A 57,671-nucleotide genomic window follows, 5' to 3' on the forward strand; every position below is an offset into this window, starting at 1 on the left:
ATGCTACCCGTATTGTCATCAGGCGGTCATGACAATGAAACAGTTCTCAATTCTGTTCGACAAGCTCTATTGCAGTCCATTGGAGTGCGACGGTACCAAAACTGGTTTGGTGGCGCGACTCAATTGGAGCTCAACGGTGCGCGGCTTACAGTGCACGTTCAAAGCCCATACATGGTCAAATGGGTTCAGAAGCAGTTTGAATCCGAACTCCTGAAAATCACTGCCAGTGTCGTTGGCCCGGACGTCAGCATTGACTACGAAGTTGGCGCTGAACTCACACTGACCCCCATCCCGGCATCTACTGCCACGGAAGCGAAATCCATTCGGCTTCCAACTCAGAAGAGCGTAGCAAGAAAGACTGCGGCTCCTGCAGCACAACGTGACGCCCGTGAAGTCGGCGGTCGCGCGAAAAGAATTTATTCACTGAACGACATCGTCGTCGGAGAAGCCAACGAGCTTCCCATGGCTGCGGTGCAACATTTCATTCAGGAACCGGGTACCGTTTCGCCACTGTACATTCATGGCAGTGTCGGGAACGGAAAAACCCATCTTCTTGAAGGAATCCGAAACCGCCTTCGCAGAGAGTACTCACACCAGCAGGTCCTGTTCCTGACTGCCGAACAGTTTGGCAACTACTACACACAAGCACTGGCGGCGAGAAGCCTTCCCAGCTTCCGTGCCAAATTCCGTGGTGTCGACGTCCTGTTAGTCGATGACGTTGATTTCTTCGACGGCAAGAAGGGGTTTCAGGAAGAATTCCTACACACTTTGAAGCAATTCGAAGTCGAAGGACGCCAGGTTGCTTTGACAGCAATCCGCCATCCTCGACTGCTCACCCGAACATCCGATGAGCTGGTCAGTCGGTTTCTCTCAGGGATCGTCGCACGCATCGAAGTTCCAACGGAAAAAATGAGACTGGAAATTGTCAGTCGTCATGCCACGCGTATGAAGGCACGATTTACCCAAGACTCAATGGAATATGTTGCCGCCAGATTTACGAACAACGTTCGTGAACTGGAAGGTGCTGTGAACGTCTTGGCAACTTGGTCGCAAATGACCAAAAACAAAGTCACAATCTCGTCCGCCCGGCAACTCCTTGGTCGATTGGAACGAGACTGTCTTCGGCTGGTGCGCGTCAGCGACATCGAAAACGCCGTGTGCGAGTTCTTTGGAGTTCCGGCGGAGGAACTCAAATCCAGTTCGCGTAAACGAACGATTTCCCAGCCTCGCATGTTGGCGATGTACCTCTCTCGCAAAATGACCCAGACCGCTTACAGCGAGATTGGACATTACTTCGGCGGTCGAAATCACAGCACCGTGATGTCAGCAGAGAAGAAAGTTCTCCAGCAAATCACCGAGGCGGAAACTATTCAGATTTCGACTGAGATCTGGACAATGCAGGATGTAGTTCAGACACTTGAAGACCGGATCAAGACCGCGTAGTCAAATTCATCTTCCAACTCGATGACCACCGAGCGGCATTTCCGAATGCCGCTTTTTTTATTGCTTCGTCCTGACGAGGTTCCCGTATGCCCAATTTTGCCATCATCCTGGCCGCCGCAGGTAAGAGCTCACGATTCGGCGACAGCCATCGCAAGAAACCGTTCATCGATTTGAACGGACGACCGATTTGGGTTCGAGCACTTGAGCCGCTGCACAGTCACCCGGACGTGACACAATCGATCGTCGTCGTTTCCCCCGACGACGCGGAATGGTTCAAAGAGAAATTCCGCCCGAATTTGGCGTTTATGAATGTCGATGTTGTCTGTGGCGGAAGTGAACGTGCAGACTCCGTTCAAAATGCCCTTGCGCATGTCAGACCGGATGTGGACTTCGTTGCAGTACATGATGCTGCCCGCCCGCTTGTCGGCTCTGATGACGTTGCGAGAGTGTTTAGCGCTGCGACCAAATCCGGAGCAGCAATCCCAGGAACTCCGATCGCCAGCACCATTAAGCGTGTACAAAACGGAGTCATTTCGGAGACAGTTCCAAGAGAGCAACTGTGGGCTGCCCAGACCCCTCAGGTTTTCAGCCGTCAACTCCTGATGGAGGCCTACGCCAAACGCGATGGTTTCGTCGCCACGGACGAAGCCCAACTGATCGAGCGCATTGGCCACCCCGTCTCGGTCGTCGAGTGTTCTGCAATCAACTTTAAGATCACAACTCAGGACGATTTCAAAATGGCACGCGTCCTACTCGACGCGATGCCTCAATCGAAGTCGCTCAAGAAGATCCATCCTTTTGAAGCAGACAATCCACATCTGTTTTCGCTCGGAGACATTTGAAGCGAAGCTCTTCTCAGCAACGCCTCCCGGTGCCTCCCCGTGGGATCCCAAATACCGCACCAGCGGTGAATTCGCTCCCACAGGAGGCAATTTCTTTTGAAACAGGCTTGTGTCGATTCGTTTCTCATCGCGGACGGCAGTGAGGCTGAGGGTCGCGATTAGAACTTGGAATTCCGAATCGGTTCGAGCGGCCGGAGGACACGAAGCCGGTCGAGAAGGAACGCCAAAATCGCTCCCACAGCAAATCCACCGATATGGGCCCAAAACGCGACGCCGCCGGACTCGCCGCCCGCCCCGCTACCAAACCCGGAGAAGAGCTGAATCGCGAACCAGAGCCCCAGGAAGAGGAATGCTGGAACAGCGACGATTTGCATGATGATGCCTAATGGGATCAGCGCCTGGACTCGCGCACCGGGGTACCAGACGAAATAAGCCCCCATGATGCCGGCGATCGCCCCGCTTGCTCCGATCGTGGGAATGCTCGAAGTCGTGTCCGTGAAATAGTGAATCAAACTCGCTGCAACACCACAGATCAAATAGAAGAGCAAGTACCCAAGGTGCCCGAAGCGATCTTCGATGTTATCCCCGAAAATGTAGAGGAACCACATGTTCCCGAAGAGATGCATGAATCCTCCATGCAGAAAGCAGCAAGTAAGAAGTGTCATCCAGGGCGGTACGGCGGATGGTGCTGCGGTCTTCTTTTGATACTCAATCATCGGCCCGCGTTCTGTCTCTACTCTGCGAGCGGAGACGGTAATTTCCACAGGCTTATCAGGGGCCGTCAGGCGAACTGGAATAAACCCGTAACGCTCGACAAGAGATGGCCCATCAGGCGACTCCATCGACTGGGCTAAAAAAACGAGGACGCACACCACAATGAGCAGGTAATTGACCAGTGGGGAAATTGTGGAGGGGACATTGTCTCGAATCGGGAACATGGACTGGTCTTCCTGAATGCCTCGGTCCTGTATCTACCTGCCTCAAAGAAGCTCTGGATTGTTCTTTTGAAGACGGTCCTACAGTCGCATAGGTCGCTATTCGGATTCAGGCAATCGTTTGAATTGCCGTACAGGCTATTAGCATTGAGTTTATCAGCACATTTCACACGTCAACGATTCAACTTGCGTTATTTGCAATTCTGACCTAACGTGACGCTGATTTTACCCTTATGATTTTGCGGGACAGCCCCCGCTCGACCAGCAGATTTCCAGCGTTCATTAGACATGCAGCGAGTCATTGATCACAAAATCAACTTGCAATGAGGGCCGCTGCAGAGAGAGTGTCATGTCAAGTATTCGAGCTGCGTTCCTACCCGGCATTATTCTGGGGATTGGTGTCGGGCTGTTGTCCAGTCACTTTCTGAAGCCGGCCTCCCGCGATGTCGCTGTTGACTACCAGACTGCATACCTATCCCAGGCAGCCAATCCGAGTTTGATTGGCTCTTTGAATCGAATCTCCCTTCACAACGACGATTCGCCACGAAGTGAAGAGGAATTTGACATTGAGTCTCTCGATGATTCTTCCCCGCTCAAGACTGCGATTGCGATCGACGCCGGGGAGAACGAGGTCATGCAGACGCAAAGTGATTCAGTTCCTCCCCCAATCTCCCCTCCGAGAGTTGCTGAACCCCAACCACTTCGTGCGGGTGACGCTGCTCCTCTCTCCACAAACACCGATCGAGATCGGGAGACCATTCGCGGTATCATCGACATCGAACTGAGTGATCTCCCGGCCGAAAAACGAGAGGTCTGGTTCGAAGCACTGAAGGAAGTGAAGAAGGAAGATGTCCCCGGCATATTGAAGATGTGGAAATTGCTCGGGGGTCCCATTCCCGGCCCTACCGGCATGGCCGATTCGTTTCTTCCAGCATCTCCTTCTGAAGTCGCGCCTTCTTTTCCTGATGAAACGATGTCACGTGACTCAGATCGCATCGCGATTCAACAAGCGATCGCGATTCACGAGCGGAACCTGCTCTTCGCGACAACCCCCGGATTCATCCCCAGCAGTGCATACCTCATTGAATCGATCGACGACAATGGCGATGTGAAACTTCGTTGCGAGTCTCGACTGGTGCTTCCTGACGATATTCACCTACGCACGGGGGCACTCCTCGACATTGCTGTGAGGGGCCCCGATTTCATTGCGGTCATCGACGAGAACGGTCAGGAGTACCTCACACGTTTCGGTCGACTGACGTTGAATAACGAATCCAAGCTATCCATGGTCATCGCAGGAAAGTCCTACGTCGTACTTCCGGGAATCCAGATCACGCAGTTCCCCAAGGAAGGCGAACTTCTTCAATTCGGGCCTGACACAGGTGTACGCATCGTTTCAGGAAAAGAGCGTCAGGAAGTGAAACTGCTCGGGGAGATCGAACTGAGAAGGCCGATGAACCTGAACGCTTTCGAGGTGAAAGATACGGTCCTGTTTCAAATCCCGGAGGGTCCGGACGGGATGAATGCGGTGCCGCACGGCTCACTCGGCACTACCAGTCGCCCAACCACAGCATCCATACTCCAGGAAGTGCTGGAGTTTCCTGAAATCAATTTGGAACGTGAAAAAGCAGTCATCCAATTGTTCAGAAGCAGGCTGTAACCGCCGGGGAGGGAGCCATTGTGCAAGTCTCTTCCAATGGTCACGCGATGATCAGTTGGGCTCCTGGCTGCGAAAGCTGAGGGGGGAGCAAGTTCGACGAACGCTCTTCACCTCAGACAAGAGCAGGGGATTCCCCGACTGGCAAGTTACATCAGGAGCCCGCGACGCCCCTGCCTGTCGCACAGCAGTCTTTCCTCTGAGTGCTAATTGAAGCCTCGAAAAAAACTGCACATTGGAATCGTCTTCACAAAACAGATATGAATGCATGACGCTGGTTCTAGTTGACTACTAACCGACACAACGATTCGAGCGGCGTTTCAAAATCACCACATTCGAGCTAATTCCAATATCGAGATCCGCGCTCGCGACATTAAGTCAATCACAGTGCTTTTAAGATTATTAATAGACACGAAAGAACTCGCTGGGCGCTAAACACTCGGAGTGGAGGACGGGCACGCAGCCTGTGATCTCCCATCAGGCAGCTGATTGCAATTCAGCCCCTGAGCATGAGCCGAAATCATAAGTCTTTTCGCAGCGCGCCTCGCCAGCAGTGAGCGAGACCAACTCAATTGGCACAAATCGTACCAAACCGATCTGTCCGATGAGGGAGCGCATCGTACGCCCGTGCGAGCACGCGAAGTGCCTGGTCAGTCTTCGACTGATCGCCGAGGAGTATCGTCACCCAGCCACTGGTCGGAATGTTCGGATGAGGCTCGGCGTCGCCAGCGAGCACTGACTGAATTTTCAGAGGTTTGGGCAGAAGGACATCGAGCGATCCATGATGATGGAGATGCCCAAAGACCATGCGGTGAAATCGAATCTCAGTCCAGCCAGAACGGTTCAATTCCAAAGTGACGCCGTCCCATGTCTGGACTTCCGAGAGTATTTGATCACTCACGTTAAACAGATCCATGGCATGTCCCTTTCGAATGAATTTTCGCGGGTCAAACCTGAGCAGTCCAGATCTGTTTTTTCGAGACCGGGCATTTTGGGCGATTTGTTTGCTCCTTAGAGGGTGCAGCAAACTGCCCAACAGGAGACACGGCAGACTGCGATTTCCACGCAATCTGCCGTGCTGGTCGATTTTTTATTCCACGACTTGAGAACAATCACGCCAAATCAAAAAGCATCACTTCCGAATCTTCGCTCGCAACTATTTCAAGTTGCGATTCATCACTCAGTGCTGCCCCATCACCTGCCGACAGAACATGTCCGTTACCGACGATCTCTCCTCGAAGCACCTGAAGCCAAAGATGCCTTCCGGCAGCAATGTCGTAAGCCACCGATGAACCGCTGGTAAGCCGACTCAAGTAAATGTCGACATCCTGCTGAACGGCGAGCGACCCGTCTCTGGCCTGCCGAGACGCCACAAGCCTGAACTGGTTTCGCATCGATTGATCATCGAACTTCTTCTGCTCATAACTGGGTTCGAGTCCCTTCTTCTCCGGAAGCAACCAAATCTGATACAGATGGAGTTCTTCCGTAGAAGAAGGATTGAACTCACTATGAGTAATCCCTGTGCCGGCAGTCATCCGTTGAAACTCGCCGGGCCGAAGGGTCTCCCCATTTCCCATCGAGTCCTTATGCGCGATTGCTCCCTCTAAAACGTATGTCAAAATCTCCATGTCACGATGAGGATGCGTTCCGAAGCCTGCACCTGCAGCGACGCGGTCTTCATTCATCACTCGCAATGAGCGGAAACCCATGGCTGCAGGGTCATAATAGGATCCGAAGGAAAAAGTGTGGTAAGTGTCGAGCCATCCGTGATTGAGGTGGCCACGACTTGCGGATGGTCTGATCTGAAACATGACTCTCACATACCATTCTAGTGAACATTTCACATGTAAATTATCTGGGCCAAAAAAAGGCTACCAATTGGTAGCAGCGACGAGGATGAATCCCCAATCAGGAATCCGTATCGACCAGGTGAACTCTCGCCTTCTCAAGCAACCGAATCAGTTCCTTCAACTCGGAATGAGTCAGGTGCCCGATCAACTCATGATGCAGTTCATCGACCGCATCATCCATCTGTTCCAGAAGTGCTGTTGCCTTCGGGGTTAACTGGATAAAAATCACGCGTCGATCCTGCACACAACGCTGACGACTCACGAACTCCTGTTTCTCCAATCGATCGATCAAGCCGGTAATTGCGGGAACAACCTGAATCATTCTGCTGGCAATTTCGAGACTGGGAAGCGGTGTCCCTTCGCCTCGAAGTATCCGCAATACGTTATACTGCGAGTCGGTGATTCCGAATTTGCGGAACAGCCGACCAAAGCGATTTTGGTAAAGATCGCTCGTTCGCAGCAGATTCAGGATGGCTTCCTGCGCGGGCTGCTCAAAAGGCTTTTTCTTTTTCAAATCCTTTTGAAGCTGCCCCATGACTTCCTCTCTCGATGATCGTTTGGCGATGGGTGATTTCTCACTCGACATAATTACATTACATGTAGACTATTGAAATGTCAATAGATTCTCTCTGGTGTTTCTTTGAGGCACAAAAACAGATCACTTTTCACTGCAGAAAACAAAAAGCGGCCGCCCCTGAAACAAGGGCGGCCGCTGGTAACCTCAACCGAACCAACTCACTACGCGAGGCGTGGGTTGATCTTCTCTGCATCCACTCCGAGTTCCTTCAATGCTCCAGGAAGCTTGGAAACCGGAAACGCATCGTATTCAGAGAGCGCCTGCAGCGTGGCGTACGCGGTGCATTCCGCGTCGACTTCGAAGTGACGTCGCAGTACCGGGCGGGTATCGCTTCGTCCGAATCCATCGCATCCCAGAACGGTGTACTTACCGGGAATCCACTGCCGAATCTGATCTGCCACCAGACGAACGTTGTCGCTGGAGGAGATGAATGGACCATGCAGGTCTGCCAGGGTCTGCATCAGGTAAGACTGACGTGGCTGCTCAGTCGGGTGCAGCATGTTCCAACGATCTGCGTCCATCGAAGCACGGCAGAGTTCGCTGTAGCTGGTGACACTCCAAACATCGCATCCAATGTCGAACTTCTCCTTGAGAAGCTTCTGGGCACGCAACACTTCGTTAAGAATTGTTCCCGATCCGAAGAGTTGAGGACGATGCTCCTGACCAGCGCCACTTTCGGTGCTGCGGAACTTGTACATCCCGTTAAGGATGCCCTCTTTAACGCCGTCCCCTTCGGGCATCGCTGGCATTTCGTAGGATTCATTGTACACGGACAGGTAATAGAAGATCTCTTCACCTTCAGTGTACATCCGGCGCAAGCCGTCCTGCATGATCACAGCGAGTTCGAATGCGAATGCTGGGTCGTAGGCATGCAATTGCGGAACGGTTGTCGCGATCAGCTGGCTGTGGCCGTCCTGATGCTGCAAGCCTTCTCCGTTGAGAGTCGTGCGACCGGATGTTCCTCCAACGAGGAATCCTTTCGCGCGGCTGTCTGCTGCTAACCAGATCAGGTCGCCGATACGCTGAAACCCGAACATCGAGTAGTACACGTAAAACGGGATCATGTTCAGGTCGAGATTGCTGTAAGCAGTCCCCGCAGCGATGAAGGAGCTGACGGCTCCAGCTTCGTTGATACCCTCTTCCAGAACCTGTCCGTCTTTGGCTTCCTTGTAGTACATCAGGTTGCCGTCGACGCGGTCGACAGGCTCGTACAGCTGTCCCTTGCTGGAATAAATTCCGAAGGTACTGAACATCGACTCCATACCGAAGGTTCGAGCTTCGTCAGGGATGATCGGAACGATACGATCCCCGATCACCTTGTCACGCATCAGACCTTGAATCATCGCTCCGTAGGCTTGGGTGGTACTTGCGCCCCCTTTGCCTTCGGTTCCCTTCAACTGCCGTGCAAACGACTTGTCTGTGAGCGTAGGGACTTCCAGACGTTCTTTGGTTGGAACACGTGACGGAACTGCGCCCCCCAATTGTTCACGTTTGGCACGCAGGTAGACCATTTCCTCGCTGTCTTCAGCCGGCTTGTAGAATGGCGCGGTTTCGACTGCTTCTTCCGGAATGGGAATACTGAATCGCTTGCGGAACTGCCTGAGCTCCTCGAAGTTCATCTTCTTATTGTTATGGGCGATCATACGGCCTTCACCTGCTTCACCCAGCCCGTACCCCTTGATGGTCTGGGCCAGAATGACGGTTGGGCCAGTCGTATGCTCGGTCGCTGCCTTGTAGGCTGCGAACACCTTCTCTGGATCGTGTCCGCCGCGACGCAGCTTTTCAAGTTGGTCGTCTGACAGGTGGTCGACAAGTTCGAGCAATTCCGGGTCTGTGCCGAAGAAGTGCTCGCGGATGTAGTCCCCCTTGGAGACGGTGTACTTCTGGAACTGCCCGTCGACGATGTCGCCCAGGCGTTTCACCAACTTGCCGTTCACATCCCGGTCGAGCAGTGAATCCCAGTCTCCCCCCCAGACAACTTTAATGCAGTTCCAGCCAGCGCCACGGAAGGCCCCTTCGAGTTCCTGAACGATCTTTCCGTTTCCGCGAACCGGACCGTCGAGACGCTGCAGATTGCAGTTCACAACCCAGATCAGGTTGTTGAGGTTTTCACGGGAAGCGAGAGTGATTGCTCCGAGTGATTCTGGCTCGTCGATCTCACCATCGCCCAAAAATGCCCAGACCTTCGATTTGGACGTATCTTTCAGGCCGCGATGCTCAAGATATCGCAGGAATCTGGCGTGATAGATGGAGCAGATTGGGCCCAATCCCATCGACACTGTCGGGAACTGCCAGAAATCTTCCATCAACCAAGGGTGTGGATAGGAGGAAAGTCCTGTACCGCGAACCGATTCCTGTCGGAAGTTCTCAAGGTGACTTTCATCAAGCCGTCCTTCGAGGAAAGCGCGTGCGTACATCCCCGGTGACGCGTGACCTTGGAAGTACACCATGTCCCCAGTGTGATCGGCAGTGCGGCCGTGGAAGAAATGGTTGTATGCAACTTCGTAAAGTGTTGCAGCACTTGCAAATGTGGAGATATGCCCACCAACGGCACCCGCATGGTCAGTCTTGCGGTTCGCACGGACAACCATGGCAGCAGCGTTCCATCGAATGATCGATTTGATGCTGCGTTCGATCTCCAGATTTCCTGGGTAGCGAGGCTGCTCCGAGAGCGGAATGGTGTTGATGTAAGGGGTTGTTGCCGAAAACGGCATCATCACGCCACGGTGATAGGCGCGTTCACGCAGATGAACGAGAAGTTGTTTGGTTTTTTCGGGGCCATAGCGATGAATGACATCTTCCAGAGACTCGAACCACTCTTCGAGTTCGACGGCATCAATTCCTTCCAACTGTCCTTCGGCTGCTGCTTTTACGGCAGGCTCCAGATCGTTGACAGCATCATTCGTGGCCATGTGCAATTCTCTTTTACTATTGAATGCAAATCATCCCGTCTTGGGATGTGATCGATCATTATGAAATTCCCCGGATGAGGAAAGGGCTTCTGCCCAACCGGGAATTTCAGTCCACTGACAGGAATCTCCTGAACCATGAACGGGAAACGGGGACCATTGCGTCGGCGCAATTCCGTTTTGACGACCCATTCTAACAGTCTTGGCCGTGATCAAAACCCCAGCTTACCCGATTTCAAACAGTGGGAGGGTGCTCCCAGATCCTATACGAAAACTGGTGAATTGCGAGAGCCTGCTTTCAAGATGCCTCAGAACGAAATTCAGCTCTCAAAATCCCGCATTTCACTGACTTCTCGACTGGGGAGAGGACGCCAGACCCGGGCTGCCCCAAACACAGCGAGAAACTAGAGAGACCTTTTTGCAAAAATCTGACCACCCATCCGACAATCCTGACTGATTCTACTCGGCAGAATTTGCGGTTCCCAGTAGCATGAACCCTTGTTTTGGCCGGTGCGATGACAATGCCATCGGCGAAACGGGAATCCCAGAGGCCCACAAGCGATGTCCTTTAAACTCTTCTTCTCGCCTTCAATCTTGGACTGTCGATGGGAACATTTCGGAAGCTCTTGATCCGATCCGCATTCTTTGTCGCATCTTGGGGTCCGCTGAACCTCGACGCTGACGCGATGGAGTTTCCGGCGCCGTTCAATTCCCGTGATGACGCTCAGGCGATCGCCACACCCCCGCAGACTGCGCTCGACTCGATCGAACTCAAAGCGGGGTTCCGATCGACGTTGTTTGCTGCGGAACCAGATGTTCAAAACCCGATTGCGATGGCATGGGATGATCGTGGCCGTCTTTGGATCGCGGAGAACTACACTTACGCGGAGAGCCGAACCCGCTTTGAAATGGGACTTCGCGACCGCATTATTATTCTCGAAGATGACGATGGAGATGGAGTTTTCGATCATCGAAAGGTCTTCACAGACCAGGTGCAGATGCTGACGAGCCTCGAAATCGGACACGGCGGCGTCTGGATCATGACTCCTCCCCACTTGCAGTTCATACCGGATGCGAATGGGGACGATGTTCCGGAGGGTCCGCCTCAGATCAAGCTGGATGGATTCACCGTCGCGCAGGCCAATTACCACAATTTCGCCAACGGACTGAAATGGGGCCCCGATGGTTGGCTTTACGGGCGGTGCGGGGGATCATGCCCCGGACTGATCGGGACATCGAGTGAGATGCGAGTTCCATTGCGTGGAGGGATGTGGAGATATCACCCGATCAAGAAGAGAGTTGAAGTTCTCAACACGGGGACAACCAATCCGTGGGGACATGACTGGACCGCTCTGGGAGAGTGCTTTTTCGTTAACACTGTGAACGGACACCTGTGGCACTCGATCGCAGGCGGGCACTACGTCAGCAATGGACGAAGCGATCCCAACCCGCGTGTTTACCAGATGATTGATCAACACGCAGACCATTGGCATTTCGACACTGGAACACACTGGACGAAATCTCGCGATGGCGCCGCGAATTCCTATGGTGGAGGGCATGCTCACTCGGGAGCAATGATCTATCTGGGCGAGAACTGGCCTGCTGAGTATCGCGGGAATCTCTTCACCGTGAACTTGCACGGACGGCGATTGAATCAGGAAATACTCGAACGCAGTGAAAGCGGCTTCGTCGCCAAACATGGCGATGACCTACTAGAAACGAGCGACCCCTGGTATCGCGGGATTGATTTATCGTACGGACCCGATGGGGGCGTCTTTCTTCTCGATTGGAGTGATACAGGTGAATGCCATGAAAGCACTGGAGTTCACCGCACAAGCGGCCGGATTTTTAAGGTCACCTATGGCAAGATGCCTCCTGCGGACCCGCTGAATCTCCGCGCCGAACCGGACTCAAAGCTTGTCAAACTCCATCTCTCCACCAACGAGTGGTTCATCCGGCAGGCGAGGCTGATTCTCGGGGAACGGTCCGCTGCCCAGCAGCTAGAACCGGAGACAATCAAAGAACTCACGACCCTTTTTCTTCAATCGCCCAATCTTGAACAACGAATTCGGTCGTTGCTGACACTGCATCAGGTCGGTGGGTGCAGCTCGACACTTCTTGCTGAGCTTCTCGAATCAAAACAGGAAATCGATCGGGTCTGGGCTCTCAGATTACTCACGGATGACTGGCCACTCGACGGGCCATTGGGACCGATCGACCTTGAAGAATCCGAGAGAACCCGAGTCATGCAGGAAGCGAAAAAGCTGCTCCCGACGTTGGTCGAACTCGCACGAAACGATCCTTCAGCTTTTGTCCGATTAACGCTCGCGTCCACATTGCAGCGACTCCCTGTTTCGCTTCGAGCGGAACTCGCCAGGGGATTGGTCACTCGTCAAGAGGACGCAGGAGATCACAACCTCCCCCTGCTGGTTTGGTACGGCTTGATCCCGGTAGTTGATGTCGATGCCGAGTCGATTCTTCCCGTCGTCGCAGCCTGCCAGTGGCCAATAACCCGAAGTTTCATTGCTCGTAGACTGACAGAAGACTTGGAGAAGAATCCCGGGCCGCTGGGAAAACTGATCACATTTACGGCATCTCAGAGTGACGACTTCCGCGTTGACATTCTGAATGGCATCTCAGAAGCGGTGAAGGGGCGAAAACGTGCTGTCCCTCCTGCAACCTGGACCGCTGCAACCGCAGTGATGAAGCGATCTCCCAATGCTCAGGTTCGAGAACGGGTGCGGCAACTCAACCTTCTCTTCGGCGATCCACAAGCACTAGAGGAACTTCAGCAAATTGCCTTCGATGACAACGCCTTGCAGAGCGAGCGACAGGCAGCATTGACACATCTCATCGATGCCCGACCTGCCAACTTGAAGCAGATTTGCCAACGTTTGTTGAAGGATCGAAACTTCAGTTTAACGGCAGCGAGCGGTCTAGCGCTCTTCGACGATGTTCAGATTGGCGAAGACCTGCTTCAGATCTGCATCGAAAGCAAAGACGATGAACGATCCCAGATGGTTTCCGTCCTGACGACCCGTCCATCGTTTGCGAAATTGCTGTTGAACGCTATTGAAAAGGGAGAGATCCCACGGTCTGACCTGACATCATTTCATGTACGTCAGATCCGCAGCATGAAGTCCCCGGAGCTTGATGCTCAAGTCCTCCATGTCTGGGGACAATTGAGAGAAACGCCCGAAGAAAAACTGAAACGGATTCAGGAACTAAAACGGCTTCTCGGGGACGAAAAACTCGGGAATCCGGATCTGTCGAATGGCAGAAAATTATTTCAATCGATCTGCAGTAAGTGTCACCGAATTTATGGGGAAGGGGGAGCAATCGCTCCTGATCTCACTGGGTCCAATCGCAAGAACCTCGACTACCTACTTGAGAACATTGTCGACCCAAGTGCAGTCGTCAGCAAAGATTACCGCCTATCAGTAATCGCAATGAACGACGGTCGCATTCTGAATGGTGTGATCGTCTCTCAGACGGAAACGACACTTACACTGCAGTCGCTACAAGAGCGGTTTTCGCTGGAGAAAGAGGCGATCGAAGAACTTCAGACAACCGAACTGTCCCCGATGCCGGAAGGTCAAATCGACCCACTCACGCACGAGCAAATCAGAGACCTCATCGGCTACCTGCAGCACTCTGAGCAGGTTCCGCTTCCGGAATCAGATTCCAACGAGTGAACGACACGCAAAGCTGACGTTCATGACGCACAGCTTTGCGAGTTCTCGAGTCCGTCTGAAGTTGAGTGTCTTCAAACTATTGAGCAGCATGACCGGATGTTGAGTTCACGTGCTTCAGGAGACGGTCAACAACAAGTTGCTGTTCTTCGACCTCCACCTGATTCTTGCGAATCCCAATGACCTCCAGAGCGAGGTAAGCAATCATTCCCGCAGATCCGCATGCAAAAACGTAGAATCCGAAGTCGCCCAGAGGCTGGGCCACTGAAATCCCAATCAAAAATCCACTGAGGATGAGAATCGTTGCGTTGCTGATCAGGGTGCCCGATGGCTGAGTGGCGGCGTCATTCATAGCGATTCCTTTGAAGTGGACGATTTTTTCAGATGACAATTGTGAGCCTGAAACGTTAGGTCACAAAACCGCATCAGTCAAAATTGAATTTTCAGATTTGAATACGTCACTGAAATCCGAATATACTACGTGATATCAATCCAGACTGGCGTTCAAAACCAACCGAATCGCAAAAGTGATTCTTGATCAATTTGCGATTCGGCCACGACAATGAACACGTCCGAACTGCCCTGTTGCTCGCAGTCGCCGATACTCACTCCTGAAACGGGCTTTACTCCAAGGAATCTGATCATGTCCCTTACGAGAAGATATTTCCTTCAGGCAGCCGCAGCTGCAACCGCTGGAAGCGTTGCTCTTCGTCGCAATTTCCTCCAGGCGCAGGAGACTTTTCAAAGTAAAAGCTCGAACGACAAATTGGGAGTCGCGGTGATCGGAACTGGAGGGCGAGGAGGTTCTCACATTGGCCAGACGGCGGGCCGCCTGGATGCAGAGGTTCTCTACCTGTGCGACGCAGACCTCAATAACGCCGGTAGTAAAGCAAAAGGTGTGGAAGACCTTCAGGGGCGTGCTCCCCAAATCGTTCAGGACTTCCGGAAAGTGCTGGAAGATCCAAACGTCGATATCATCACGACAGCGACTCCGAATCACTGGCACTCCTTGATTTCAATTCTTGCCATGCAGGCAGGGAAACACGTGTACGTCGAGAAACCGGTTTCGCACAACGTCTGGGAAGGACGTCAGGCTGTGGGCTGGTCTCGCAAGCTGGATCGTATGTGTCAGGCCGGAACCCAGGCCCGATCCAGCGAGAGCCTGAAGGCTGCAGTAAATTATGTGCAGGAAGGAAAACTCGGCGCGATCAAGCAGGTCATCGGAACTTGCTTTAAGCCACGAAAATCGATTGGCAAATTAACTGAGCCTCTCAAGATTCCGGCTTCAGTTGATTACGATCTCTGGTGCGGACCAGCAGCAATGGTCGACCTCTTTCGCCCGCAGTTCCATTACGACTGGCATTGGGACTTCAACACTGGAAATGGCGATATGGGAAACCAGGGGATCCACCAGATGGATATTGCCCGGTGGTTCCTTGGAACCCACCAGCTGTCGCCTCGAGTCACGAGTATCGGTGGGCGAGTTGGTTACGATGACGCGGGAAACACCCCGAACACTCAGATCGCGTACCACGCATACGAAAATGCTCCCCTCATTTTTGAAACGCGCGGATTGCCAAAGAAGGATCTCGACTGGAACACCGGGATGGACGATTACCGGGGGTCTCAGGTCGGCGTCGTGGTCGAATGTGAAAATGGGTACGTTTTGGTCCCATCGAATTACTCGAAGGTCACTGCGCATCACCACGACGGCGAAGTCATCGAGGAATGGACCTCGAAGGGGGACGTGACCAAGCTTCACTTCGACAACCTGTTCGATGCAGTCCGCTCCGGTCGGTATACCGATTTGAACGGCGACATTCTGGAAGGCCACCTTTCCAGCGCACTTTGCCACACGGGAGCCATCAGCTACATGCTTGGTCAGCCTGCAACTGCGGAAGAAATCCGCAAGCAAGTGGCGTCCATCCCGGTCTGGGCGAGTTCATTTGAGCGCATGGAACAGCACCTCGCTGCGAATGGAGTCGATATCTCCGATCCAAAACTCCACGTCGGACCGTGGTTGGAAATGGATCCCGTACAGGAAAAATTCATTTCGAATCCTCAGGCCGACGAGTTACTGACTCGCGAGTATCGAGAAAACTACGTGGTTCCCGCGGCTCCCAACACACAGGCGTAGTGCCGCGGAACACACTAGCGACTCCTGATGCACCGATCAGTGTCGCCATAAATCAGATCTGGCTGTCGGAAGAATTCCCTTTCGGCAGCCAGACTTTTTTCATGGTCGAGAATTTTCACCTCGATTTACATGGAAAATCGGCGTCCCGTCCGTTGGCTCGCTTGGAGCGGGCATCTATGCGATAATTCTACGGTTCGATTCAACAAAATCTCCCGACCTCGTCGGCGATGGTTCTCTCACAACTCTCCAATCGGCTTTAGTGCTCCCAGATTCACTATGTCTCAGCAATATATCATGACCATCGAAGGTCTGACCCGGATGTACGATGAGCGAGTCGTGCTCGATAACATCTGGTTATCATTCTACCCTGGCGCCAAGATCGGTGTTCTGGGAGACAATGGATCCGGTAAGAGTACGCTCATGCGGATCATGGCTGGGGTTGATAAGGATTTCATGGGATCTGTCCGTCCTGCGAAGGACATCAAGATCGGATACTTCCCTCAGGAACCTTGGCTCGATCCAACGCAAACTGTTGCGGAGTGCGTCGCCGAGGCTGTCGCTGAGTCCCAGGCGATCATGGATCGCTACAATGCCATCAACGAGCGTCTTTGCGAAGAGATTTCGCAGGAAGAGATGGACCAACTGCTGGAAGAGCAGGCGGCTGTTCAAGATAAAATCGACCACGGCAACCTGTGGGAACTCGACCGCACCGTTGAGCTTGCCTGCGACGCGATGCGGCTTCCCGACGGCGACGCCCGAGTTGAACACCTCTCCGGGGGTGAAAAACGCCGCGTCGCTCTATGCCGATTGCTGCTTCAGAATCCAGATATGCTCCTGCTGGACGAACCAACAAACCACCTCGACGCAGATTCTGTCGCGTGGCTTGAACGATTCCTGCATGAGTTCACCGGAACCGTTGTTGCAATCACCCACGACCGTTACTTCCTCGAAAATGTCGCTGGCTGGATCCTCGAAATGGACCGTGGCCACGGCTACCCCTACGAGGGGAACTACACAGCCTGGCTGGAGCAGAAACAAGCTCGCCTGAGTGTGGAGCAGAAGAAAGAGGACAAGCGTCAACGAGCCCTGAAGAAGGAACTCGAGTGGGTCCGGATGTCTCCGAAGGCTCAGGCGACAAAAAACAAAGCCCGTCTTCAGCGATACGAAGAACTGGCCGCTCAGCAGTTCGATGAACGTGACGACGCATTGCAGATTCAGATTCCAGTTACCCGTCCGCTGGGAGAACTGGTCGTTCGCGCAGAGAACCTGACGATGGCGTTTGGTGATCGTCTGTTGTTCGAAAACGTCAACTTCAATCTTCCCCCTGGAGGAATCGTTGGAGTGATTGGTCCGAACGGTGCCGGTAAGACGACGCTGTTCAAGATCATTATGGGATTGCAGGAGCCGACGTCTGGATCGCTGCGAATCGGTGATTCTGTTGACTTGTCATACGTTGACCAGAGCCGCGATGCACTCGACCCCAAGAAGACCGTCTACGAAGAGATTTCTGGCGGTTTAGACATGCTGGAAATTGGTAAAGCGAAGTTGCACGCACGTGCCTACTGCGGTCGATTCAACTTCAAGGGAACCGAACAGCAGACATTCGTTGGGGACCTCTCTGGAGGAGAGCGAAACCGGGTTCATCTGGCGAAGCTTTTGCGTTCCGGTGGAAACCTGATCCTTCTGGACGAACCGACCAACGACCTCGACGTGGAAACGTTGCGATCGCTGGAAGAAGGTCTGGCAAACTTCGGTGGTTGTGCGGTGGTTACCAGCCACGACCGCTGGTTCCTCGACAAGATTGCAACCCACATTCTCGCTTTCGAAGGGGATAGCCAGATCGTATGGTTCGAAGGAAACTACAAGATGTACGAAATTCAGCGTCGCGAGCGACTCGGCTCTGATGCCGATCGTCCACACCGAATTAAGTACAAACCTCTCAAACGCTAGTTCAACAGGACAGCGTTTTCTCCTGTTTCCATGTGATCAATCCAAGAAGAATTTAACGACATGCCCACATTGCGACCTGTACATCGCGCATTGGTTCCCGTCAGTTCAGACGCTGCCTACCAAGTGAGTGCTCCCAACTATGATGAATTCCAGACCGATCTTGAGGTCTGGGATCTCATTCAGGAGCGACCAGAAAACGTTCTGAAGATCACGATGCCGCACTGCCATGTGCCGAACTCAGCGGACATCCTCGAAGATGGTTGTGCCGATGCGCTCGCACATGCCACTAGCGAAATGCAACTCTTCAAAGCGAGCCCTTTGATGAAAGTTGTCGAGGAGGCTCTTTGGGTCTACGCCATTACTTCGCCCAAACGACCTCAGGAGCCACAGCTGGGTGTCGGCGGTTTCGGACTCACATCCGAGATTCGTACCGACAAAACCCCTCACGGGACAGTGGTCCGTAACGAAGGAATTCGCCCGGAAAAAGCGGAAGGGCGTGCTCAACTCTTACGCGCCACAGATGCCGATTTCGGCACAGTGAACCTGGCAGTGAACGACAAAGACGGGCATCTTCTCACAGCCTTGACAGAAGTGACCGGTTCACGTCCTTGCGATTTCGAAACTCTGGACGAAGACAAGAATCTGCATCGTTCCTGGATCGTCACTGATGCTGCGACCAAAGATCGACTGATCAAGTTGATTGGCGATGAACCAGCAGCATACGTTGCGGACGGAAACCATCGTAGCGCGGCAGCGGCCGCCATGGGCCTGGACCACTTCCTGACCGTTTTCTTCCCGACTTCACGTCTGGGGTTGGAGCCGTATAACCGCCTGCTCCCATTGAACGGATTGTCAGCCGCTCAGTTTCTGGAAAAACTGAACGCCCAGTTCTATGTAGAATCACTCGGGAAGATTCCACCATATCGTCCTGAAAACGTACACAAATTCGGACTCTACCTCGCCGGCGAGTGGTACGAACTGACACCGAAAGCAGGTTCGTACAATCCAGAAAACGCCGCTGAGTCAATTGACTCGGACATCATTCAAAGACACATCATCGATGCCATTCTTGGAATGGCGGACGCTCGGGATAAGCGAATCAACTACGTCGGCGGAAACAAAGACGCTGCTTATCTGGTCAAGCGAGTCGATGAAGGGGACTACGATTTTGCGTTGTCACTCGCTCCTGTCACCATGCCACAATTCGTGGATGTCTGCGAACAGAACCTGTTCATGCCACCCAAGTCGACATGGTTCGATCCGAAGATCCGCAGCGGCCTGATGATTGCGTTGCTCAAGTAACCGGCAGTCATCATCAGATCCTATTCAAGAGCACAGACATCAACGTCTGTGCTCTTTTTCGTAACGCCAAGATGTCCATTCTCTTTTCAAATTTTCAGTGCTTCCTGTTAGGCATCACATGAACTACTCAGCAATCGCGATTGTTGTCGTCGGACTGGTTATCTCGAACATCTTCATGACGTTCGCATGGTATGGTCATCTGAAAGACCTCGCTGGGAAGCCGTGGTACATCGCAGTCGTCATCAGCTGGTTGATCGCATTCTTTGAGTATCTGGTCCAGGTGCCCGCAAACCGGTACGGCAACGCCCAGAACATTCAGTTGGGACAACTCAAAATTCTGCAGGAAGTCGTCACACTCGCCGTCTTCATCCCATTCTCGATCTACTACATGAACCGACCGATCAACATCAATTTCCTCTACGCGGGTCTCTGCATGTGCGGGGCGGTTTACTTCATTTTCCGAAGCTAGTTCGCGAAGCGAGATCACACTTTGTTGCAGCAACGATCAGCCGTCCGCTGGATGTCACAGGAAGCATGCACTCTCTCCTGAGGCGAGAAAGTTCGAATTACGCGCTGCCAATTGCATCAGCAAACCCACATGCAACAGCATCAAATTTTCTGATACGGCTGGTCTTGAAAGTAGACCGGCCGAATCGGCGCTGATAGTTTTCTGGATATGGCAAATCAGTCGAGTGTCGTGAATTCGTTGCCAGAGCTGATTGGCACTCTCCGTAACGTCAAATCCTACAACAAAGTTGTTGAAGCACTGAAGAGTGGTTCGAGCGGGACAATTGATGGTGCGTGGGGTTCATCCTGCGCACTCGTCGCTGCAGCACTCTCAAAAGAGACCGACCAACCACTCCTGATCGTCCTCCCTCGCATCAGCGAAGTGACGGACTTTGCTGCGGATTTAGCAGCAATTCTCGCGACTCCCCCCGTGGTCTTTCCAGCTTGGGAATCACTTCCTCGAGAACACTCCGTCAAAGATGCCGTTTTTGGAGCACGTCTGCGGGTTCTGGAACAACTGGAGTCTGACACTCCTCCGGCGGTCATCATCACCGCATTCCCAGCGTTGCTGCAGCCCGTTCCTTCCCAGCAAGTCCGCAAGGAAGGGACAGGATTTCTGAAAGTCGGAGACGTTTTGAACGTCGAAGAACTGCTGCGTTGGCTTGTTGAACGTGGTTTCGAACGAGTTCCCAGCATTGAATCCCCCGGCGAGTTCTGCGTTCATGGTGGAATTGTCGACATCTTTCCACCAGCTTCCATCGACCCTATTCGAATGGAGTTGTTTGGAGACGAAATTGACTCGCTGCGTTATTTCAACGTTGAAACCCAGAGAAAAGTTCAGGATCTCAAGGCCGTCACACTGACTGCGATCGCTGCTGCTCCAGATGAGGATTCGACTTCGCGATGGGGAGATTCGAGCTTTCTGGAATCGCTGCCTGCGAAAAGCTGGGTAGTCTTCTCTGAACTCTCGGACGTCATTGAAGAGGGGAAACGTTTTCTGCAGCGACTGGAGAGTCCCCGTGGACTCTTTGGCGTCGACATGACGCTGGGACGTTGTACCGAACAACCAACTGTCAGCGTTTCTGCGTTGAGCGCCGGTAGCTTCGAAACAACCGCACATTTGCAGATTGAATCGATCGAACGCTTTACAGGCCCGAAGACAGAAGTCCTCCTCGAACTTGCGGGAGTGCTGCAAAAAGATGAACGGGTTCTCATCGCCTGTCATAATCAGGGGGAACGCGACCGGCTCAACGAGATCATCCTCGAAACCGATCCCAACCTGGCTCAAACGATACAACTGTGCATTGGGACAGTCAGCCGTGGCTACCGGCTGGTGTTCGCAAAGCAGATTGTCCTGAGCGACAACGAATTGTTTAATCGTGTCCATGTTCGTCATACGACACGCAAACAGAACAGTCGACTCGCCGGTCGAGCGATCGACAGTTTCCTGGACCTGAATGAAGGGGACTACGTCGTTCACCTGACACATGGAATCGGGCGATTTCATGGAATGCAACTCGTCGAAAAAGAAGGAAACCTCGAAGAGCATCTCGTCATCGAATTTCGGGATGGAGTTCGACTCTATGTGCCGGTGACATTGATTCATCTTGTGCAGAAGTATGTCGGGGCCGCGAAAACGACTCCCAAGCTCGCGAAAGTCGGGGGAACAAGCTGGGCCAAGAGCAAGAAAAAGGTGGCTGACGCTGTCTCTGATATGGCGGCGGACATGTTGCATTTACAGGCGAAACGATCGACTCAAGTTGGTCTAGCATGTCCCCCGGACAGCAAATGGCAACAGGAATTTGATGCCTCTTTTCCCTACGTCGAAACGGCTGATCAGCTCCGTGCGATTCAGGAATCCCGTGATGACCTGATGCAACTGCGTCCCATGGACCGACTGATTTGCGGCGACGTGGGATTCGGAAAAACTGAAGTCGCGATGCGGGCGGCCTTCAAAGTCGTCGATGCAGGCCGACAAGTCGCGGTGCTGGTTCCGACCACAGTTTTAGCCGAACAGCACTACCGTTCATTCACTCAGCGTATGGCTGATTTTCCGCTGCAGATCGCTGTTTTGTCACGCTTCAAGACGAAGTCAGAACAACGAAAAGTTCTGGAGAAACTTGAAACGGGAAACATCGACATTGTGATCGGAACGCATCGCCTTGTGTCGCAGGATGTGCACTTCCGAAATCTCGGGTTGCTGGTCGTCGACGAGGAACAGCGTTTTGGCGTGGCAACGAAAGAGATGCTCAAGCATCTCCGAATGAACGTCGATGTGCTCACCCTCAGCGCAACTCCCATTCCTCGAACGCTGCATATGTCATTGCTGGGAATTCGAGATATTTCCAACCTGACAACACCGCCGCAGGATCGACTTCCAATTGAAACCCGAATCTGCCGCTGGGATGCCGATTTAATTCGCTCTGCGGTGATGCGGGAATTCAATCGAGGAGGGCAGGTCTACTTCGTTCACAACCGGGTGTATGACATCCATTCCGTTGCAGACCGGATTCAGGCCATTGTTCCTGAAGCACGGATCGTCATTGGGCACGGTCAAATGTCTCCAGAAGAACTTGAAGAGAGCATGGTCAAGTTCGTCAATGGGCAGGCAGACATTCTGGTCGCGACAACCATTATTGAAAGCGGACTCGATATTCCCACTGCGAATACGATGTTCATTGATCAGGCCGAGATGTACGGTCTCGCAGAATTGCATCAATTGCGAGGTCGTGTCGGGCGAGACAAGCACCGCGCGTATTGTTATCTGCTCGTCAGTGAACACAAACTGCTCACAGGGACTGCCACGAAACGCCTCAAAGCGATTGAAGAGTTCAGTGAACTGGGAGCCGGATTCAAGATTTCCATGCGAGATCTCGAAATTCGTGGGGCAGGGAACATTCTGGGAACGGAACAGAGCGGGCATATCTCGGTGGTGGGATACGAGCTTTATTGCCAGCTTCTTGAAGATTCCGTCAGGCGGCTCAAAGAACTTCCACCGCGAGTCAATCCGCACGTCAACATCGACTTGCCGGTCTCGGCGTTTCTCCCGGCATCTTACATCCCGCCCGGTCGACATAAAGTCGACGTGTATCGGAAGTTATCATCGGTTGCCACACTTTCGGAACTTGCTGAAGTCGCCGACGAAATCCGCGACCGCTTTGGGCCACTTCCAGATGAGGCGCAGCGATTTATCTCTTTGAAGGAATTGGAGTTAATGGCCTACGCATGGGGCATTGACAACATCCGTCTGGAAGAAGATCGATTCGCCGTGCTCAGCTATCAGGACGCCAAACTCATCCAGCAGCTGATTAAGCGGTATGGAAGCGAGCTTCGAGTGGTCGATGCGACGAGCGCGTACCTATTGTTGCCGAAGAAGGGGCAAAAAGGGCCGGTTCTAGTCGAGTTTCTCAAATCCGTGTTGCGTTAAATCGCCTGTAAAAGGTAATAACCCAACGCCTTCCCTCGATCCAATGAGGTTCGGATCGGATTGTGCTGATGCCAATCGGGTCGGTTTGAGCAGCTGCGTTCACATCTGCTTCCCAGTTTTCAAAAAATCAGATTCCCTTCGTACCTGAAGTCCCTTCCATGTCACGCAAATACATCATGATCATGATCTTGCTGACCTGGGGGTGTGGCACGAAGAACTATCAGGTTGCCAACCCGGTCCTGGGTCCCCCCCCACCCCGAGTTCAAAACGCAGCCGAATTGCAGAGTAAAGAAGATCGATCCACTCTCGGGTTGGTGAAGTCGGCATCTGCTTCCTCTGATATCCGAACTGTCAGTCACGAGGCTGTAACGCCATTGGCGGACAGCGACGTCGTTGCTTACATCAATGGTCGACCGGTTCTCGCAGGCGAAATTCTCGAACGTTACGGCGGAGGATTTCAGAAGCAGAAGGACATGCTGAAAGTCGGAATCACTCAGCGAAAAATCTCGGAAGAGGATGCTCAAAAGGTCATACGAAACACTCAGGAGAAGCTCATCCGGCAGGATCTTGACGCATTGATTGATACGACGTTGATGGCAGATGCAGTTCGTTCCAAACTCAAGAAGGAACAACTGGAAAAGATCAATGAGCAAATTGCGGTCTACTTCGAGAAGGAGCGTGTCTCTCAACTCAAAGCAGACTTGAATGTCGCGACTACGCTGGAACTCGAAGGGATGCTCCAAGAGCAGGGAACTTCTCTGGAGACCTTGAGAAAAGCCTACGGAGATCAACAACTCGCGTCCCAGTATCTGCACACAAAGATGGGCGAAGACCCTCGTCCCAACCGTGCTGAAATCATTGCGGTCTATGAATCGCAGCGAGAGAAGTACGAGAGGCCACTTCAGGTGAAATGGCAACAGTTACAGATCAACATCAAGCCTTCGAATAAATCTGATGCCAATGCCAAAATGGAAGCTGCGCAAGCAGATCTGCGGGCGGGTGCATCATTTGATGAAGTCGTGAAGAAATACTCCGATGGTCCGATGAAGTCGAATGGCGGCCATTGGGATTTCACGAAACCAGACAGTATCGCGAACATTGATGTCCGCGAAGCCGTTTCAAAATTGAAGCCAGGACAAATCAGTCCTGTCATCGTATCGAACACCTCTTTGCAGGTGATCAAAGTGATCGACCGTAAAGAGCAGGGTTTCCAGCCCCTGGAAGAAGTTCAAGAAGACATTCGGCAGCAGATTATCGGAGAGTTTCGCAAACGCAGAACCACCGAGGTTCTTCGCGAAGTCCGAGAAAAAGCTGTCATCGAAACCATGTTTGGTGATGACTACCAACCTGGAAAGGGTGTTGAAAATCTGTAGATCTCACTGGGCGAATTCGGCAACACTCGCCGGACAAACCACTCAAACAGGATGATTCATAGAAAATTATCTGGCCCGTATTGACCCATTCTTGCGGGCTGAATTATTCAGCATCCAGAAGCACCTTTCCCCCCCTTTTCCTCTCTCACTTCCCAGTTGCGCCAACCGAGTCAGGCTTTGTCAGTCCCTCCCCCCGGGATGTGATGGATGCCTTTCAAAAGCGGCGGCCATTCCCCCTTTTCATCCATCAGCGGCAAACCGAGTCATGGCGCAAAATCAATCAAGCCTGCATCAGTCTGATCAAAGCTATACGGAGGGTCCAACCTTGTTGCGAACTTTTGGAATGTTGATGTGCGGCAGTCTGCTGACTACGAGCCTTTGGCTCGGGTCTCAGGTGAATGCACAAGACGCTCCTCAAAAAGGAGCTGACCCATTCGATGCTCTGAATCGTCCGGCATCTTCTTCGGAAGCAGCTGGCTTTTCAGATCCTGTATCTGTTGCCGATGTGAAACATCGGCGAATTCAGGATCAGCTGAGAATGGCCCGTTTGAAACTGCAGTTAGGCGAGTATCAGGAATCAGCACGCCTAACCGCAACTGCACATCAGATGGCAACCGAGTGGAAGGTCGTCTACGGCGCGAAAGATGTCACACCTCAAAAGGTGATGGCAGAAATCCGTGCTGTCGCTCCAAATCTTCCAGAAGCTCAGTTTGCACTGCCAGTCGCTCCAACCGGTGCTAATGCCGGCAGCATTCAAATGGCAGGAAAAGCTGCTCTTCCTCTTTCCTCTGAGAAAGAGCAAGCGGTTCAACTCCTCGACAACGCGAAATCAGCCCTGATTGCAGGCAATTTCGATGCAGCGAGAGTTGCAATTGAAGCTGCAATGCAGATGGACGTCACATACGGCCCGAACGAGATGCGGCCAGAAATGCTTCTGGCAGAGTTGGCTCGCCGGCAACCCGCTCGCTCTGAAGGACCTTCCGAGAGTCTGGAACGGCTGACCGCTGTCAGCAATCAGGCCATCGTTCCAGTGAAACCCGCTTTCACGAAGGAAATTTCGGAACCGGCTACCCCAGAGGCTCGCAAGGCTGCCGCTGTGCAAATGGTTGCACAGGCCAAAGCTGCAATGGATGCGGGTCGCATGGACGAGGCCAGACAACTGGCAACGCAAGCCCAGACAATGAATGTCAGCTGGGGACTGTTGGAAGTTCAGCCTCAGCACATTCTGGCTGACCTTTCCCGAGTCACGAACACTCAGATTATCGCTGCCGCTCCTGTTCCATCTGAGAACAGCACCGTGCAGTCGACTCAGCAGAACCGTGAGAAGGCTCTGGCCATCCTGAAATCTGCACGTGAGCAGATGGAAAACGGCAATCTGGAAGAAGCTCAGAAGCTGGCCACTCAGGCACAGGCACTCGAAGTTTCTTACGGACTGTTCGACGATCGCCCAGATTTGCTTCTGCAGGAAATTCGCGTCGTTTCTTCAAGAAACATGGCGCCAGCGAAGACTGCGGAAGTCTCTGCCAAGCCTGCGGCTGGTTCACCAGCTCAGACTAAAGCCGCTGCCGTCAATCTGCTCGCAGAGGCTCGCCAGGCAATGCGAAGTGGCGATCTCGCGACAGCGGGACAGAAGCTCGATCAGGCTTCCACCTATGAGGTAACTTTCGATCTGTTTGAGGATAATCCTGAAACAGTCCGTGAAGATTTGAACCGCATGGTGGCTTCCGGAAAATCGCAGAATGCAACAGTTGCAGCACAAGCAACTCCAGCCGCTGGACTTTCTCGTGAAGAGCAGAAGGCTCAGGCTGCGTCGATCCTCGCTGCAGCCCGTGCGGATCTGGAAGCAGGACGCCTGGAAGAAGCACGTGCCAAGACAAGCCAGGCAGCAGCATTCGACGTCGCTTACGACCTGTTTGAAGACAGCCCAGAACGGCTTGAAGCAGAAGTTGCAATGGCCGCCCGCAGCGGTCAGGATTTCTCAGCTAACGCTGCTCCGGCAATGCCTTTGGCTTCCAGCAATGCTCTCGACCTGACAGCCAATGAAGGTGCAACAACCGTACAGGCATCAGCTCGCGATCGCAAAGTTGTGAATTCCGCTGGCATGTCTGTGCAGGAAATCTACGATCAGGGAATCAATCACCTGCGAGATGGAGATCGGGAAGCAGCTTACGAGTTCTTCCTTCAGGCTTATCATTCCAACGAGAAGCTGGATCCAAACCGCCAACAGCAGTTGCAGGATAAGCTCCGCGAACTCGCACCTCGTCGTCAGAAGATCCAGCAGGCAAGCAACGAAGTTGCGACCACTGTGGATGGCCTGATCGCACCGGGTGATCCTGCCCGCATCGACGCAGTCACCCAGACTCAGGCTGCGAAGTTCGATAGACTGCGAACAGAATGTCTGAACACGATCTTCCGCGCAGAAAAAATGCGTGAGAAGCAACCAGAACAAGCTTTGACCCTGCTGAACCAGACTCTTGCCAACATTCAGGAATCTGACATCAGCGATGAGCAGAAAGAATCTCTGTCAGCCTGGGTAAAGAGTTCACGGTCGTCAATCGACTCGTACGTCAACATGCACAAACCAGTGCTTGAACTTGAGCGTAAGAACGTTGAAACCAAAGACCTCATTGAGCGTCAGATTCAAACTCGTGTTCGCGTTGAACAGGAACTCGCGACACTCGTCGACAAATTCAATGAATTGTTGAAGCAGAACCGATTCGCAGAAGCTGACTCTGTGGCGAAACAAGCCCACGCTTTGGCTCCTGATAATCCTGTTACAACCACGATGACACTGAAGGCTCAGTTCGCGATGAGAAATGCGAACAACAAGGACCTGAAGAACAAGAAAGAGGAGGCGTTCTGGAGTGTTCTCAATGACGTAGAATGGTCTGCCGTCTCAGACGTCGGCGATGCCAATCCAATGGCATTCCCGAAAGACTGGAAGGAACTGACTGAACGTCGTAAGAACGTCTCGAACGATGGCCTGCTCCACACTGAAGCGGAAATGCGTGTTCGTCGCAGCCTGAGCAATCCTGTCTCGCTGCACTTCGAAAACGCTCCACTTTCGGACGTCATGAAGTTCATCTCTGACACTCAAGGGATCAACGTTCGTATCGATGAAACCGGTCTTTCAGAAGAAGGTGTGACTGCGAGTATTCCGATCAGCATCTCTGTCGATGCGATTATGCTTGAAAGCTCACTGAACCTGATTCTCAAGCCACTGAACCTCGGCTTCTCGATCGAGAACGAAGTTCTCAACGTCACCAGCCGTGCCCGGATGCAGGGAGAATTGAAGACTGTTGTGTATCAGGTCGCTGACTTGGTCGTTCCAGTCGGAAATACTTCACCTGAAGTGAAGGCATCTCCATCCTTTGGTACCGACGTTCTCAACTCCCCATTGCAGAGCGTTCCAGCGACCAGCGGCCCACGCGGCCAAGGCTTCTCTCAAGTGGGAGCACAGCCTAACGGCGAAGCAATGTCAACATTGACCGGTTTGGGTGCGAACGGATCCATGCCATTCGCTGGCTCCGGACAAACCAATCACGGATTCGAAGCGTTGACAAGCCTGATCACATCGACCATTTCTCCAGAGAGCTGGCTCGAAATGAAGGGTTCAGGAACTGTCAGCCAACATGAAAGTACGTTGAGTCTCGTTGTTCGACAGACACAAGCTGTTCACCAGGACATTGCGGATCTGTTACAGCAGTTGCGACGTCTGCAGGACCTGCAGGTCACGATTGAAGTTCGCTTCATCACCGTGAGCGATCAGTTCTTCGAGCAGATCGGTATCGACTTTGACTTCAACGTCAACGACACAGTTGGTGGTCCACGCGTCAACAACGACTTCTCCCCAATGCGTCCGTTCGGAAGCGTTGACCCGACCTGGGGAGGAACAGGTGGAGGAGATAACGGAGGGAACAATGGAGGGAATAACGGCGGGAATAACGGCGGAAATGCGTCCGCTACATCCCGAATGGCTCCATTCGGCGAAGGCCCAACCCTGAACTTGCAGGACCGGGACCGCTGGGGATCCAAGACTGTTGTCGGATTGCTGAACAACAACCAGACCTTCTCACCGAATCTGGACGTTCCATTCCGCCAAGGATCATTCGATCTGGCAGCCCCGACATTCGGTAACTTCGATCCGAATGCAGGACTCTCGTTCGGTATGGCGATCCTGAGTGATATTGAAGCCTTCATGTTCGTTCGAGCAGCACAAGGTGACCGTCGTTCGAACGTATTGAACGCACCGAAGATCACTCTGTTCAATGGTCAGCTGGGTACCGTGATCAATGCGACTCGACGTCCATTCGTCGTCTCCCTGACACCTGTAGCAAGTGCCTTCAACATTGGTTACCAGCCACAGATTGAATGGATTCCAGACGGAACGACTCTGACTGTCCAAGCGGTGATTTCCGCGGACCGTCGTTACGTCCGACTGAATGTCTCTCCTCAGTTCCAGAACATCACTGACGTCTTCACATTCTCCTACATCTCCGGAGGCGGTGGAGGAGGAACTGGTGGTGGTATCGGCGGTGGTATCGGCGGCGGCGGCATCGGCGGCGGCGGCGGTGGCATCGGTGGAGGAATCGGTGGAGGTGGAGGAATCGGCGGCGGCGGCGGTGGAATCGGCGGCGGCGGCGGAATCGGTGGTGGTGGAACTGGAACAAGTGCCGGTGGATCCGTCACCGTCCAGCAGCCAGTCATCGCTCAGGTCTCCGTGATCACCTCCGTGAGCGTTCCAGACGGCGGAACCGTCCTGCTCGGGGGAGTGAAGTCTCTCCGCGAAGGTCGCAACATGGCTGGGGTTCCAATCCTCAACAAGATTCCATACATCAGTCGTCTGTTCAAGAACACTGGTGTGGGTCGTGAAACGACAAGTTTGATGCTGATGGTGACCCCACGAATCATCATCCAGGAAGAAGAAGAGGAAATGTTGGGAATTCCTGACTAATCCTACGGAATGCGTGAGGCCCTCCTGTCTGGGAGCACCACGTATCGAGTTGAAGGTCGCCATGCAGGTCCAGCATGGCGACCTTTTTTTATTGGCCGGGCAGCAATTTCCCTGTTTCCCCCTCATATTCCGGTTTGTCACCAGGGGGCTTGGTCAAGTATCGTGCAGGGACCTCAATTTCACTGAAGCACCTGCCCGGCTACTATCATGCGAGTGATAGCCGAGTGTTGATCCCAGAAATATTGACGTCACGATGCAATTGAGTTTCGAACCGGTCTGGAGTTGGCCCTGGATGGGAGTCGCTATCGTCAGTATTCTGGCGCTGGTATTACTCACCTATCCCCAACGGGTCCGATCGCTCGCTCCATTCTGGAGAAACCTGCTTATCAGCTTGCGAGTTGCAACGGCGCTCGTCCTCTTGTTCATGATGCTCCGACCATCTCTTCAGATCTCGGAGAAAGACCAACGCCAATCTGAAATCGTTGTGCTTCTCGACAGTAGCCGAAGCATGACGACAACGGATGCCGCGGGCGGACTCTCTCGCCGACAGGCGATGATTAAAATGTTGCAGGATCATCAGCCAGAGTGGAGCAAACTCGCAGAAGAAGTCGAACTCAAGATCTACGACTTCGCGGGAAGCCTTCAACCGGTTGAATCACCGGACATCAACGCGACAGGTGAGCTCACTGCGATCGGAAAAGTTCTGGATGAACTTCGTGAGTCGACACGCGGAGACCGACTCATTGGTGTCTGGCTGCTGAGCGACGGAATGCAACGTGCAGGGGGCGGTGACGATGTCGACCCGCTACTGGCTGCACGCCGTCTTGTCGAAGAGCAAGGAGTTCCCATTCACTCCGTCGTCTTCGGGACTTCAGAGCTGTCCAGTGCAGGAATCGATCTTTCCATCGATAACCTGATGCTGGATCAACCGGTGACATTCGAAAAGAAAACGGTTCCAGTACGACTTCAGGTGCGACTGCAAGGAGTCGCGGGAAAGCCTGTGAAAGTTCGATTGCTGATGGAAGACCGGACCGGCAAATCGATCGGGGAATCTGGGCCGATGATTCCTATTCCTATGACCGGAGATTCAAAGCCTTTTGCCGAAATCCGGACGAATGAGAACTCCAGCGTGATGAATCTAGAACTCTCCTTCGTGGCGGAGACTCCTGGAGAATACAAGATCGCTGCTGAAGTTGTTCCAGAACAAGGTGAGATCAAGCTGAACAACAATGTTCTGGCGACCTTGCTGACGGTTCGCAAAGGAGGGTTGCGAGTTGCCTACTTCGATTCAATTCGGACAGAGCAGCGTTTTTTACGTCAGTTGAACGACACTGCAAAAATTCAATTGGACATGCAGCTTGTACTGTATGGTCAGAAGGGTCGAAGAACACTCATCAACCGAGAAGCGTTTCAACCGGGGGCCTACGACGTTTACCTGATCGGTGATCTCCCAGCGGAAGTTTTCAAACAGGAGAACGAAGATCTGCTTGTCGAACTGGCGAAGCGAGTTCGCGAGGGAGCAGGGCTCGGTATGCTTGGAGGGCAGCACAATTTCGGGGGCGGAGGCTATGGGGCGACCCCATTGGCAGATCTCCTCCCCGTCAAGATGGCCGCCTCGGAACGAGTTGCCCCGAACGAAAGTTCTGCCAAAAACCAGATCAGCAATTCAGTTCGCATGCTGCCGACGCGAGATGGTCAACGCCGGTATCTGATGCAACTCTCATCTGTCGACAACGATCGAACCTGGAGGCAGCTTCCTGTCATGTCAGGAGCAACTCGACTGGTCCCGAAATCGGGAGCGGTTGAAGTTTTAGCTGAGTCAGAGCAGCAGGCTCCACTCTTCATCGCGGCGGACACCGGTCGTGGTCGAGTTCTGGCGTTAGGAGTTGATGAAACCTGGCGCTGGCATCTGCGAGGCTTCGCTGCGGAACACCAGCGTTTCTGGCAGCAGGTAGTACTCTGGTTAGCACGCAAGGAATTTGATTCTGATCAACCGATCTGGGCACGGGTAGAGCCCAGAAATTTCGCCCCCTTTTCGTCAGTCCCAATTGAATTCGGAGCGCAGGACGACAAGGGACAAGCCATCGAGAATGCTCAGTTCAAAGTCGAGGTCACACAGCCGGATGGAACCATTGTTCCCCTCGCTCCTCAAAGCCTGGGAGCATCCGGAATTGCTGAGTTGCCGCAGGCGACTCAGGCCGGGGACTACTGGGTCCGTGTCAACGCGTCGAAAGAGGGAGAGTCACTCGGAATTTCTGCTCAGACTCGATTTGTGGTCGATTCGCGTGATCTGGAATTAGATCATCCTGCCTCAGATCCAGGTTTAATGAATGAACTGGCAAGCCTGACAGGAGGGACAGTTATCCCGGTTGAGGGGTTTGGCAAGTTTCTCACCGCGACGTTAGCAGAAGGCATTCCCAGCGAACTCAAACGATACCGCCGCATCAACCTTTGGGATGGATGGCCGCTGCTGCTCCTCTTCACTTCTCTGATGACACTCGAATGGGCGATCAGAAAATGGAAGGGGCTGGTTTAGAGCCTCTCCCATACGCGATGTGAAATTCCTATTGCTCTCGCAGTTGTTCATCTTGCTGAGGAGCAGCGTTGATCGGACGTCGTGACTGCTTCTCTGCTGAACCGAATTGAACGGTGATTCTCTCCTGATTCAGCCGAATGCGAGCCTGCGTCGGCTGCTTCTCAACAACCCAGCTCATTCCGGAAAAATCGGCGGCCCCTGACTTCGTCAGAATTGTCGCCCCGGTGAATCGGTTCAACACAATTGCTTCGAATCGCCCAGTCCCTTTCATCAGCAACAAGAGCGGCCAACCGGTAGGACTTTGCGTCATCAGTTCCTGAACCGGGACCGTTGCAGTCCATTTCACCTCAGAGGTCTTGCGATCAATTGAAAACACAGAACCATCAACGCTCTGATACAGCAAATCGGTTAACCTCATCGTCGCCCCGAGCTTGCGGGATGAATCAACTGGTGCATTGCTTGTAAACAGGATGTATTGATCCTCGAATTCCAACAAGGAGAACTGTTCGATTGATTGAGTCAGCGGGATCGATGCCTGGAACTCTTCCACTCCAGTTTGACCATTGCGAACACTCAGTTTTCGATCTGGGGTCAGAAACGCGATCCGGTTTCCGTTCACGACGGTCCACCGCGTCTTTTCAGGTCCTGTCATTGACCAGAACGGAACTTCCTTCACCGGGTCAAAGAGAGTGAACACAAACTTTCCATCGACCTGCCTCACCGTTGGAACTCCTCGCCCCCAATCTCCGTTTCTTCGTTCGATACATGTCAGCAGACCCGGCGGGATATCGCAGGTCTTTACGACTCCCCCATCGCTTGCACGGAAAATCTGAAATGGACGCCCGTCCGTCGGCCTGAGAATGACGTAATTCTCATCGCCGAAAACTTCTGCCCCCATTGGAATGTCGTTTCGGGTCCAAAGTTCTTCGCCCGTCACAGGGTGAATAGCAATCAGTTCCGTCCCCGCTCCGAAATAAAGGACCGAGTCTGTGAGTGGACCGACATTTCCGCTCCCCGGATCAAGCATCATGCTTCGCGTTCCAGCGAAGTAGGAGGCTGCCAATGCACTGCGAATTACAAAAACGTTCTCCTCGTCGCGAGAGAACTTGCGCATCAACACCACTTTGGGGTTCATGCTGTCAGTTAGAAAATCGATCACGAGGAATCGATCGAGAAGGACGACGAGTGCCAGATGGTTGTACGTAGTGACGTAACGGGCGAGGTCATTGGCAAACGCATAACGAGGAGCCCCGGAACTTGTCGCGACACGTCCGCGATGAATGCCGAACTGATCGAAAATTTCGAGGTTCATCGCACCTTGGTCTGTGAAGAAGGTCCAGCCGGCAAGGGCTTGGGAAGGCTGGCCGAGGTGTGGAATCTGAAACGTGGACGTCCGCACCACTCCCTGATTGCTCTCCGCAGCCTTGATTGGCTCTGGCCAATTGAAATCGACGGAATGAAGCAATTCGGCTGACCGAGGGTTCAGGCGAACTTCGGCAGCTAACGAGAACGATGTCTGATTTGTTTGTCCCAGCGGGATCTCTTTCGATTCCAGCGTCTTCACCATCTGCAACGCTGTCACACCATCGCCGATTTGCAGAGCGATTTTGAGGAGCGGCGCGGCAGCTAAAATCCGAGCCTGTTCATGATTGGAGTGATAGAGGCCAAACAGAATTGCCTCGTAAGCATGTCGAGACTCTTCAGTCGGTTCCGCTCGCGAAAGCCGGTGGATGACGATCTCTGGATCAATCCAATCGGAAGGAAGTGCAGGCAATAGCCTCAAGAGAGTTTGGATCTCAGCGTCATCCCGAATCCAGTGATTCAGTTTTGTTTTGAGCTGTTGCTGCACAGATTCATCGGATGCACTGGCCAGTTCTTCCAGACGAGCGACCACCCACCGCAGATCCGTGACAGACCAACGACTGTCCAGAGGAGTAAGTGGTTCATGGGTTGGGAGTAGCTGCACGAATTTCAGATAGCGTTCGAACGCTGGGAGGTAATTTCCGGAGTTCTGAAGCCCCAGGGCATACGTTTTATAGAACTGGATCTTCTGCTCCTGGCTCACCAGAAGTGATTCGATCTCCGGCCCTTCTGCCTGAAATTTTTCATAGTCTGTCCGCAAGCTTTCAATCAAGGCCCAGACCAGAACCTGTTGAGATCGCTCCGCGGTCTCAAGCCGGATAGCATCTTTCAGACTGTCCAAACCTTTCGAGACATTCCCTCGCTGCAGTTCCCATTCTCCACGGATCGCAAGCTCGCGAGATTCCTCTGTTTTCTTTTCACTCAACGATGCCAACAGAGATTCCACGGATTGCTGTGACTGAAATCCAACGACACCGGTGGACAGTTGCATCACGAGAGTTCCGTTGCTGGCCACCAGATTGCCGGGAACCATGCCGGATGCGAGGGGAAGTCGCGTAAGCAATCGTCCAGTCGGCAGGTCGATGACAGCAAATTCTGCAGTGGCCAGCGGCTGAAGAAACTGATCTCCCATCCGGATGCCACGTCCGCTTGGTTCCGGAAGTGGAATCGACTCTTTCCAGACCGGAGTCCCATCCTGCATGGAAATCGCCTGAATTTCATTTCGACCAACGAGGATGAGCGAATCACGGTAGGCAACCGGTGCGTAGACAAAATTGCCTCGCTGCACAGGAGTCTCCCAGCGAGGCTTTCCAGTCGAAAGGCTTAGACAAATCAATTGGTTGCTATCTGGTGGGGTAAAAACGAGGCTGTCTCCAGCGACGATCATACGAGCGTCAAACCACCGTTGATCGTCAAGAAACTCGTCGACCGCTGCAGCCACGGTATGACTTTGCGGACGAATCATGCGCATCATGATCACCTGTTCTTGCACCGCAGAACTCGGCTCACGATACAGATGACTCCAGACAACCTGACGGAGCAGGGGATCCACAGCGGTAATCGCTCCATCGCCGGTCGGGCAGATCAGGAGTCCATCTGAATACGTTGGCATTAGCCCCGCGAGTCGCGATGTAAAATCCTGAACGATGTCGCGATCGGGATTGACGAGGCCGATCGACCAGAGAATCGCTCCAGTGGCAGGATCGATATCCAACAGCTGAATCTGACCACTCTCTTCTCCAATCGCAAAAAGTCGATTGCCGACAGGAAGAGGGGGACCAAAAAAGAAAATTTCACGTTTCTCTGCGTCGTCCAGAACAGCCAGACGATCAGACACCGACCCGATAGACCAGAGCTTCTTTCCATCGCTCTCCAGAGAATAGGCTGTCAACGTATTGGAACGCTGTGGAAGCAATGCGTGACGTTGCACGTTCTGGGCAATTCGGATTCGGCTTGTTGCCCCGACGATCTGACTATTCGAGATCGCATACACATTCTCCCCATCCGTGCTCAGAGATGACGACGTCAGATCTCGCCAACCGCGAATACTGGCAAATAGCTCCCGCATTTCCTCCCGAACAGGATCGTTGGATTCGCCAGCGGAGAAGGTTTGAGTCGATAGGTATTCGAAAGTTTCATCAACGTCGACGCTATTCCATCGCAATTCCCCGGTATGAAGGTCGAAAGCCTTCACTGATCCTGGACCGGAAGTAATCACCAGGTCCCTGACAATCAACGGACGAGTCGCGGGCATGGCGATTCGCTTGAGTCGACGCGGAGTTTCACGAACCCGTTGTTCAATCGCAGCCATCAGCTGATTGTTTTCCGATGCAAGCCTCTCACCGACTTCCGGCGCAAGCATCAGTGCAGGAAAATCAAAATCGCTGTTGATCATCGGAGCTCTCCATGCATCATCGAACATGATTGGTGCATGGGCAACACGAGAAGCCTGATGGCTATCTCCATAAGGAGTCCACCACTCGTGAATCAAGGAATCTGAAACCGGCGAGAGCGGTGCTTTTTGCGAATCTTTCAGCTGGCGAATGATTTCATCGCGGTTAGGAAATAGCTGCGGATATCTGTCGAGCAGTGCTATTGCCCGAGAGCTTTGACCCAGACTTTCGAAGAGGTGCATCGCCTGAAGAAGAGGGGCAGCCCGATCGACGGTGATGGGATGAAGCGAGAGGCGTTCGAGTTCACGAATCGTTAATCCGACTTCCCCCCGATCGAGATGGATTTGAGCTAATTCCGCGAGTGCCTTCGCGCCGCTCGCTGTGTTCCCGAATCGAAAGACGATCTCTTCGAGCAAATTCTGATTCTGACTGTCGGTCGCTTCCTTGTAGAGCTGATTGGCAGCAGGACCGTAGAGGCGTTCGTACTCTTCCCTGTTCTCTCCGATGAGTTGATTCAACAGAGAAAACGTCGACCGTGGTAGCCCTTGCTCATCGAATGAGAAGAAGTCGCTGTCGCTCTCAATAATCGCCTGTAACGTCTCCAGCCCTTCTGAAGTCCGACCATCTTTGATCGCCTGAACCGCTTTGGTGACGGAAGTGGAGGTCAGCGGATCTCTTGGGAATCGTCGACTCGCCATCTCATCTCGAGATGACTCCCGCTGAAAGGGAGCGATATTTCCAGCGGGAGGAACAACCTGAGCAGAGGCTATTTGAACGGATGCGACACAGATAATGACTCCCAGAAGTATCACCCCGAGGTGAAGGGATCGTGAGATGACTCTTTGCACTGGCTGATTCGATCTTTCACCACGTGGGAAAAAATCCATTTTCATAACGCGGTCCAAAGGAGAGGCAACAGCAAATTCGACACCCTCCAATTTATCCTCTTGAGCCGCTCAGTGCGAATCGTAAGTCAGCAAATCCGATGGAGAAATGAAAAGAGCGTCCGATGCAATTGCTGCACCGGACGCTCTCTGAATTCAATCAACTTCAGAATGTCAGATGTCTTGCGAATCCGTCATTCTGAAATGCCATGTGAAACTACTTCAGGATTGAGGAAGTTTTTCCAACAAGGCCGCTGATGCTGTCTTTGTTGAGTTCGCCCTTCTTGAAAGTCTCGTTGACCTTCAATTTTCCGCCAACCCACATCATGACGGTCACTTCTGAATCTTCAGCGATCTTGTAATCGCGTGGTCCAGCTTCGCCGTCGAAGGTTGTCAGTGGAACGTTTTCAACTTTGGCTTCGTTAGCAACTTTCTTGAGTGCTTCCTCTTTAGCCTCTGGCTCATCACTCAGCAGAACAACGAGACCCTTCATTTCCTGAGCCTGGTTCTTGCCAACAACTCCGTCAACCTCATGAATGAGTGACGCGACGTCAGCGTTCACTTCGCGAGCAAAAATGCTCACAACTGGCTTATTGCCGTAGCGGCAGCGATAGCACAGTTTTGTTCCAGCGGATGGACCAGTGACATCCTTCACGAAGAAGGCGTTCACATCGGATCCGACTGGCAGGCCGTCTGCCATTGCCATGGTTGAAAAGAATGTCAGGGCGAGTGCAACGGCGAGAATATTCTTCATGTTCTCCATACTCCTCAAAGGAACGTGTTCAGCGATGCTGAGTCCAAGCTGATATGCGAACATCGCATTGGCAGTGAATTTGATTCAGCGGATTTTACGACGAATTTCATTTTCCGTCGATACGCCAAATGGCAGATGAATATCAGAAGATTCAACATTTGGTAAAATAGAGCAACTGGGAAGTTTCATTGGCTACGGGTCGCCGCTGAGAAGACTGCCGCAAGTCAAAATGCTAACATCACTTTGAATTTATTCTCTCGCCTCGGAGTGTGCTTCACACCTGACGCTCCAATTCGCAAAGTGCTTCAACTCCGCGATTGAAAAGCGTCACAAGCAAGCATCCGGAAGGGAGGGCGTCGCACGGCTGATCTCTGATTGGAAATCAATTTTCATGCAGGCTTTTCTGGAATCGTCCATCCCCGGTATCCCCGTCCGACGCGGCAAAGTTCGAGAGGTCTACGATTTTGGTGACCAGCTACTGCTCGTTGCCAGCGACCGGATCAGCGCCTTCGACTGGATTCTACCAGCAGGGATTCCAGACAAAGGACGAGTGCTGACTGGGATTAGCGATTTTTGGTTCGATCGACTCGGCGTGAACGATCACCTCATCAGCATGGATGCCACGACACTTCCACTTCCTGAAGAAGTCGATGCCGACGCGTTGAAAGGGCGATCCATGGTCGTCCGTAAAACGGAAGTCGTCCCCATCGAGTGTGTTGTTCGCGGCTATCTCTCGGGTTCAGGCTGGAAAGAGTATCGCGAGACTGGCCGGGTTGCAGGAATTCAACTCCCTGCCGGACTCGTCGAGAGCAGCAAGCTCCCCGAGCCAATTTTCACGCCCGCGACGAAAGCTGAAACGGGTCATGATGAAAACATTACGTTCGACGAAATGCAGCAGCAGATTGGTTTCGAACTCGCTGATGACCTGAGAAACATCAGTTTGCAGATTTACGAACGAGCCGCTGAATACGCGTTGACTCGCGGTATTATCATTGCAGATACGAAATTCGAATTCGGCTTAGTCGGTGATGAAATCGTTCTGATCGATGAAGTGCTGACTCCGGACAGCTCACGATTCTGGCCGCAAGCAAGCTATCAGCCCGGCAAGGGCCAACCCTCGTTCGATAAACAATTCATGCGAGACTGGCTGGAATCGACAGGCTGGGACAAAAATTCTCCTCCACCGACGCCGCCAGAGGAAATTGTCCAAAGCACACGAGCAAAGTACATCGAAGCGTTTGAGCTGTTAACACAACAACCATTTCCATGGAAGTAACCTCCGACAAACGTCGGGTTGTCGTTTCACATGACAACCCGGAACGATGTTTCTGCTGTTCCTGATCCCCCCAGTTGATTGATCACTGCGATGAGCGAATCTGAAGTTCTTGTTGATTCAAAAGATGGTGTCGTCACTGTCACACTCAATCGACCAGGTCGCCGACACGCATTGTCGTTGTCGCTTCTGGAGACGCTCGATCAAACATTGGCGAAGATTGCTGAGGACAAAAGTGCACGAGTCGTTGTCCTCGCCTCCTCCGGCAACGTCTATTCCTCGGGGCATGACCTCGGCGAGATGAAAGGTCGATCAGAGGAAGAGTACGCTCACCTGTTCTCAACCTGCTCTCGCGTCATGCAGCGAATCCGCCAGCTCCCACAGCCAGTGATTGCCCGGGTGCAGGGTTTCGCAACAGCAGCGGGATGCCAACTGGTTGCAGCCTGCGACTTGGCCGTTGCCAGCGACACCGCTCAATTTGCGACACCTGGAGTGAAGATCGGCCTGTTCTGTACCACACCGATGGTTCCTCTCGTGCGGAGCGTTCCCAATAAGATCGCGATGGAGATGCTGCTAACCGGCCAACCGATCAGCGCACAGAAGGCTTTAGCGTCTGGATTGCTGAACGCAGTTGCCCCAGAAGGAGAACTCGACGCCATCATCCAGCAGTATGCCAAAGCCATTGTCGCATCGAGCCGACAAGTCATCGCCCTCGGAAAGCGGGAGTTCTATGAACAACTCGTACTGAGTGAAGCAGATGCCTACTCACGCGCTGTGAACGTGATGACCAAGAACGCAGAAATGCGAGACGCTCAAGAGGGAATTTCTGCCTTTCTGGAAAAACGCCAGCCGCAATGGGAAGAGTAGAAGAGTAGAAGAGTAAACGGCAAGCGGTATCTCTCGGAAAGCTCACTCCCGGTGCTGCGTAATCAGAGTAGCTCGAAGGTGACTTCTCACGATGGAATTTGAGAGAGTCAATCGCAATGCGATACGTCGTTGCACGCAAGCGGGCCTTGCCTACTTCGACTCCAAGATGGTCTTCATTAGGTAATTTGCAGCACTCGCGACAGCTTCGTTATCAGTCAATTGCTGGCAGGTCAAAAGGATGACCCCGACGACGATCAACGCTCCGACGAGCAACTTGCCGACATCCTGACCCTTGAGGCTTCCAAGCTGATCAGGTGAATTCGATAGATAGGCGCTGGCTGCAAAGAACTCTTCGCCAATTAGCGTGTAGTCACACGCAGCAACGAAAAATGGGAGCTGAGCAGGCTGAGCAGTTCCAGCAATCTGTATAGCCCCCACGGAATTTCCGGTTTCCGCAAGAATCAGAGACTCGGCAAAAAACGATCCCAGATAGAAACAGGCTGCCGGTTTCTCTCGAACGATCTTCCCGGTGATGTAGGAGACATACGCGAACTGCTCATCAGTTACATAGTAAACCAGATCCTGATTATAGGCATCTGGACGACCTGCAGAGAGAAACGCGTTCTTCACGGTTTCGCGAGCCGCGGTCATCACCAGAGACTTCGAAGTCGGAGTTTCCAAAGTGCAGTCATATTCAGCTGCCCGCTCAGCGACTCGAGATAAAAGAGTCAGCCCAGCGATGGTCTGCATCTCATTCATGTCCTGAATTCCAGGAACATAAATGCAGGATCGCCCCATTTCAGTAGCACGTCCAACAGCTTCTTCAATCGCATCGAGACCTGCGATCTTTCGGATCTTCAATGGAAGTCCCAGACGTGCGAGAACCACAAACGTGATGATCGCCCCGCATACAAGCAGCATCACCACAAACACCCAGAAGCGACTTCCATCGAAGCTCTCTCGAACGGCAATTGCAGGTCGGTTCTCAGCGGGTGTAACAAAAGCCGATTTCTCGCCGTCCAATGTTGGATCGATTGCTGCCACGCGGAACCAGTACGGTTCACCGCGAACACAATCTTTGGCGATTACCCGCATTTTTCGCTGCTTGAGCTCTTCCGGTGACGGAGCAACCTGAGCAACTTTCTCGTAGATGCCACGCTCTTCAGCTGAACGTTCGACCAAATATTCGGTCGCAATCTCAGGGGCTGGCTCCTCAGACTCGGGGAGCATGATGAAGACATCAATCTGGTCCCCATTATCAAAGGGGTGATTGGCGACCGTCACGTCAAGAGGGGCCGCTGGGGGAGCAGCCTCCGAGAACCTGACCAGGAACAGCAACGCCAGCAGCAATGAGAAGAGTTTCATTCCTCGACGATCTCCACATTTGCACGCGGGACGATGACACGCTGCCCCGAAATACACTGCACTTCAAGTACCCGGGCTTTTGATCCTGAATCCAGAACAACAGGCTCGATCGGTAAGGCAGCAACCTTTCCAAGTTCTCCAAAATACGGATCGCGAATGAGGCGAACGTGCGCTCCAACCTCAAGAACGCCGCCGCCGACACGCTCGGATGTCCCAGCTGAACCAATGTCGCGGTTTAACGGAATGATGATCTCAGGCCGAAGGACCCCTGCTCGAATCTGCGTTGCACCATTCACTGATGCGACATTTCCTTCGTGGGACTTCAGTAATTCAAAAGTACGGCGAGCCATCGCAATATTGCCGAAGCCCTCCGTGATAATAATGGTCAGCCCGATGTTTTCGGAGCCCGTAATTGCGACACCGAGGTCATACCCGAGAATCTCCTTGAGATCCTGATCGTCAATTCCGCCAGCTATGAGTGCTTTGACTCCTAGCGATTTTGCTCGTTCAACCGCAGCCCCTTGAATTCGACCGCCAGCGACGAGAATCTTCCCTCCCAGATCACCTGTCAGAATCTCTGGAGTCAGGTCTTCATCAGGACGCGCTGTCACGACTTTCAGAGTCCCGATCTGTTCTCCACCGACGCCGAAGATCCCTTGGAGAAACGCGGTATTCGTCTCGATAACGACGCCCGATTCGGGAATCACCTCGACGATCTCTCCGCTGACGAATGCATTCACCTGCACTGGAGAAGGTGGCCCGCGAAGGATGACTTGCCCCGTGACCGACGAAATCGATTCCAGAGTTCCGTCAGCAGGAGAGTCAAAGTGATTTTTAAAGTAGCCCAAAATCCCTTTGGACTCCGCGAGAATTTCCCCTTTTTTGATCTCGTCACCGACCTTGAATTTCATCACGCGGACGAGATCCCCGGGTGTGACCGAAAGCAGATTCGCGACATTAAGAGGAATCAGGTCACCCGGCTGATGGGTCTGAGCGACCACTTGTTCAGCAGCAACACGGTCGCCGAGCTTGACGAGGACCTCTCCTGGAATCGGCAGCAAGCGGGAAAACCGGATACGAGTTTCCGCTTTGACCTGAAGTCCGGGAGTATAAGCCATCTCGTCGACCAATCCGTTCGCTAGGACACTCTTGGCGAATTCAGCCGTTCAACAATACCGCGTTAAACAATCTTCCAACAAGGTCGAAGACATTTGCAGAACGACTGTCACTTGCGCAAACTAGACATCATTAAACAGTGCGTTCACAAAGTCTTCAGCTGAAAACACCTGAAGATCCTCGACCTTTTCACCAACACCGATGTATTTCACAGGAATGCCCATTTTCTGACGAATCGCGACGACTACGCCCCCTTTGGCCGTTCCGTCCAGCTTTGTCAGAATGATCCCGGTGCACCCGGCCGCTTCGCTGAACTTGGCTGCCTGGCTGATCCCGTTTTGCCCAGTTGTGGCGTCGAGAACGAGCAAACTCTCGTGCGGAGCCCCTTCGACCTGCTTCGCGATCACCCGATGAATTTTCTGCAACTCGTTCATCAGATTCTGCTGAGTCTGCAAGCGACCAGCGGTATCGATGATGGCGAAGTCGACCTTTTTCTGAACGGCCTGAGCACATCCTTCGAATGCAACGCTCGCAGGATCACTGCCGGGGGGCTTTGTGACAATCTCGCAGCCGATGCGCTGACTCCACATCGTCAGCTGATCCACAGCTGCCGCCCGAAACGTATCGCCTGCGGCCAGCAGGACTTTTCGATTGGTGCTATGCAGCACTTTGGCCAGCTTGGCGATCGATGTCGTTTTTCCAACACCATTCACCCCCGAAACCAGAATAATGGTTGGTCCGGAAGCTGCCATGTTCAGCGGAGAGATTGGCTGCGAAGGGTCCCAGCCCGTGGCGTTTTCGCCGATCAGAATCTTTTTGAGACGTGCCCGAACCACTTCCCAGATTTTCTCCGGAACAACGGTTCTCCCGCCAAATTCCTTACGCAGATCGTCTACAACCTCAGTGGCTGCCGCCACTCCCATATCGGTCGTAATCAGTCCTCGATAGAACTCTTCAAGCTTCGCCTCGTCAAGGATCTCCCCTGACTTCAGGAGGTCACGAACGTCTGTACGGAGGACATCCTTGGTTTTCTTGAGTGCCGACTTGAGACTGTCAAAGAACCCCATGGAACGCGACTACCTTTAAGCTGAACGAACAATCTAAACGAAACAACAAACGGAAGTGAATCAGACAGGTTCCGACCAACGATTAATGAGTCGATATCGAAACGAGTTTGCGGTAGCGCTGGTAAGCTTCTTCCCACAACTCTTTATCCTGGGGTTCGAAGACCTCCAATTCGGAACTGGCCTTAACCAGACTGCGGATTTCTTGCAAAGAACCGATCTCTCCAGCGGCACGGGCCTGCGTCAGCACGTTCCCTAACGCGGTTGCTTCGACAGGACCGGCGATCACGCGTTTCCCGCAGGCGTTAGCGGTAAACTGATTCAGAAGTGTGTTCTTGCACCCTCCGCCAACGATATGAATCTCTTCCACCGTTTCACCGGTGAGTTGCTCAATTCCCGATAGAACATCGCGGTACTTGAACGCAAGACTTTCGAGCGCACAACGTACGATCTCCCCTTCGGTCTGGGGAACAGGCTCATGATGCTTGCGACACCAATCCTGAATCGCCACAGCCATGTCATCTGGATTCAAGAACGCTGGGTCATTTGGATGGACGAGTGAGAGGAATGGGTCTGCCTGGGTGGCGAGGTGCGTTAGCTGAGTGTAGTCGAAATCATTCCCCTGGCGTTCGAACGAACGCCGACACTGCTGAACGAGCCACAATCCCATCACGTTTTTCAGGAGGCGATAAGTTCCATCAACACCCCCTTCATTGGTGACGTTCTGGCTCAGCGCTTCGTCCGAGAGGATCGCTTGCTGCACTTCGACGCCAATCAATGACCACGTTCCGGAGCTGATGTAAGCCCATGATGCCGTTCCAGTGCGATCTGTTGGAACAGCGGCAACCGCAGCGGCAGTATCATGTGTTGGCGGTGCAATCACATCGATTCTTTGAAGTCCGGTAGACTGAGCAATGTCTGCTCTCAGTTGCCCGAGTTTCGTCCCCGGAGTGACGACTGTCGGCAGCATCGAAGTTGGAACATCAAACTTTCGCAACAGCTCCGTGGCCCAATCCCGTTTACGCGGATCGAAGAACTGAGTCGTAGTGGCATTCGTAAATTCCACTACCGTGCTTCCACAAAGCAGCCAGTGAAAGAAGTCTGGCACCATCAGAAAGCGATCGGCCATTGCCAGCATTTCAGGATCCTGCAATTGCATTGCAATGACCTGATAAAGCGTATTAATCGGCATGAACTGCAGTCCGGTCGACGCAAAAATCTCTTTGCGAGAAACCCGGCTGCACGCAGATTCAAGAACTCCGTCAGTTCGGGAATCACGGTAGTTATAGGGCTGTCCAAGCATCTCACTTTTGGCGCTCAGCAGGACGTAGTCAACCCCCCAGGTATCAACACCGACGGAGACAATCTTTTTACCGTATTTCAGGGCTGCCTGATGCAGACCGACCTGAATTTCCTTCCACAAGCCAATCAGGTCCCAACGGCGAGTTCCAGCGACAGAAATCGGTCCGTTCGAAAACCGATGCAGTTCGTGAAGGCGAATTTCACCCCCGCCCAACAGACCTGCAATTACACGTCCGCTTTCGGCTCCCAGATCAACTGCAAGATAAACTCGATCAATCATGATACCCGCTGGCATTGCGACAAAAGAATGAACACTGACTTAAAGTCTCAGGCTCGACGATACCCGTCGAGCCTGAGGAAAAGCCAACTTAGTCGATAATCTTACTGATTGGGTATTCAACGATCCCGGTCGCTCCGCCAGCTTTCAACTTGGGAACGATCGATCGAACGACCCGCTCATCGATAATGGTGTTCACAGCAACCCAATCCGGATCAGACAGCGATGAGACCGTTGGTCCCTTCAAGGATGGGAGGTCGCGGAGCACACCCGGCAAATCGTTCCGGAGCACGTTCATCATGAGACCGACTTTGCCTTCAGCATCCAGGCAGGATTGAAGCATCAGGGAAATTCCCTTCAGCTTGCTGTTCTTCCACTCGTCCGCCCATGAATCCTTGTTCACGATCAGGCGAGTCGTACTTTCAATCACGTCGCCGATAATGCGGAGATTATTCGCGCGAAGTGAAGAACCGGTTTCGGTCACTTCGACGATCGCGTCCGCCAGACGAGGAGGCTTGACCTCGGTGGCTCCCCACGAGAACTCGACGTCAGCTGTCACACCATGCTTGGCCAGAAACGCCTGTGTCAAACCGACTGCTTCCGTGGCAATTCGCTTCCCTTGGAGATCGTAGACCGACTGGGCCGGAGAATCTTCAGGAACGCACAACACCCAGCGAACAGGACGACGGCTGGCTTTTGAGAAGACGAGTTCGCAAACCTCATGGACGTTTGCCTGAGTTTCCATCACCCAGTCGTATCCGGTGATGCCAGCATCCAGAATCCCGTCTTCGACATATCGAGCCATTTCCTGAGCTCGAATCAGCAAGCAGTCGATTTCATCATCATCGATCGACGGGTAGTAAGAACGTGACGAGAACGTGATCTTATATCCAGCTTTCCGAAACAGCTCGGCAGTTGCTTCCTGCAGACTTCCAGCTGGAATCCCCAGCTTCAACTTCTCGCTCGACATGTTCTTTCCTTCCGGATTCGTAGAGGCACCCTACGAATGTTTCAAATCAGCAATTCTGCGATCAGAACTTCAATGTTCGAACACAGAACAGACATTTCGTGGACAACTACTTCTTGTAAACGATTTTCGGATCAAAGACTCGGTCCCCCTCAACGGTGACGTCCCCCGTAAATGGATCGATCTTTCGGAAAAAGCAGCTCTTATAACCCTCGTGGCAGGCAGCTCCTCCTCGCTGGTGAACCTTGACCAGCAGAGTGTCTGCATCGCAATCAAAATACAAGCCTTTCAACTCTTGTACATTGCCGCTTTCTTCCCCTTTGCGCCAAAGTTTCTGGCGGCTTCGGCTGTAGTAAACAACCCGCTGAGTTTTCAGAGTCTCGTGGTAAGCTTCCTGGTTCATATAAGCCAGCATCAAGACGTCGCCGGTTACTTCATCTTGAGCAATTACCGGGATCAATTCCAACTTGTTGAAGTCTGGTCCGTTCACGAGAATATTCCGCCTATAAAATCTGAAACTGCATTTCGGTGCACCAACTTCGATGCCGCCGCATTGAATGCGAGTTCGAATTCAGCCCTCTGAATGGGCAAGACACTTTAGCACGTTGGAAATTCGTCCTCTAGCAGCTGATACGAAAAGTCTGATTAGAAAACACTGTGGGCCGAGATTTCCACCAATCGATCATCCAGCTCCCCACGCTAAACGAACCCGCGACTGCAGCAACCTCTTTCCCTGACAAACATTAGAAACACAGCCCCCCAATTGACTTGCGATCAGTGTCCGCCCAGCACATTGACCACCAGACTCTCACCTTCTGGACTGACTCGAGCCAATATTTAATCCAAAACAAAATCCGGGGAAGTCTCAGAGGAATGAAGCAGCAAACCCGATCATGCGAACCGGCATGATAACGCTCCTCCTACGTTCTCCATAACCAACTGCAAACAAAACACTTGCAAGGCCGACCACTTCCTGCAACCATCCACAAGCAACACGAGGGTCGACCTTCCGTTCGCATCTGCAAACTCTCACAAGTGCGAATATGGTTGTCTCTTCTGCGTTGGGGATCTATCTTCCCATCCAGAGCGAATTTCGGATAAAAATCCGCTCTGGTCGCAAATTGCGGTCAACGCTGGTTTTTCACAGCTCCACGTAAAGGACGAGCAGAAATCCCCCAGCGCAGGCCAACCCGTCGCGAAATCAAGTACGGTAAACAACCACAACTTAATCAGACGCAGCGCATCTAGAGGTAAGGATCGGGTATGGCTGGCGATAGCAAAAGCAGTAAACAATTCGACGTCGACGGCTTGCGGCAGTTGCTTGAGTTGATGGAGAAGTACGACATTCGAGAATTCAAACAACAGGTCGGCGAAACCCGTTACGTATTACGTCGCGGCCCGCACGAAGTTGTCTCAGCAGCCCCAGTGACTTACGCCGCTGCACCCGCGATGGCCGCACCAACGCCATCCGTTGCCCCACAAGCTCCAGCTGCCGCGGCACCAACCGCATCAGGGGCCGATGAAGGTCTCATTCCGATCAAGAGCCCAACAGTCGGGACTTTCTACATCGCTCAGGCTCCAGGCGAACCACCATTCTGCAAAGTCGGCGACACCGTAACCGCAGAATCGATCGTTTGCATCGTTGAAGCGATGAAACTCTTCAACAAGATTCCTGCGAAAGTTTCCGGAACCATCGCAAAGATCCTGCTCGCTGACGGAGACGCAGTCGAGTTCGGACAACCGATGTTCCTCGTGAAGCCATAATTCGAGTGAAGAGATTTGCCTGGCCTGCTGGCCAAACTCAGTGCACCAATTTCCAAAGAGCAGTCGTAAATTTCTTATTCCGACCGACTCTTGTCCGATCCCTGAAAAGACACAAAGCACCTCATGTTTCAACGGATTCTGATTGCCAATCGCGGGGAAATCGCACTCCGAGTGATTCGCGCCTGTAAGGAAATGGGAATCGAAACGGTCGCTGTCTATAGCGAAGCGGACCGTGGTGCCCACTACCTGAGTCTGGCCAACGAAGCCTATTGCATCGGCCCCGCGAGCAGCACCGACAGCTACTTGAAAACAGAGCACATCATCGCTGCCGCTGAACTCGGAAACGTTCAGGCGATCCACCCGGGCTACGGGTTTCTCGCAGAGAACGCGGACTTCGCGGAACAATGCCGAGATTCCAAAATCGAGTTCATCGGACCACCACACGAGGCAATGCAAAAGCTTGGTGATAAGGTCGCTGCTCGAAAAATGGCAATCGAAGCCAAAGTTCCAGTCGTCCCCGGAAGCGAAGGGCTCATTGAGTCCGAAGACGATGCTGTTCGCATTGCAAATGAGATCGGTTATCCCGTCCTCATTAAAGCAACCGCGGGCGGCGGCGGAAAAGGAATTCGACCGGCCTTCAACGAAATCACGCTGCGTACTGAACTGAAAGCCGCTTCAGCAGAAGCCGAGAAAGCGTTCAAGAACGCGGGCGTGTACATCGAGAAACTGATCGAAAAGCCACGCCACGTTGAAGTTCAGATCATCGCAGATCAACATGGCAACGTCTTTCACCTCTGGGAACGCGACTGCACAATGCAGCGTAAACACCAGAAGCTGATCGAAGAGAGCCCTGCCCCTAACCTTCCACAATCGGTCCGTGAAGACATCTGCAAGGCAGCTGTCCGACTGGTAAAGAGCGCTGGATACTACAACGCAGGAACCTGCGAGTTCCTCGTTGACAAGGACAATCGCTTCTATTTCATTGAAGTGAACGCGAGAATTCAGGTCGAACATCCGGTTACTGAAATGGTAACAGGAATAGACCTGATTAAGGCGCAGATTCAGGTCGCTGCTGGCGAAGCACTGGACCTCAAACAACGCAACATCCCTTGCAACGGATGTTCGATCGAAGTTCGAATCAACGCGGAAGACCCCGACAATGGGTTCCGCGGATGTCCGGGAACGATCACAAAACTTCGCATTCCAGGCGGACTTGGTGTGCGGTTCGATTCGCACATTTACGAGGGCTACAAGATCAGCCCGTATTACGACTCTATGATCGGCAAGCTGATTGTCCACAAGCCGACCCGCTTGGAAGCAATCGCCTGCCTGAAACGTGCCCTCGATGAACTCGTCGTCGAGGGCCCGGGAATCAAAACGACCGTTCCGCTGGTCCGTAAGATTCTTGATCACACCACATTCATCAACGGCGATGGAGACACCAAGTTCGTGGAACGAACCTGGTAGACCATACCACCTGCCTCAGGAAGTAGTGATCATTTCTACTCATGCTACTCCCCTGCGACATCGAAGCTCATTCACTTAACGATCTTTTGACGTAATATCCGATAAGGCTGTCACCACCGACAGCCGCTGTGAATGTCAAAAAATTGAGTTGAATTATCTGCGAGAATGGATTGTACCAGAGAGAGAAATCACTAAGATTGTGAACTCGCCAGAAATGGCAGGCACCCCTAGCTCAATTGGATAGAGCATCGGTCTACGGAACCGAAGGTTTCAGGTTCGAACCCTGAGGGGTGCACTTTGACAGACACAGACGTTTGGTGACAGCCGTTGCCAAACGTCTTGTCATTGAACAAGTTACGAAAGATCTCGTCGGAGTTCTGGTCCGTTCCGGATGCTGCCATTATGACATCCGGTGCCATCTGAGCACAACTGACGACGGAATTTCCTGCAACCCCCACTGCAACCAAACCTGAACCGTCGTTCTCGTCAGGGGGTGAACCTCCCGGTTTTTCTTCTGTAACCACCGGGGCTCTTTCGGCGGATTTCGCCACCGGAGCGGTCAGGCTGGCAATCGCATTCGCCTTGTCGTTCATCTCCAGATGAGTGTACCGATTGGCTGTCAGCCGGGGATCGGAATGGCGGGCCAGCTTCTGGGCAATGACCAGCGGGACGCCCGCCTGAGCCAGACGACTGATGAACGAATGCCGGTTCGAGTGGAAGTCGGCGTAGAGCCCGTTTTCATCGACGTACTTCAGGAAGTCCGAGTCCTCTCTCGCGACACGATCTTTAGCAGTCTCGGCCTCTTCAATCCATGATTTCCGGGCTTCTGCAAGATCGTGCTTCATCATCTTTGCTGTATGCCGGAACCACCCCTTGGCAGTGATGAGCTTGAACAGGAGATCGTCCAGCTTCCGCTCTGGCCCGGAGGCCAGCCAGGATTTGAACCGCTCCACGACGTAGTCGTGTAACGGGATCACGTCGTTTCTCTTGCGCTTGCTGTAGGAGGCGCTCACCTTGACCGATGGTGTCTCGCCATCGAGATCGAAGGACCGCAGTGTCAGGGAAGCGAGTTCCCGACGTCGATATCCGGTCCATGTGGCCAGGACGTAGAGCATGGCCCTGTCTTTGCCTGAAATCCCTTCCACGACGACACCGGTTTCAGCCGTCTGCACCAGACGTTCGAACTCATCAGCAGTGAGAGACCGGCGGTCATGACGACGGTCTGTTTCTGTGCTGACACGTTTCAGTGACGCGACGGGATTGCGAGGAAGCCGTTCGTGTGTCACAAGCCAATTGCAGAAATACTTGAACGCATCGAGATGAAAATTGCTGGTCTGGGCCGAGAATTTCGCGGTGTTCTTCCGGCGTTCTGACAACCAGGTCGCGATTTTCGGGGCATCAAGTTGTGAAAGCAGTTGGAATTTGCAGCCATCGGCAACTCTCTTGATCCGGAATACAACTTGACGAACGTGCTTTCCCGAGTTCCCTTTGGCTTCAAGAAATGCCTTGTACTCTGCAAGGTGCTCAGAAATAGCTCGCTTTTCGTGCTCTTCGAATGGATCGAGCAGACCGGCCTGACGACGTTCAACATTCTTCACAATGTCGTTGAGCTTCGTCTGTGCGGCGGTTTTATCTGCACAGAGAGGGATGCGTTGCAGAGCGCCATCAATGTCCTTGTATTCCCCGTACCATTTCCGGCTCTTTTCCTTTTTCAGCAACGCTCCCGGTGTTCCTTTGGCGACACGTCTCCCATTGGAATCGACGTATCGAGTAATCCGCATTTTGAAGAGGCTGGCCATCGAAATCTCACTTGTTAGATGGATACTGAAAAGTGTGCCGTGTTATGAACGAATCTTCAATCCTGTTTTCTGACCGGCAGCGTGGGACATCCCTGTGCGATCCAGGCGTCAATGTCCGACTTTCGCCAGCGGACACCGCCACCAACCTTCACAGGCTTTGGTAACTGGCAGCAGGATCGCATTCTCCAGATCGTTCGTTTACTCACCTTGAGGACAGCGGCCAGATCGTCCACTGTCAGTAACGGTGGAGGGATGGTCCCCGAAATTAGTTCCGAAGGAGTCATTGAAAACTCAACTTTCTACATCAGTTTCTGATCGATCACGTTCTGAAGCAGACTAACTCCAGGTCGTGTTCTGATTCAGCCGGAAACCGCTTCCGACCTGCTTTGACGCCATGCTGGTCAACGCAATTTTTGTTCAGATCACTGCACCGACTCTTGACGTAAACCTGCAGTTAGGATGGAGACAAGACCATCGGCCGTGCATCTGAACTGCGGTTCATGCAGGGTTTCACGAAAGCGGAGGCTGAAACCGGAGAGATTTCGTTCCCCTTCTTCCGTAATGCGTTCCCGCACGAGGGATTCCAGATCGGAACTGGTGATCGGACCGTTTTCACGGACTATGCCCGCTGTGATTGCAGTCACTTCCGCCTTGGTGACGCAGGGTTTGCCGCGCTTCGCCGGTCTGGCCTTGGAGGGCCCGCCGCCGAGTGCGACGAGAGCTGCCTCCAGCTTCTGCTTCTGGTCGGTGATTTCCTTCAGATCGGACCGCAGCCGGGATTCCTGTTCTTCCATGGGCTGCAGCTGGCTGCGAAGTTCATCAATGATCTGGTCAATAGGAGAGTTCATAGTTGGTTTTCCTTGCTTGGATCGAATGCTTGCTGGTGAACGGTGATCAACGGTCGAGTTCGAAATCTTCTTCGTGGTCGTGATCCTGATCCCACTGATCACGGAGCCAAGACTGGTAGGAGTGCTGGTCGAGAAGGTGATGGCCCTGTTCGTGGTCCTCCTGCAACTCATCGTCGTGGGACCGCAAATCCGCAAACTGGTCATCGATTTCGGGTTGCCGGTCGAGGGCATCATCAATGGCCCGGTTTGCATCGTGGTTGAGGTCCTGCCGGGCTTCCTCAAGTTCGCTATCGTACGACAGCGGTTCCGGTTCAAAGCGGGGGTCGTAGGTGAGTTCGGGATTGATGTAGTCCCAATCCTGCTCCGCTTCGTGAATCATGGTGCCGAACGGTGTCGGTTCCATATTCAGTTCCGGGTCGTAGGTCATTTCCGGCGGCTCGTAATCGAAGTGCTCCAAGTTCTCTTCGTGCTCTTCAAACTCTTCCCAGTGGTTGGGGCTGGCTGGTTCCATCTCCGGCATTTCCGGCCCGGAAGCCTGCTCGAATTCGTTGTCGAGGTCAGGGGCATTACGAAATGGTTCGTTCATCGGAATCTCCTCGGTTCAGTGGGTTTAAAACAGGAACGTGATTCAGGCCGAACGATGCCGGTACGTGTACCGGCTCAGGTGTTCGTCGTAGTGCCCGGTCAGAGGTAAGCCTGCGTAACGGGTTCCCTCTTCGGTAACCATTGGGCGGTAGGCCACCCGTCTGATCCGCATCGGCCCGCTGGTCATCGGGAACACGTACTTGATCGGGGAATTCTTCCGCAGCTCGATTTCTGCTTCGGCTGTCGTGATGACATCCAGCACCTCGTTGAGTGGTGGGCTGTTGCCGTTCCCTCCTCTTCTCTTGTGGGAATGCCTGCCCATCATTTGCGCGATTTTTCCCGCCGTGGCGTTGTCTGTCCCGAAAAATTCCATGGCGGAACACGCCTGAAGCCCGAGCGCCGCCTCTTCCCCCAGAGCCGAAACCAGTCCTGACCAGGACTGGCTAAACAGCCAGAGACGGACTCCCGCTTCCCGCAGTGTCGTTGCTCCCTTACGGATGGCATTGACGCGATCTCCGTACTGCAGGAACTCATCGCAGAGAATTAACACCGGCGTTTGTGGGCGCTGGCGTTTGTTCTCCAGCACGTTGAGACCGACTTCCATGTGCGTCCGCAGCCAGGGGACGAGCGTCTGCAGGTCGTTGGACGACCGGGGCAGAATCGGAAACACGCTGACCGGCGAATCGTCTTCTCCCAGTTCCCGATAGCTGAAGTCACTTCTGCCGGAGAGATGACGCCGCATCCGCACGTCGGAGAGCCAGCGGGTGTGTAGTTCGAACTCGGCGAAGACGCTGCCGAACGTGTTTTTTCCCAATTGGGCCACCGCAGCGGCGTTTTTCTGGATAAAGCCTCCCAGCATGCGGTTTTCCATCATGGTGACAAGATTGCCAAAGAACACCTGACGATCAGCCCGACCGGTCTGAGGATCAATTCCCATGCAGAAGTCAGCGATGTACGGGAGTGTCCTTTGCCGAGGATCGGCGGCAGTGGTGAGGATGTGGCCGATCCCGGCGGCGAACAGCCCCCGCGGCGCCTGAACCCAGAACTTGTCCCGCTGATTGGGATCATCCGGAAACGAGGCTTCCGCGATGGAACTGATCAAACCAGGAGTGGACGGATGGCGGATATCGATCTCGGAGAGAATGTTGTGGGAACTGGTGGGCCAGCCGGATTGCCCTGAGGGATCCAGGACGAACGAACGGCCTCCCGGAAGCTGATAACGTGCCTGTGTCACTCCCCGGGTGTCGATCCCACAGCTGCGGAACCGACGTTCGGCGGTATCATCGAGCAAACTCTGATCGGACCGGCGACCAACGGCGAAGTCGGCGAGTTCCGCCTTGGTGGAGATGAAAATCCCGCTCCCCTGATACATCGCCAGATTGGAGGCGATGCTGGTCACGAACTTCCCGGAACCGGTCTGGCCGAAGCTCAGCAGATGGCTGGTTTCGTTGAGCCAGATGTTCTGTCCGGGAACATAGCATGATTCCGGGAGTGTCTGACCGAGATGGATTGTTCGGGAGAGATGCCCCGCCTGTGCGGGTGCCGTTTGTGGAAGATGACGAACAAATCGACGGGTTCCACGCGGCCCGAGCCAGCCTGCGGCATGCCCCTGCCCGCTGACGTACAGTCGTCGATAAAGTGGCAGGGCATGCAAGAGTTCTGTCAGGTCCGGCCAGTGGGCGATCAGCGTTCCAATGCCGATCGGGATGCCGGCGATGCGGAACATCAGCCAGAGGATTGTCCCACTGAACGGGCGGGCATACACGAGCCAGAGGTCCAGCCCATGCACAATCTCGAACAGCCCCGGAAATCCCCAGCAGAGGACGGCAGCCGCAAGGATTGCCCAGCGACCGTACCGGATCGGCGGGAACAGCGATTGTCGGAATGGGAGCAGCACGAGCCAGAGCCACCCGAAGAACGTCAGATCGTACAGTCCATTGACCAGCGATCCGACGCAGGACCGGCCTTCCATCGGCCAGGAATACCAGCCAACGGGAGGCCGTCCTGAGAGGAGCCAGCAGAGGATCAGGCAGACCGGCCAGGCGAGCAGCACACAGATTAGCTTGCGGGTACCGTAAAAACGTAAGGGAGCACGGAACAAAGAGTTCATGGGATTCTCCGGAGTTGAATGGGTTCAGGGGGCTGGCGGGTTCGGAACGGAAGAACTTTCCCACCAGTTCTGACCGCTTTGGGCATCGAGCCGGTACAGCTCCTGTTCGAGTTGTTTCCGTCGTCGATCGGGATCGATGGAAGGCTGTGGTGCTGCCGCAGGGACGAACACGGGGGGCGGTGTTTCGTGGGCAACTGGCTGGCCGTCCGCGTAGTTCCGCCAGAGGATTACTCCCGCCCAGACAACGACAACCAGCAGGCCAATTTGCATCCCGATCATCAGCAGTTGCAGGACGGCCTGAGCCAGAGTGCCGAACAGGGCCGCTGCCATCAGGCCGATGATCAGGAACACCGCCAGCAGGATGTAATCGGTCCCCCGGAGTTCCTGCAGCAACGGACCGATCGTGTCGGGAGCACTCGACCACGCCCACGCAAGACAGGCGATCATCCCCACGATGAGGAGCCCCAATGTCGGCAGGATGCCGGGTTGCTGTCGGTTGGCGTACATGGAAAGACCTCTGTTCGGAACGGGATCAGGGAAAAAAGAAGGGGACCATTGCTGGCCCCCGAGAAAATGGATTGCGTCAGATGATCACGCAGCAGCGTCAGCCACCTGCAGAGCCGATTCAGGCTGCGGTTCCACCGGGGATGCTGCCGGTGTCTCCGGTTGGACCGTGGGAAGGGCGAGTTCTTTCCGCTTGAACCACAAGGCAACTCCCTGCATCACGCCCAGTGCGAACGGCAGAGGCCAGGAACTGACGTACCCGACGGTCAGGAACAAAGCTGCAATCCAGATTCCGGCTGCCAGCGGGCTCAACAACCGTCCATAGACTCTGCGAGCAGTGATCTGGATGCAGATCGCCAAGACGATCACGAAGAAGTCGTACAGAACGATCAGGCCTCCGATGACGAGCAAGAGATGACCGAATCCCAGCAGCGAGTTCAGAAACTCCGTGTGATTCAACATGACAATTCTCCAGTTTGCAGCAGTGAGGAACGTGATCCGCGCCGAACACCGGCACGAACATTTCAGACAAAACTTCGTGTGGGTTAACGCACCCTTCGCACGACGGTGATCTGATCGACGCGGTAGCGTTTCGGACGGGGTTTGAAGAGCTGGTACAGGACATACAGCGAGCCGGCGATGATCAGGAATCCGAAGAAAGAACCGTCACCGGAAGAGGCCGCTTCGGCGTTTGCCTGAGCGAGCACGGGAAACAATGAACAGACCATGAGGAACTCCTTGGAATGTGGTTGGTGAAGGGGCCGGAAACCGGTCCCGGGGTGTGGTCAAAAAAACTTGTGCAACAGGTCATTCACGCTGACTGGCGGGTGCCTTGCCGATCCCGGTCGAAGAAGGTGTCCGCCTCCGGTAATGGCTGGTTTGTCGTCTGCTCGATACGAGCGGCTCGCAGATGCCAGCAAAGCAAATGGATGAAGTAGCTCACGGTCAGGACGATCAGGCAGCCGATCAGGATTTCCAACCAGTGCATCGCCAGAAACGTGGCGAGCAGACTGATCGTCATCCCCGTTCTGCTCCACAGAAATCCGATGAGCAGGAACGACCCCAGGAAGAGATACGCCCAAAGGCCGATACCGACGATGAACTCGATCTGTTCCCGGGACAGAGTGAATTTTCTCCCGGGCTTCCGCGTGAATTTCCGCACGGTGCTTCGCACCACGATAGTGGATTGATGTTGCTCCTGCGGCCGGAAGCGTCTCCAGAGCCAATACCCCATTCCGATGCAAACAGCGACTTTGATCATGATTCCCGCTCCTTTCTGTCGAAGGTGGCGGGTTCATTCATTCCCGCCACTCTTCCGGGGGAATCACTGGCAGCGATGCGCGCGGTTTGTCCTGTTTTTTTCCGGATTGGCAGTTATGCTATGGACCTCTTTAGTTAGCAGCACGAATTTCATCAGGGCAATGAAATGACTTGCGATGACGAGGACAGGGCCGTTCTGCCGGAGAACTCTCCATCTCCGCACATCACCGATGATGTGCGTGCGCGATATCTCCGGAAGCTGACCGGCTGGGCGATGCGGGCCCTGCGGAACGTGAAAGAGGTCCGGGGCAACTTTGAGGACGTCGTCGGCAGTGCCATGCGGACCCGTGAACGTCAGGAGCAGACGGGAGAGCTTCCCGCACCGGAAACCACGCAACAACTCTGGGAACAACTGCGGGACTGCTTCAACAAAAAGATCGATCAGTACAAGCAGGCGGGGCGCAACCGGTTCAAGGAGAACTTTCTCCGCGATGCCGACCGTTCTGCCGATCCCGATCAGCCCCGCTGGGTGGAGGGAGTGATCGCGGGGAATCTCACACCGGAAGATGTCGACTCGTTCGTCCACGACGGGATGGAACTGGCACGAGCCGCCATCAGTGATCCGCAACTCCTGGACATCACCCGTCTGACGATGATGTCGCACGACACCCGGGAGATCGCGGAACAGCTCAATCTGAGCGAGCATCAGGTCAGACGCAGGATGACGGAAGTCCGTCGGCAACTTCAGGGATATCTTGACGACATGAACTAATCAGACCGGAGTAAACGGATCGGGCGGGCAAACTGGTGGTAGCGGGCAATGAGGGCAAACATCGGGCATCGACGGATGTGAAAGCATCCCCGCCCCCGTTCTATTCACAGCTGAATTCCACCGACCGCCGGGAAATCAGCGATCTATGTACCCGCTATGAGGAATCACTCCTGACCGGGACATCCACCAGTCTGGAGCAGTCCGTGCTGGCGGCCGAACCTCGTTTGCAGCTGGCTCTGCTCGAACAGTTGCTGCCGATCGAAGTCGATACCCTGCAACGGAACCGGGGAGCCACTCCGACGCTGCATGAGTTGTCTGTTCTCTATCCCAATCTGGAAGAACTGCTTCCGTTTGCCTACCGGCAACTGCCGTTAAACATCCAGCTTCCCGATGTGCTGGGGGTGTATCGTCTGGTGCGGATGGTCGGCAGCGGAACTCAGGCGACGATTGCCATCGGTCGCCACCGCAGGCTCATGCAGTCAGTTGCGATCAAATTCAGCCGGGATGAGGAATCGGCCCGAAGACTGATGCAGGAGGCGGCTTTTCTGTCACGCCTGAGCGGTCTGAATGTCCCGACCGTGCTGGATGACGGCCGCACTCCGGACGGGGTCGCGTTCATCATTATGGAGTATCTGGAAGGCCGGAATCTCTACGATCTGGTCAACGATCAGGGAGTGATCACCGATCCGGAGCGGGTGGCTGCGTATGCCCTGCAAATCGCCGAAACGGTCGACCAGATGCACCAGCGGGGCATCGTTCACCGGGACCTCTCGCCCAGGAACATTCATGTGGGCGATGACGGCCGCCTGCGGATCGTCGATTTCGGACTGGCGGTTGAAGTCTCCTC

General features: G+C 53.5%; 40 protein-coding genes, 1 tRNA gene and 1 pseudogene (1 of these 42 running past the window's edge). 19 read left to right on the forward strand and 23 right to left on the reverse strand.

Annotated elements, in window-relative coordinates:
• Together dnaA and ispD are read left to right on the forward strand one after the other, a co-directional pair.
• The gene (gene dnaA, locus SH668x_RS00005; protein WP_437186654.1) at window positions 1-1,443 is read left to right on the forward strand and encodes a chromosomal replication initiator protein DnaA; all 1,443 of its coding nucleotides are present in this window, start codon (window positions 1-3) and stop codon (window positions 1,441-1,443) included.
• Between the two features lie 86 nt (window positions 1,444-1,529).
• Window positions 1,530-2,285, forward strand: coding sequence for a 2-C-methyl-D-erythritol 4-phosphate cytidylyltransferase (gene ispD, locus SH668x_RS00010; protein WP_437186655.1), 756 nt, complete (start codon window positions 1,530-1,532; stop codon window positions 2,283-2,285).
• Window positions 2,286-2,443: 158 nt separating this feature from the next.
• Here ispD and SH668x_RS00015 read toward each other — a convergent pair whose 3' ends face one another.
• Window positions 2,444-3,223: a rhomboid family intramembrane serine protease gene (locus tag SH668x_RS00015; protein WP_437186656.1), complete on the reverse strand. Its 780-nt coding sequence runs from the start codon at window positions 3,221-3,223 to the stop codon at window positions 2,444-2,446.
• A 346-nt stretch (window positions 3,224-3,569) separates the two neighbouring features.
• Between SH668x_RS00015 and SH668x_RS00020 the strand changes: the two genes are divergently transcribed.
• Window positions 3,570-4,880 carry a hypothetical protein gene (locus tag SH668x_RS00020; protein ID WP_437186657.1) on the forward strand — a complete coding sequence of 437 codons (1,311 nt, stop codon included), beginning with the start codon at window positions 3,570-3,572 and terminating at the stop codon, window positions 4,878-4,880.
• Between the two features lie 565 nt (window positions 4,881-5,445).
• Here SH668x_RS00020 and SH668x_RS00025 read toward each other — a convergent pair.
• The 4 genes from SH668x_RS00025 to aceE form a co-directional block, all read right to left on the reverse strand.
• Window positions 5,446-5,793 (reverse strand): luciferase domain-containing protein, encoded by a 348-nt coding sequence (locus SH668x_RS00025; RefSeq protein ID WP_437186658.1) that lies wholly within the window; start codon window positions 5,791-5,793, stop codon window positions 5,446-5,448.
• A gap of 196 nt (window positions 5,794-5,989) precedes the next feature.
• Window positions 5,990-6,688 (reverse strand): pirin family protein, encoded by a 699-nt coding sequence (locus SH668x_RS00030; RefSeq protein WP_437186659.1) that lies wholly within the window; start codon window positions 6,686-6,688, stop codon window positions 5,990-5,992.
• Window positions 6,689-6,785: 97 nt separating this feature from the next.
• Complete coding sequence (locus tag SH668x_RS00035) at window positions 6,786-7,262, reverse strand: MarR family winged helix-turn-helix transcriptional regulator (RefSeq protein WP_437186660.1); 477 nt, start codon at window positions 7,260-7,262, stop codon at window positions 6,786-6,788.
• A gap of 203 nt (window positions 7,263-7,465) precedes the next feature.
• Window positions 7,466-10,216 carry a pyruvate dehydrogenase (acetyl-transferring), homodimeric type gene (aceE, locus tag SH668x_RS00040; protein WP_437186661.1) on the reverse strand — a complete coding sequence of 917 codons (2,751 nt, stop codon included), beginning with the start codon at window positions 10,214-10,216 and terminating at the stop codon, window positions 7,466-7,468.
• A 602-nt stretch (window positions 10,217-10,818) separates the two neighbouring features.
• Here aceE and SH668x_RS00045 point away from each other — a divergent pair.
• Window positions 10,819-13,908 (forward strand): PVC-type heme-binding CxxCH protein, encoded by a 3,090-nt coding sequence (locus SH668x_RS00045; protein ID WP_437186662.1) that lies wholly within the window; start codon window positions 10,819-10,821, stop codon window positions 13,906-13,908.
• Between the two features lie 76 nt (window positions 13,909-13,984).
• On the opposite strand, the gene SH668x_RS00050 is transcribed toward SH668x_RS00045, so the two are convergent.
• Complete coding sequence (locus SH668x_RS00050; RefSeq protein ID WP_437186663.1) at window positions 13,985-14,257, reverse strand: hypothetical protein; 273 nt, start codon at window positions 14,255-14,257, stop codon at window positions 13,985-13,987.
• 291 nt (window positions 14,258-14,548) lie between these two features.
• On the opposite strand from SH668x_RS00050, the gene SH668x_RS00055 reads away from it, so the two are divergent.
• The 8 genes from SH668x_RS00055 (at window position 14,549) to SH668x_RS00090 (ending at window position 32,091) form a co-directional block, all read left to right on the forward strand.
• Window positions 14,549-16,042, forward strand: a complete 1,494-nt coding sequence (locus SH668x_RS00055) for a Gfo/Idh/MocA family protein (RefSeq protein WP_437186664.1) — start codon at window positions 14,549-14,551, stop codon at window positions 16,040-16,042.
• Window positions 16,043-16,318: 276 nt separating this feature from the next.
• On the forward strand, window positions 16,319-17,992 hold the full coding sequence (gene ettA, locus SH668x_RS00060; RefSeq protein ID WP_437186665.1) for an energy-dependent translational throttle protein EttA: 1,674 nt from the start codon (window positions 16,319-16,321) through the stop codon (window positions 17,990-17,992).
• A 60-nt stretch (window positions 17,993-18,052) separates the two neighbouring features.
• Window positions 18,053-19,294 carry a DUF1015 domain-containing protein gene (locus SH668x_RS00065; protein WP_437186666.1) on the forward strand — a complete coding sequence of 414 codons (1,242 nt, stop codon included), beginning with the start codon at window positions 18,053-18,055 and terminating at the stop codon, window positions 19,292-19,294.
• 118 nt (window positions 19,295-19,412) lie between these two features.
• Entirely contained in the window at window positions 19,413-19,763 is a 351-nt protein-coding gene (locus tag SH668x_RS00070; RefSeq protein WP_437186667.1) for a DMT family protein, read from the forward strand.
• 207 nt (window positions 19,764-19,970) lie between these two features.
• Window positions 19,971-23,228 carry a transcription-repair coupling factor gene (mfd, locus tag SH668x_RS00075; protein WP_437186668.1) on the forward strand — a complete coding sequence of 1,086 codons (3,258 nt, stop codon included), beginning with the start codon at window positions 19,971-19,973 and terminating at the stop codon, window positions 23,226-23,228.
• A 158-nt stretch (window positions 23,229-23,386) separates the two neighbouring features.
• Window positions 23,387-24,601, forward strand: a complete 1,215-nt coding sequence (locus tag SH668x_RS00080) for a peptidylprolyl isomerase (RefSeq protein ID WP_437186669.1) — start codon at window positions 23,387-23,389, stop codon at window positions 24,599-24,601.
• Window positions 24,602-24,926: 325 nt separating this feature from the next.
• Complete coding sequence (locus tag SH668x_RS00085; RefSeq protein WP_437186670.1) at window positions 24,927-29,555, forward strand: hypothetical protein; 4,629 nt, start codon at window positions 24,927-24,929, stop codon at window positions 29,553-29,555.
• A 292-nt stretch (window positions 29,556-29,847) separates the two neighbouring features.
• Window positions 29,848-32,091, forward strand: coding sequence for a hypothetical protein (locus tag SH668x_RS00090; protein WP_437186671.1), 2,244 nt, complete (start codon window positions 29,848-29,850; stop codon window positions 32,089-32,091).
• Window positions 32,092-32,119: 28 nt separating this feature from the next.
• Here the strand turns inward: SH668x_RS00090 and SH668x_RS00095 are convergent, their stop codons facing one another.
• Together SH668x_RS00095 and SH668x_RS00100 are read right to left on the reverse strand one after the other, a co-directional pair.
• On the reverse strand, window positions 32,120-36,739 hold the full coding sequence (locus SH668x_RS00095) for an outer membrane protein assembly factor BamB family protein (protein WP_437186672.1): 4,620 nt from the start codon (window positions 36,737-36,739) through the stop codon (window positions 32,120-32,122).
• A 208-nt stretch (window positions 36,740-36,947) separates the two neighbouring features.
• Window positions 36,948-37,484, reverse strand: coding sequence for a hypothetical protein (locus SH668x_RS00100; protein WP_437186673.1), 537 nt, complete (start codon window positions 37,482-37,484; stop codon window positions 36,948-36,950).
• 391 nt (window positions 37,485-37,875) lie between these two features.
• Here SH668x_RS00100 and SH668x_RS00105 point away from each other — a divergent pair, with 391 nt between their 5' ends.
• Both SH668x_RS00105 and SH668x_RS00110 read left to right on the forward strand, forming a co-directional pair.
• Window positions 37,876-38,760 (forward strand): phosphoribosylaminoimidazolesuccinocarboxamide synthase, encoded by an 885-nt coding sequence (locus SH668x_RS00105; protein WP_437186674.1) that lies wholly within the window; start codon window positions 37,876-37,878, stop codon window positions 38,758-38,760.
• Window positions 38,761-38,850: 90 nt separating this feature from the next.
• Complete coding sequence (locus tag SH668x_RS00110; RefSeq protein ID WP_437186675.1) at window positions 38,851-39,624, forward strand: enoyl-CoA hydratase; 774 nt, start codon at window positions 38,851-38,853, stop codon at window positions 39,622-39,624.
• A 150-nt stretch (window positions 39,625-39,774) separates the two neighbouring features.
• Here the strand turns inward: SH668x_RS00110 and SH668x_RS00115 are convergent, their stop codons facing one another.
• The 6 genes from SH668x_RS00115 to hisI form a co-directional block, all read right to left on the reverse strand.
• Complete coding sequence (locus SH668x_RS00115) at window positions 39,775-40,989, reverse strand: DUF6754 domain-containing protein (protein WP_437186676.1); 1,215 nt, start codon at window positions 40,987-40,989, stop codon at window positions 39,775-39,777.
• Complete coding sequence (locus tag SH668x_RS00120) at window positions 40,986-42,107, reverse strand: hypothetical protein (protein WP_437186677.1); 1,122 nt, start codon at window positions 42,105-42,107, stop codon at window positions 40,986-40,988. Before SH668x_RS00120 ends, SH668x_RS00115 begins: the two co-directional genes overlap by 4 nt.
• Before the next feature lie 120 nt (window positions 42,108-42,227).
• Entirely contained in the window at window positions 42,228-43,172 is a 945-nt protein-coding gene (gene ftsY / locus SH668x_RS00125) for a signal recognition particle-docking protein FtsY (RefSeq protein ID WP_437186678.1), read from the reverse strand.
• Between the two features lie 82 nt (window positions 43,173-43,254).
• Window positions 43,255-44,751, reverse strand: coding sequence for a rhamnulokinase (locus SH668x_RS00130; RefSeq protein WP_437186679.1), 1,497 nt, complete (start codon window positions 44,749-44,751; stop codon window positions 43,255-43,257).
• Window positions 44,752-44,839: 88 nt separating this feature from the next.
• Window positions 44,840-45,718, reverse strand: coding sequence for an ATP phosphoribosyltransferase (hisG, locus tag SH668x_RS00135; protein WP_437186680.1), 879 nt, complete (start codon window positions 45,716-45,718; stop codon window positions 44,840-44,842).
• Between the two features lie 106 nt (window positions 45,719-45,824).
• Entirely contained in the window at window positions 45,825-46,205 is a 381-nt protein-coding gene (gene hisI, locus SH668x_RS00140) for a phosphoribosyl-AMP cyclohydrolase (RefSeq protein WP_437186681.1), read from the reverse strand.
• A gap of 773 nt (window positions 46,206-46,978) precedes the next feature.
• On the opposite strand from hisI, the gene accB reads away from it, so the two are divergent.
• From accB to SH668x_RS00155, 3 genes are all read left to right on the forward strand, one after another.
• Window positions 46,979-47,479: an acetyl-CoA carboxylase biotin carboxyl carrier protein gene (gene accB / locus SH668x_RS00145; RefSeq protein ID WP_437186682.1), complete on the forward strand. Its 501-nt coding sequence runs from the start codon at window positions 46,979-46,981 to the stop codon at window positions 47,477-47,479.
• Window positions 47,480-47,602: 123 nt separating this feature from the next.
• Window positions 47,603-48,946, forward strand: a complete 1,344-nt coding sequence (gene accC / locus SH668x_RS00150) for an acetyl-CoA carboxylase biotin carboxylase subunit (RefSeq protein ID WP_437186683.1) — start codon at window positions 47,603-47,605, stop codon at window positions 48,944-48,946.
• Window positions 48,947-49,167: 221 nt separating this feature from the next.
• Window positions 49,168-49,241, forward strand: a tRNA-Arg gene (locus SH668x_RS00155).
• Window positions 49,242-49,596: 355 nt separating this feature from the next.
• On the opposite strand, the pseudogene SH668x_RS00160 reads toward SH668x_RS00155, so the two are convergent.
• The 9 genes and pseudogenes from SH668x_RS00160 to SH668x_RS00200 form a co-directional block, all read right to left on the reverse strand.
• Window positions 49,597-50,745, reverse strand: a pseudogene (locus tag SH668x_RS00160) (site-specific integrase); the annotation flags it as partial.
• Between the two features lie 56 nt (window positions 50,746-50,801).
• Window positions 50,802-51,029, reverse strand: coding sequence for a helix-turn-helix transcriptional regulator (locus tag SH668x_RS00165; RefSeq protein WP_437186684.1), 228 nt, complete (start codon window positions 51,027-51,029; stop codon window positions 50,802-50,804).
• 138 nt (window positions 51,030-51,167) lie between these two features.
• Window positions 51,168-51,593 carry a hypothetical protein gene (locus SH668x_RS00170; RefSeq protein WP_437186685.1) on the reverse strand — a complete coding sequence of 142 codons (426 nt, stop codon included), beginning with the start codon at window positions 51,591-51,593 and terminating at the stop codon, window positions 51,168-51,170.
• 46 nt (window positions 51,594-51,639) lie between these two features.
• Complete coding sequence (locus SH668x_RS00175) at window positions 51,640-52,179, reverse strand: hypothetical protein (protein ID WP_437186686.1); 540 nt, start codon at window positions 52,177-52,179, stop codon at window positions 51,640-51,642.
• Window positions 52,180-52,221: 42 nt separating this feature from the next.
• Window positions 52,222-54,288: a type IV secretory system conjugative DNA transfer family protein gene (locus SH668x_RS00180; RefSeq protein ID WP_437186687.1), complete on the reverse strand. Its 2,067-nt coding sequence runs from the start codon at window positions 54,286-54,288 to the stop codon at window positions 52,222-52,224.
• A 24-nt stretch (window positions 54,289-54,312) separates the two neighbouring features.
• Window positions 54,313-54,795, reverse strand: a complete 483-nt coding sequence (locus SH668x_RS00185) for a hypothetical protein (protein WP_437186688.1) — start codon at window positions 54,793-54,795, stop codon at window positions 54,313-54,315.
• Window positions 54,796-54,879: 84 nt separating this feature from the next.
• Window positions 54,880-55,254: a hypothetical protein gene (locus tag SH668x_RS00190; protein WP_437186689.1), complete on the reverse strand. Its 375-nt coding sequence runs from the start codon at window positions 55,252-55,254 to the stop codon at window positions 54,880-54,882.
• Window positions 55,255-55,337: 83 nt separating this feature from the next.
• Window positions 55,338-55,520, reverse strand: coding sequence for a hypothetical protein (locus tag SH668x_RS00195; protein WP_437186690.1), 183 nt, complete (start codon window positions 55,518-55,520; stop codon window positions 55,338-55,340).
• 83 nt (window positions 55,521-55,603) lie between these two features.
• A complete protein-coding gene (locus tag SH668x_RS00200; protein WP_437186691.1) occupies window positions 55,604-56,053 on the reverse strand; it encodes a hypothetical protein in 450 nt (149 codons plus the stop codon).
• A gap of 165 nt (window positions 56,054-56,218) precedes the next feature.
• On the opposite strand from SH668x_RS00200, the gene SH668x_RS00205 reads away from it, so the two are divergent.
• Together SH668x_RS00205 and SH668x_RS00210 are read left to right on the forward strand one after the other, a co-directional pair.
• Window positions 56,219-56,824, forward strand: coding sequence for a hypothetical protein (locus tag SH668x_RS00205; protein WP_437186692.1), 606 nt, complete (start codon window positions 56,219-56,221; stop codon window positions 56,822-56,824).
• 77 nt (window positions 56,825-56,901) lie between these two features.
• Window positions 56,902-57,671, forward strand: partial view of a serine/threonine protein kinase gene (locus SH668x_RS00210; protein WP_437186693.1) — the start only. The gene runs 1,675 nt beyond the window's last position; the window shows 770 of its 2,445 coding nt (coding positions 1-770); its start codon is at window positions 56,902-56,904; its stop codon lies off the right edge, out of view.

Origin of the sequence: Planctomicrobium mucosum (genome assembly GCF_051466335.1) — a bacterium.
In the GTDB taxonomy this organism is placed as follows: Bacteria; Planctomycetota; Planctomycetia; order Planctomycetales; family Planctomycetaceae; genus Planctomicrobium.

Bases quoted from the DNA above. Each gene is read 5' to 3' on its own strand.
- dnaA (WP_437186654.1), top strand. From the start codon at position 1: ATGCTACCCGTATTGTCATCAGGCGGTCATGACAATGAAACAGTTCTC.
- ispD (WP_437186655.1), top strand. From the start codon at position 1,530: ATGCCCAATTTTGCCATCATCCTGGCCGCCGCAGGTAAGAGCTCACGA.
- SH668x_RS00015 (WP_437186656.1), bottom strand. From the start codon at position 3,223: ATGTTCCCGATTCGAGACAATGTCCCCTCCACAATTTCCCCACTGGTC.
- SH668x_RS00020 (WP_437186657.1), top strand. From the start codon at position 3,570: ATGTCAAGTATTCGAGCTGCGTTCCTACCCGGCATTATTCTGGGGATT.
- SH668x_RS00025 (WP_437186658.1), bottom strand. From the start codon at position 5,793: ATGGATCTGTTTAACGTGAGTGATCAAATACTCTCGGAAGTCCAGACA.
- SH668x_RS00030 (WP_437186659.1), bottom strand. From the start codon at position 6,688: ATGTTTCAGATCAGACCATCCGCAAGTCGTGGCCACCTCAATCACGGA.
- SH668x_RS00035 (WP_437186660.1), bottom strand. From the start codon at position 7,262: ATGGGGCAGCTTCAAAAGGATTTGAAAAAGAAAAAGCCTTTTGAGCAG.
- aceE (WP_437186661.1), bottom strand. From the start codon at position 10,216: ATGGCCACGAATGATGCTGTCAACGATCTGGAGCCTGCCGTAAAAGCA.
- SH668x_RS00045 (WP_437186662.1), top strand. From the start codon at position 10,819: ATGGGAACATTTCGGAAGCTCTTGATCCGATCCGCATTCTTTGTCGCA.
- SH668x_RS00050 (WP_437186663.1), bottom strand. From the start codon at position 14,257: ATGAATGACGCCGCCACTCAGCCATCGGGCACCCTGATCAGCAACGCA.
- SH668x_RS00055 (WP_437186664.1), top strand. From the start codon at position 14,549: ATGTCCCTTACGAGAAGATATTTCCTTCAGGCAGCCGCAGCTGCAACC.
- ettA (WP_437186665.1), top strand. From the start codon at position 16,319: ATGTCTCAGCAATATATCATGACCATCGAAGGTCTGACCCGGATGTAC.
- SH668x_RS00065 (WP_437186666.1), top strand. From the start codon at position 18,053: ATGCCCACATTGCGACCTGTACATCGCGCATTGGTTCCCGTCAGTTCA.
- SH668x_RS00070 (WP_437186667.1), top strand. From the start codon at position 19,413: ATGAACTACTCAGCAATCGCGATTGTTGTCGTCGGACTGGTTATCTCG.
- mfd (WP_437186668.1), top strand. From the start codon at position 19,971: ATGGCAAATCAGTCGAGTGTCGTGAATTCGTTGCCAGAGCTGATTGGC.
- SH668x_RS00080 (WP_437186669.1), top strand. From the start codon at position 23,387: ATGTCACGCAAATACATCATGATCATGATCTTGCTGACCTGGGGGTGT.
- SH668x_RS00090 (WP_437186671.1), top strand. From the start codon at position 29,848: ATGGGAGTCGCTATCGTCAGTATTCTGGCGCTGGTATTACTCACCTAT.
- SH668x_RS00095 (WP_437186672.1), bottom strand. From the start codon at position 36,739: ATGAAAATGGATTTTTTCCCACGTGGTGAAAGATCGAATCAGCCAGTG.
- SH668x_RS00100 (WP_437186673.1), bottom strand. From the start codon at position 37,484: ATGAAGAATATTCTCGCCGTTGCACTCGCCCTGACATTCTTTTCAACC.
- SH668x_RS00105 (WP_437186674.1), top strand. From the start codon at position 37,876: ATGCAGGCTTTTCTGGAATCGTCCATCCCCGGTATCCCCGTCCGACGC.
- SH668x_RS00110 (WP_437186675.1), top strand. From the start codon at position 38,851: ATGAGCGAATCTGAAGTTCTTGTTGATTCAAAAGATGGTGTCGTCACT.
- SH668x_RS00115 (WP_437186676.1), bottom strand. From the start codon at position 40,989: ATGAAACTCTTCTCATTGCTGCTGGCGTTGCTGTTCCTGGTCAGGTTC.
- SH668x_RS00120 (WP_437186677.1), bottom strand. From the start codon at position 42,107: ATGGCTTATACTCCCGGACTTCAGGTCAAAGCGGAAACTCGTATCCGG.
- ftsY (WP_437186678.1), bottom strand. From the start codon at position 43,172: ATGGGGTTCTTTGACAGTCTCAAGTCGGCACTCAAGAAAACCAAGGAT.
- SH668x_RS00130 (WP_437186679.1), bottom strand. From the start codon at position 44,751: ATGATTGATCGAGTTTATCTTGCAGTTGATCTGGGAGCCGAAAGCGGA.
- hisG (WP_437186680.1), bottom strand. From the start codon at position 45,718: ATGTCGAGCGAGAAGTTGAAGCTGGGGATTCCAGCTGGAAGTCTGCAG.
- accB (WP_437186682.1), top strand. From the start codon at position 46,979: ATGGCTGGCGATAGCAAAAGCAGTAAACAATTCGACGTCGACGGCTTG.
- accC (WP_437186683.1), top strand. From the start codon at position 47,603: ATGTTTCAACGGATTCTGATTGCCAATCGCGGGGAAATCGCACTCCGA.
- SH668x_RS00165 (WP_437186684.1), bottom strand. From the start codon at position 51,029: ATGACTCCTTCGGAACTAATTTCGGGGACCATCCCTCCACCGTTACTG.
- SH668x_RS00170 (WP_437186685.1), bottom strand. From the start codon at position 51,593: ATGAACTCTCCTATTGACCAGATCATTGATGAACTTCGCAGCCAGCTG.
- SH668x_RS00175 (WP_437186686.1), bottom strand. From the start codon at position 52,179: ATGAACGAACCATTTCGTAATGCCCCTGACCTCGACAACGAATTCGAG.
- SH668x_RS00180 (WP_437186687.1), bottom strand. From the start codon at position 54,288: ATGAACTCTTTGTTCCGTGCTCCCTTACGTTTTTACGGTACCCGCAAG.
- SH668x_RS00185 (WP_437186688.1), bottom strand. From the start codon at position 54,795: ATGTACGCCAACCGACAGCAACCCGGCATCCTGCCGACATTGGGGCTC.
- SH668x_RS00190 (WP_437186689.1), bottom strand. From the start codon at position 55,254: ATGTTGAATCACACGGAGTTTCTGAACTCGCTGCTGGGATTCGGTCAT.
- SH668x_RS00195 (WP_437186690.1), bottom strand. From the start codon at position 55,520: ATGGTCTGTTCATTGTTTCCCGTGCTCGCTCAGGCAAACGCCGAAGCG.
- SH668x_RS00200 (WP_437186691.1), bottom strand. From the start codon at position 56,053: ATGATCAAAGTCGCTGTTTGCATCGGAATGGGGTATTGGCTCTGGAGA.
- SH668x_RS00205 (WP_437186692.1), top strand. From the start codon at position 56,219: ATGACTTGCGATGACGAGGACAGGGCCGTTCTGCCGGAGAACTCTCCA.